General features: G+C 52.7%; 63 protein-coding genes and 2 tRNA genes (1 of these 65 cut by a window edge). 63 read left to right on the top strand and 2 right to left on the bottom strand.

The genetic code is table 11. The annotated features are described in order from the left end of the window. Positions 1–792 carry the 3' portion of an NAD(P)H-dependent glycerol-3-phosphate dehydrogenase gene (locus Q3F21_RS06260; protein ID WP_340250616.1) on the top strand. The gene continues 237 nt to the left of window position 1, outside the view, so 792 of the gene's 1,029 nt are visible here — the last part of the coding sequence; the start codon falls outside the window, past its left edge; the stop codon is at positions 790–792. Between the two features lie 78 nt (positions 793–870). After that, the gene (locus Q3F21_RS06255) at positions 871–1,143 is read left to right on the top strand and encodes a stage VI sporulation protein F (protein ID WP_340250614.1); all 273 of its coding nucleotides are present in this window, start codon (positions 871–873) and stop codon (positions 1,141–1,143) included. 118 nt (positions 1,144–1,261) lie between these two features. On the opposite strand, the gene Q3F21_RS06250 is transcribed toward Q3F21_RS06255, so the two are convergent. Next, positions 1,262–1,750 (bottom strand): hypothetical protein, encoded by a 489-nt coding sequence (locus Q3F21_RS06250; protein ID WP_340250612.1) that lies wholly within the window; start codon positions 1,748–1,750, stop codon positions 1,262–1,264. Positions 1,751–1,888: 138 nt separating this feature from the next. Between Q3F21_RS06250 and Q3F21_RS06245 the strand changes: the two genes are divergently transcribed. The 46 genes from Q3F21_RS06245 (at position 1,889) to Q3F21_RS06020 (ending at position 39,828) form a co-directional block, all read left to right on the top strand. After that, positions 1,889–2,077: a DUF2768 family protein gene (locus Q3F21_RS06245; RefSeq protein ID WP_340250611.1), complete on the top strand. Its 189-nt coding sequence runs from the start codon at positions 1,889–1,891 to the stop codon at positions 2,075–2,077. A 14-nt stretch (positions 2,078–2,091) separates the two neighbouring features. Next, the gene (locus Q3F21_RS06240; RefSeq protein WP_340250610.1) at positions 2,092–2,388 is read left to right on the top strand and encodes a 2Fe-2S iron-sulfur cluster-binding protein; all 297 of its coding nucleotides are present in this window, start codon (positions 2,092–2,094) and stop codon (positions 2,386–2,388) included. A 16-nt stretch (positions 2,389–2,404) separates the two neighbouring features. Next, positions 2,405–2,749 (top strand): 2Fe-2S iron-sulfur cluster-binding protein, encoded by a 345-nt coding sequence (locus Q3F21_RS06235; RefSeq protein ID WP_340250609.1) that lies wholly within the window; start codon positions 2,405–2,407, stop codon positions 2,747–2,749. An 18-nt stretch (positions 2,750–2,767) separates the two neighbouring features. Further along, positions 2,768–3,496, top strand: coding sequence for a hypothetical protein (locus tag Q3F21_RS06230; RefSeq protein ID WP_340250608.1), 729 nt, complete (start codon positions 2,768–2,770; stop codon positions 3,494–3,496). 172 nt (positions 3,497–3,668) lie between these two features. After that, positions 3,669–5,147 carry a stage IV sporulation protein A gene (spoIVA, locus tag Q3F21_RS06225; RefSeq protein ID WP_340250607.1) on the top strand — a complete coding sequence of 493 codons (1,479 nt, stop codon included), beginning with the start codon at positions 3,669–3,671 and terminating at the stop codon, positions 5,145–5,147. Positions 5,148–5,384: 237 nt separating this feature from the next. After that, positions 5,385–5,657, top strand: coding sequence for an HU family DNA-binding protein (locus Q3F21_RS06220; RefSeq protein ID WP_003387097.1), 273 nt, complete (start codon positions 5,385–5,387; stop codon positions 5,655–5,657). A 174-nt stretch (positions 5,658–5,831) separates the two neighbouring features. After that, positions 5,832–6,392 (top strand): GTP cyclohydrolase I FolE, encoded by a 561-nt coding sequence (folE, locus tag Q3F21_RS06215; protein WP_340250606.1) that lies wholly within the window; start codon positions 5,832–5,834, stop codon positions 6,390–6,392. A 76-nt stretch (positions 6,393–6,468) separates the two neighbouring features. Next, positions 6,469–6,545, top strand: a tRNA-Pro gene (locus tag Q3F21_RS06210). A gap of 628 nt (positions 6,546–7,173) precedes the next feature. Then, positions 7,174–8,517, top strand: coding sequence for an MFS transporter (locus tag Q3F21_RS06205; protein WP_340250605.1), 1,344 nt, complete (start codon positions 7,174–7,176; stop codon positions 8,515–8,517). A gap of 244 nt (positions 8,518–8,761) precedes the next feature. Then, positions 8,762–8,838 (top strand) — tRNA-Pro (locus Q3F21_RS06200). Between the two features lie 162 nt (positions 8,839–9,000). Further along, positions 9,001–9,675 (top strand): lytic transglycosylase domain-containing protein, encoded by a 675-nt coding sequence (locus tag Q3F21_RS06195; RefSeq protein ID WP_340250604.1) that lies wholly within the window; start codon positions 9,001–9,003, stop codon positions 9,673–9,675. Between the two features lie 40 nt (positions 9,676–9,715). Next, entirely contained in the window at positions 9,716–9,958 is a 243-nt protein-coding gene (gene mtrB, locus Q3F21_RS06190; RefSeq protein ID WP_340250603.1) for a trp RNA-binding attenuation protein MtrB, read from the top strand. A gap of 43 nt (positions 9,959–10,001) precedes the next feature. Then, on the top strand, positions 10,002–10,517 hold the full coding sequence (locus Q3F21_RS06185) for a hypothetical protein (RefSeq protein WP_340250602.1): 516 nt from the start codon (positions 10,002–10,004) through the stop codon (positions 10,515–10,517). Between the two features lie 103 nt (positions 10,518–10,620). After that, entirely contained in the window at positions 10,621–11,454 is an 834-nt protein-coding gene (locus Q3F21_RS06180) for a heptaprenyl diphosphate synthase component 1 (protein ID WP_340250601.1), read from the top strand. Positions 11,455–11,460: 6 nt separating this feature from the next. After that, positions 11,461–12,180, top strand: coding sequence for a demethylmenaquinone methyltransferase (locus Q3F21_RS06175; RefSeq protein WP_340250600.1), 720 nt, complete (start codon positions 11,461–11,463; stop codon positions 12,178–12,180). Between the two features lie 42 nt (positions 12,181–12,222). After that, entirely contained in the window at positions 12,223–13,092 is an 870-nt protein-coding gene (locus Q3F21_RS06170; protein WP_340250599.1) for a UbiA-like polyprenyltransferase, read from the top strand. Continuing rightward, on the top strand, positions 13,089–13,685 hold the full coding sequence (locus Q3F21_RS06165) for a UbiX family flavin prenyltransferase (RefSeq protein ID WP_340250597.1): 597 nt from the start codon (positions 13,089–13,091) through the stop codon (positions 13,683–13,685). Before Q3F21_RS06170 ends, Q3F21_RS06165 begins: the two co-directional genes overlap by 4 nt. A 4-nt stretch (positions 13,686–13,689) precedes the next feature. After that, entirely contained in the window at positions 13,690–14,541 is an 852-nt protein-coding gene (locus Q3F21_RS06160; protein WP_340250595.1) for a menaquinone biosynthesis protein, read from the top strand. 19 nt (positions 14,542–14,560) lie between these two features. Beyond that, a complete protein-coding gene (locus Q3F21_RS06155) occupies positions 14,561–15,526 on the top strand; it encodes a polyprenyl synthetase family protein (protein WP_340250594.1) in 966 nt (321 codons plus the stop codon). A 102-nt stretch (positions 15,527–15,628) separates the two neighbouring features. Next, positions 15,629–16,072 (top strand): nucleoside-diphosphate kinase, encoded by a 444-nt coding sequence (gene ndk, locus Q3F21_RS06150; RefSeq protein WP_340250593.1) that lies wholly within the window; start codon positions 15,629–15,631, stop codon positions 16,070–16,072. A gap of 142 nt (positions 16,073–16,214) precedes the next feature. Further along, positions 16,215–16,988, top strand: a complete 774-nt coding sequence (locus Q3F21_RS06145; RefSeq protein ID WP_340250592.1) for a CheR family methyltransferase — start codon at positions 16,215–16,217, stop codon at positions 16,986–16,988. A gap of 73 nt (positions 16,989–17,061) precedes the next feature. After that, positions 17,062–17,229, top strand: coding sequence for a hypothetical protein (locus tag Q3F21_RS06140; RefSeq protein ID WP_340250591.1), 168 nt, complete (start codon positions 17,062–17,064; stop codon positions 17,227–17,229). 182 nt (positions 17,230–17,411) lie between these two features. Further along, entirely contained in the window at positions 17,412–18,572 is a 1,161-nt protein-coding gene (gene aroC / locus Q3F21_RS06135) for a chorismate synthase (RefSeq protein ID WP_340250590.1), read from the top strand. Next, entirely contained in the window at positions 18,572–19,672 is a 1,101-nt protein-coding gene (aroB, locus tag Q3F21_RS06130; RefSeq protein WP_340250589.1) for a 3-dehydroquinate synthase, read from the top strand. Before aroC ends, aroB begins: the two co-directional genes overlap by 1 nt. Positions 19,673–19,677: 5 nt before the next feature. Then, complete coding sequence (gene aroH / locus Q3F21_RS06125) at positions 19,678–20,049, top strand: chorismate mutase (RefSeq protein ID WP_340250588.1); 372 nt, start codon at positions 19,678–19,680, stop codon at positions 20,047–20,049. Positions 20,050–20,482: 433 nt separating this feature from the next. After that, complete coding sequence (gene trpE, locus Q3F21_RS06120) at positions 20,483–22,000, top strand: anthranilate synthase component I (RefSeq protein WP_340250586.1); 1,518 nt, start codon at positions 20,483–20,485, stop codon at positions 21,998–22,000. Beyond that, complete coding sequence (gene trpD, locus Q3F21_RS06115; RefSeq protein ID WP_340250585.1) at positions 21,994–23,019, top strand: anthranilate phosphoribosyltransferase; 1,026 nt, start codon at positions 21,994–21,996, stop codon at positions 23,017–23,019. Before trpE ends, trpD begins: the two co-directional genes overlap by 7 nt. Continuing rightward, a complete protein-coding gene (trpC, locus tag Q3F21_RS06110) occupies positions 23,009–23,818 on the top strand; it encodes an indole-3-glycerol phosphate synthase TrpC (RefSeq protein ID WP_340250584.1) in 810 nt (269 codons plus the stop codon). The genes trpD and trpC overlap by 11 nt, the downstream gene beginning before the upstream one ends. After that, complete coding sequence (locus Q3F21_RS06105) at positions 23,815–24,459, top strand: phosphoribosylanthranilate isomerase (RefSeq protein WP_340250583.1); 645 nt, start codon at positions 23,815–23,817, stop codon at positions 24,457–24,459. The genes trpC and Q3F21_RS06105 overlap by 4 nt, the downstream gene beginning before the upstream one ends. Further along, complete coding sequence (trpB, locus tag Q3F21_RS06100) at positions 24,456–25,688, top strand: tryptophan synthase subunit beta (RefSeq protein WP_340250582.1); 1,233 nt, start codon at positions 24,456–24,458, stop codon at positions 25,686–25,688. Before Q3F21_RS06105 ends, trpB begins: the two co-directional genes overlap by 4 nt. Beyond that, a complete protein-coding gene (gene trpA, locus Q3F21_RS06095) occupies positions 25,685–26,503 on the top strand; it encodes a tryptophan synthase subunit alpha (protein WP_340250581.1) in 819 nt (272 codons plus the stop codon). The genes trpB and trpA overlap by 4 nt, the downstream gene beginning before the upstream one ends. 30 nt (positions 26,504–26,533) lie before the next feature. After that, positions 26,534–27,628: a histidinol-phosphate transaminase gene (gene hisC, locus Q3F21_RS06090; protein ID WP_340250580.1), complete on the top strand. Its 1,095-nt coding sequence runs from the start codon at positions 26,534–26,536 to the stop codon at positions 27,626–27,628. A gap of 71 nt (positions 27,629–27,699) precedes the next feature. After that, positions 27,700–28,800, top strand: a complete 1,101-nt coding sequence (locus Q3F21_RS06085) for a prephenate dehydrogenase (RefSeq protein ID WP_340250579.1) — start codon at positions 27,700–27,702, stop codon at positions 28,798–28,800. A 129-nt stretch (positions 28,801–28,929) separates the two neighbouring features. Then, positions 28,930–30,213, top strand: coding sequence for a 3-phosphoshikimate 1-carboxyvinyltransferase (gene aroA / locus Q3F21_RS06080; protein ID WP_340250578.1), 1,284 nt, complete (start codon positions 28,930–28,932; stop codon positions 30,211–30,213). Between the two features lie 313 nt (positions 30,214–30,526). Continuing rightward, complete coding sequence (locus Q3F21_RS06075; protein WP_340250576.1) at positions 30,527–31,648, top strand: amidohydrolase family protein; 1,122 nt, start codon at positions 30,527–30,529, stop codon at positions 31,646–31,648. Positions 31,649–31,795: 147 nt separating this feature from the next. Next, positions 31,796–32,386, top strand: a complete 591-nt coding sequence (locus Q3F21_RS06070; RefSeq protein ID WP_340250575.1) for an RNA polymerase sigma factor — start codon at positions 31,796–31,798, stop codon at positions 32,384–32,386. Positions 32,387–32,400: 14 nt separating this feature from the next. Beyond that, positions 32,401–33,030, top strand: a complete 630-nt coding sequence (locus Q3F21_RS06065) for a zf-HC2 domain-containing protein (protein WP_340250574.1) — start codon at positions 32,401–32,403, stop codon at positions 33,028–33,030. A 118-nt stretch (positions 33,031–33,148) separates the two neighbouring features. After that, the gene (locus tag Q3F21_RS06060) at positions 33,149–34,093 is read left to right on the top strand and encodes a tetratricopeptide repeat protein (protein WP_340250573.1); all 945 of its coding nucleotides are present in this window, start codon (positions 33,149–33,151) and stop codon (positions 34,091–34,093) included. A gap of 111 nt (positions 34,094–34,204) precedes the next feature. Then, positions 34,205–35,320: a hypothetical protein gene (locus tag Q3F21_RS06055; RefSeq protein WP_340250572.1), complete on the top strand. Its 1,116-nt coding sequence runs from the start codon at positions 34,205–34,207 to the stop codon at positions 35,318–35,320. A gap of 9 nt (positions 35,321–35,329) precedes the next feature. Continuing rightward, positions 35,330–35,545 (top strand): IDEAL domain-containing protein, encoded by a 216-nt coding sequence (locus tag Q3F21_RS06050; RefSeq protein ID WP_340250571.1) that lies wholly within the window; start codon positions 35,330–35,332, stop codon positions 35,543–35,545. 85 nt (positions 35,546–35,630) lie between these two features. Then, entirely contained in the window at positions 35,631–36,038 is a 408-nt protein-coding gene (locus Q3F21_RS06045; protein ID WP_340250570.1) for a DUF2487 family protein, read from the top strand. A gap of 231 nt (positions 36,039–36,269) precedes the next feature. Then, a complete protein-coding gene (locus Q3F21_RS06040) occupies positions 36,270–36,788 on the top strand; it encodes a ubiquinol-cytochrome c reductase iron-sulfur subunit (RefSeq protein WP_340250569.1) in 519 nt (172 codons plus the stop codon). Between the two features lies 1 nt (position 36,789). Continuing rightward, positions 36,790–37,461, top strand: a complete 672-nt coding sequence (qcrB, locus tag Q3F21_RS06035) for a menaquinol-cytochrome c reductase cytochrome b subunit (RefSeq protein ID WP_340250568.1) — start codon at positions 36,790–36,792, stop codon at positions 37,459–37,461. A gap of 26 nt (positions 37,462–37,487) precedes the next feature. After that, complete coding sequence (locus tag Q3F21_RS06030; protein WP_340250567.1) at positions 37,488–38,288, top strand: c-type cytochrome; 801 nt, start codon at positions 37,488–37,490, stop codon at positions 38,286–38,288. Positions 38,289–38,363: 75 nt separating this feature from the next. Next, positions 38,364–38,963: a DUF1405 domain-containing protein gene (locus Q3F21_RS06025; protein WP_340250566.1), complete on the top strand. Its 600-nt coding sequence runs from the start codon at positions 38,364–38,366 to the stop codon at positions 38,961–38,963. A 49-nt stretch (positions 38,964–39,012) separates the two neighbouring features. Then, positions 39,013–39,828 (top strand): sporulation protein YpjB, encoded by an 816-nt coding sequence (locus Q3F21_RS06020; protein ID WP_340250565.1) that lies wholly within the window; start codon positions 39,013–39,015, stop codon positions 39,826–39,828. A gap of 92 nt (positions 39,829–39,920) precedes the next feature. On the opposite strand, the gene Q3F21_RS06015 is transcribed toward Q3F21_RS06020, so the two are convergent. Next, positions 39,921–40,778 (bottom strand): YitT family protein, encoded by an 858-nt coding sequence (locus tag Q3F21_RS06015; protein ID WP_340250564.1) that lies wholly within the window; start codon positions 40,776–40,778, stop codon positions 39,921–39,923. Between the two features lie 264 nt (positions 40,779–41,042). On the opposite strand from Q3F21_RS06015, the gene Q3F21_RS06010 reads away from it, so the two are divergent. The 15 genes from Q3F21_RS06010 (at position 41,043) to Q3F21_RS05940 (ending at position 56,693) form a co-directional block, all read left to right on the top strand. Then, positions 41,043–41,384, top strand: a complete 342-nt coding sequence (locus Q3F21_RS06010) for a nucleotide pyrophosphohydrolase (RefSeq protein WP_340250562.1) — start codon at positions 41,043–41,045, stop codon at positions 41,382–41,384. Continuing rightward, complete coding sequence (dapB, locus tag Q3F21_RS06005; RefSeq protein WP_340250561.1) at positions 41,384–42,136, top strand: 4-hydroxy-tetrahydrodipicolinate reductase; 753 nt, start codon at positions 41,384–41,386, stop codon at positions 42,134–42,136. The genes Q3F21_RS06010 and dapB overlap by 1 nt, the downstream gene beginning before the upstream one ends. A gap of 56 nt (positions 42,137–42,192) precedes the next feature. Continuing rightward, entirely contained in the window at positions 42,193–42,594 is a 402-nt protein-coding gene (locus Q3F21_RS06000) for a methylglyoxal synthase (protein WP_340250560.1), read from the top strand. A 5-nt stretch (positions 42,595–42,599) separates the two neighbouring features. After that, on the top strand, positions 42,600–43,295 hold the full coding sequence (gene bshB1 / locus Q3F21_RS05995; protein ID WP_340250559.1) for a bacillithiol biosynthesis deacetylase BshB1: 696 nt from the start codon (positions 42,600–42,602) through the stop codon (positions 43,293–43,295). 18 nt (positions 43,296–43,313) lie between these two features. Next, a complete protein-coding gene (gene bshA / locus Q3F21_RS05990) occupies positions 43,314–44,435 on the top strand; it encodes an N-acetyl-alpha-D-glucosaminyl L-malate synthase BshA (protein ID WP_340250558.1) in 1,122 nt (373 codons plus the stop codon). Between the two features lie 127 nt (positions 44,436–44,562). Further along, entirely contained in the window at positions 44,563–45,786 is a 1,224-nt protein-coding gene (locus Q3F21_RS05985; RefSeq protein WP_340250557.1) for a CCA tRNA nucleotidyltransferase, read from the top strand. Further along, positions 45,776–46,759, top strand: coding sequence for a biotin--[acetyl-CoA-carboxylase] ligase (locus tag Q3F21_RS05980; protein WP_340250556.1), 984 nt, complete (start codon positions 45,776–45,778; stop codon positions 46,757–46,759). The genes Q3F21_RS05985 and Q3F21_RS05980 overlap by 11 nt, the downstream gene beginning before the upstream one ends. Before the next feature lie 261 nt (positions 46,760–47,020). Beyond that, a complete protein-coding gene (gene panB, locus Q3F21_RS05975; RefSeq protein WP_340250555.1) occupies positions 47,021–47,884 on the top strand; it encodes a 3-methyl-2-oxobutanoate hydroxymethyltransferase in 864 nt (287 codons plus the stop codon). After that, entirely contained in the window at positions 47,881–48,741 is an 861-nt protein-coding gene (gene panC / locus Q3F21_RS05970) for a pantoate--beta-alanine ligase (RefSeq protein ID WP_340250554.1), read from the top strand. Before panB ends, panC begins: the two co-directional genes overlap by 4 nt. 23 nt (positions 48,742–48,764) lie before the next feature. Beyond that, positions 48,765–49,148: an aspartate 1-decarboxylase gene (gene panD / locus Q3F21_RS05965; RefSeq protein WP_340250553.1), complete on the top strand. Its 384-nt coding sequence runs from the start codon at positions 48,765–48,767 to the stop codon at positions 49,146–49,148. Positions 49,149–49,224: 76 nt separating this feature from the next. Then, entirely contained in the window at positions 49,225–50,793 is a 1,569-nt protein-coding gene (locus Q3F21_RS05960; protein WP_340250552.1) for a tetratricopeptide repeat protein, read from the top strand. An 87-nt stretch (positions 50,794–50,880) separates the two neighbouring features. Further along, complete coding sequence (gene dinG, locus Q3F21_RS05955; protein ID WP_340250551.1) at positions 50,881–53,796, top strand: ATP-dependent DNA helicase DinG; 2,916 nt, start codon at positions 50,881–50,883, stop codon at positions 53,794–53,796. A gap of 41 nt (positions 53,797–53,837) precedes the next feature. Next, positions 53,838–54,737, top strand: coding sequence for a ComEC/Rec2 family competence protein (locus Q3F21_RS05950; protein ID WP_340250550.1), 900 nt, complete (start codon positions 53,838–53,840; stop codon positions 54,735–54,737). A gap of 17 nt (positions 54,738–54,754) precedes the next feature. Further along, entirely contained in the window at positions 54,755–55,378 is a 624-nt protein-coding gene (locus Q3F21_RS05945; protein ID WP_340250549.1) for a redox-sensing transcriptional repressor Rex, read from the top strand. Between the two features lie 16 nt (positions 55,379–55,394). After that, on the top strand, positions 55,395–56,693 hold the full coding sequence (locus Q3F21_RS05940; protein ID WP_340250548.1) for an amidohydrolase: 1,299 nt from the start codon (positions 55,395–55,397) through the stop codon (positions 56,691–56,693). Positions 56,694–56,984: the final 291 nt, after the last annotated feature.

The following is a 56,984-nucleotide window of genomic DNA, read 5'->3' as shown; positions in this document are numbered from 1 at the left end:
GTCCCTTCGCATGCCATGCGCCAGGTGACCCGGGAACTGGCCCCCTATCTCGAACCGGACGTATTGCTGATCCACGCGACGAAAGGCTTTGAGATGGAAACGCTGAAGAGAATGTCGGAGGTGATCGGTGAAGAGGTGTCGGAAGCGATCTCCAGAGGGCTCGTCGTACTGAGCGGCCCGAGCCATGCGGAGGAGGTTATCCTCCGATCGCCGACGACCGTGGTGGTGGCGTCCGCTTCCGAAGAGAATATGCTCCGGGCCCAGGACCTTTTGATGAACAACTATTTCCGCGTGTACACGAACCCGGACCTGGTCGGGGCAGAGATTGCCGGCGCACTGAAGAACATCATCGCTCTCGGAGCGGGGATGTCGGACGGATTGGGGTTTGGAGACAACGCAAAGGCGGCTTTGCTGACGCGGGGATTGGCTGAAATCACGAGGCTGGGCATACAGCTCGGCGCGATGCCGCTCACCTTTGCCGGCCTTGCGGGGATTGGCGATCTCGTCGTTACGTGTACCAGCAAACACAGCCGAAATTGGCGGGCCGGGTATTTGCTCGGGCAAGGAAAGCCGCTCGATCAGGTGCTGGAACAGATGGGGATGGTCGTCGAAGGCGTGCGAACGACCAATGCCGCGCATGCCCTCGCCGAGCGGGAAAACGTAAGCATGCCGATTACAAGCGTCCTGTACCGGATCTTGTTTGAGGGAACTTCTCCCCGTCAAGGGGTGGAGGAATTGATGGGCCGCGGCCGCACACGCGAAAATGAATACCTTGGCCCGTATAGTATCTGACCTGAACCCTTCACCTTTTTAGGCTCCTGCACATACGTTAATGGTGTAATCCAAATGTCGCAAGGAGGGCTAAGGGTGATGGGTAACAGCATTTCTCGCCGTTTTTTGGAGAGGCTGCAAAAGCAGGGTTCAGATAAAGTGGATGAAGGGAAACTGCGCTCGCTCGCGGGGCAATTCCAGCGAAGCGATTTTGAGGATGAAGCGAAGCTTCGTCAAATCATTCGCACGCTTGCTGCAATGAGCGGGAAAACGATAGATGAAGAGCGGGAAACCAAGATCGTGGAAATGTTCCAGAATCAGGAGATCAGTCTAAACGACATACAGTCCCTGACGAAGCTGTTGCGCACGTAGAGAAATGGGCGGTTATGCCCGTTGCATGCTTGACAAATTGTCATACAGTATGACTAGGAACAATCATGGCTCTACAGGGGCATGGCTGGTCTGCAGGATCAAGAAAAAAAGAGGGAGATCATCCCTCTTTTTTTCGTTTTGCCGAACCGTTTGCCGATTGATTCAGCAGGTTTTGAACGAGAGGAGATTGCAAAAGCCCCAGAAGCTGTCCGATATCGATGTTGGCCAAAGGGTTTGACCCGCTGTTTTCCGCTTCTTCCCGAACGTCTTCAGGTTCGTGGGCGCTCTCTGCGGCTTGCTTTTTGGAAACCGATCGTTCCGCCGGTTTTTCCGCGGTTTTTTCTGACGAGCTTCCTTTTGCGCTGCGCTTGCCGAGCGACTCAAACATCTCCATGGCACCGTACAGTGTATCCATCGTCTCTTCGACTTGACGGATCGTGCTGCTGATTCCTTTGATATTGGTTCGCATTTTTGAGACGGATGTCCGCAGATCGACCGTTTGCACTACTTTTTTTGGCGTCACGGCCAAAGAAACATCCGTTATTTGGTCATTGAGCTTTTTGCTCGGTATGGGGGCATAAGGATTGCGCCATTTTTTTGTACTCATCAGTATCCCTCCATTGGGCGGATTCATCAGAATAGTCTATGCGAGCGTCTAGTGCGTGGTTCAGATGAAAAAGTGTGGAATGCCGGAAGTATGGTATAATAAAGCAAAACCTAAAGAGAAAAGGATGCTGTCTAGACAATGCCTATCGATCCGATGACCAAGATGAACATCTCCCTGGCGGCAATTGCCCTGATGTTCATCTGCAATTTTCTGATGATTTTTGCACGAAAAACCGCTAACAGCCTGGTTCGCTTCTTGTTGAAGACGATTGGCTTTCTCATGCTATTGGTGACCTTCGTCATGATCATCATCGTCATTTTTGCGTAGGGGAGTGTCCAGAATTGGAAAAACTTACATTACATACACGATCAGGAACGCATCAGGTGCCTCTTGAGCTGGGGAAAACAATCGTTTCCATCGCAAAATCCCAGAAGCTGGGCTGGGGATATTCATGTGAGCGTGGAATATGCGCGCAGTGTCGAACGCTTGTTGAAGAGGGCGCGGAACACCTAAATGACATTACGGAGGCGGAAAAGCTTCGCTTGAGAAAAGCGGAGCGAGCCGAAGGGTATCGGCTCGGCTGTCAAATCAAAGTGATTTACGAGGGCAAGATTACTCTGGCTCACCGTCCGTATTGACCGGAGAGTGGATAATATGGCGAAGATAACGTTTTTGCCCGCAGGCAAGACGATGAAAGCGAGGCCGGGCCAATCTATTATGAGCGTGGCGAAGGCAGCCAGAATTGTCATCCCGCAAAGATGCGGGGGGCATGCGTCCTGCCTGATGTGCCGGGTGGTCGTCGTGAGCGGGCAAGTGAGCGAGCCTAGTGCGCTGGAGAAGCGGAAGATGCCCGAGGCCGATCTGGGCAACGCGATCCGGCTGGCTTGTCAGACAAAAGTGACGGACAAGGATTGCACGGTGCGAATTCCGGAAAGCAAGTGGAAGTCAGTCGTACAGGCGGCGCTGGAGAAGCAGCGTCTTGAGGAAGAAGAATGGTAGCTAGAGGGGTAGCGAGAGATGTTGCAAAAAATGCGAAGGAATGTACTTTTGGCCGCGGTGCTGATGACCATTTCGGCACTGCTGGGCGGCTGCATGTATCCAGAGGAAAAAAAGCTGGAAAACCAGGTACCGAGTGAATTTTATTTGGATGCCACCCAAAAGGCTGTAGAGCAGTTTCAGAAGGATACCGGCGTGCTTCCAATCGTGACCAAGGATATCAATACGCCGATCTTTGAGAAGTATGAAATCGATTTTCGAAAAATGATGCCCAAATATTTGCCGGACGTCCCTGCCAATGCTTTTGAAAAGGGAGGCATCTACATGTACGTACTGATCGATGTGGAGACGAAGCCTACGGTGAGATTGATTCATCTGGGTTCCGTCAGCAAGGTGGCCGACATTCAGGCAGCTGTCATGCGTTTCCAGCGAAATTACGAAAAGCTGCCAGTCAAAGCGGACATCGGGAACGGCTACTATTCCATTGACTTTTCGAAGCTGAGCATGAAGGAAGTTCAGGTTCCGGGCACGGCAGGAAATTACCTCTTGCCTTTGGTGATGAACGAAAAGGGAGAAGTAGGGATTGACTATGCGGCGGACATTGCGACCGTCCTACGAAATTCAAAGGCAGAAGTACCGAATGCGACAGACCCGAGATATGTCATGGCTAGGGAGTCCATGTTTGTCCCGGCGAAATCCTTCCCCTATGAAATGGTCGATGGGGAACCAAAATTGCTGAAATTGCCATGAACGAGGCAGCTCAAGTTGAGCTGCTTTTTTTGTTCTACGGTACCGATTCTCACATATATTTGTATTGTCCAAGATTCTAGTACGAGATTCACGGGAAAATACTGGCGGTCAGGGATAATTCGGAAAAACGGTCATAGTGTAAAAATAGACAAATAGAAGGAGGTCATCGATGGTGGAACGAGTCGATATCTTTAAAGACATTGCCGAACGGACGGGCGGGGATATCTACCTGGGGGTAGTTGGCCCGGTTCGCACGGGTAAATCGACCTTTATCAAAAGGTTTATGGAACAGGTCGTCATCCCCAACATTCACTCGGAGGCAGAGAGAATTCGAGCAACAGATGAACTGCCGCAGAGCGCTTCCGGGCGAACAATCATGACTACGGAACCGAAATTCGTTCCGAATCAAGCCGTCCAGGTAGACGTTACAGAAGGGCTCAGCATCAACGTTCGCCTCGTTGACTGCGTCGGCTATACGGTTCAAGGGGCCAAAGGCTTCGAGGACGATAACGGACCGCGAATGGTTCATACTCCCTGGTATGAAGAGCCGGTGCCTTTTGAGGAAGCGGCGGAAGTGGGAACGCGAAAAGTGATCCAGGAGCACTCCACCATCGGCATTGTGGTCACGACAGATGGCAGTATCGCGGAAATTCCGAGGGCCGGCTATATTGAAGCCGAGGAGCGGGTCGTCAGCGAGCTGAAGGAAGTGGGGAAACCCTTTGTCATCGTGGTAAACTCGACACGGCCTCGCTCGGAAGAAACACAGAACCTGCGGCTGGAGCTGCAGGAGAAATACGACGTGCCGGTCTTGGCTCTGTCCGTGGACCACATGTCGGAGCAGGAAGTACTGCTGCTCATGAGAGAAGTGCTGTTTGAATTCCCTGTTCATGAAGTAAACGTGAATCTGCCCAGTTGGGTCATGGTACTGGAAAATGGACACTGGCTCCGTCAAAACTACGAGGAAGCCGTCAGGGAAACCGTACAGGACATCCGGCGCCTGCGCGATGTTGACAGGGTCGTAGGGTTCTTTAATGACTACGACTTTGTAGAGCGGGCTTCGCTTGCCGGCATGCATATGGGCCAGGGCATAGCGGAAATTGACCTGTATGCGCCAGATGAGCTGTACGATCGCATTCTGATGGAAATCGTGGGTGTGGAGATAAACGGGAAAGACCACCTTTTGACGATCATGCAGGATTTCGCTCATGCAAAACGCGAGTACGACCAGGTGGCCGAAGCGCTTCATATGGTTCGTACTACAGGCTACGGGATCGCGGCGCCGTCCTTGCATGAGATGACCTTGGACGAACCTGAGCTTATCCGACAAGGGCCGCGCTTCGGAGTGAGGCTGAAAGCGACTGCACCGTCGATTCACATGATCCGCGTCGATGTCGAATCGGAGTTTGCCCCGATCATCGGAACGGAAAAACAGAGTGAAGAACTCGTGCGTTACCTGATGCAGGATTTCGATAAAGATCCGCTCTCCATCTGGAATTCGGATATATTTGGACGTTCGCTCCATTCGATTGTCAGGGAAGGAATCCAGGCGAAAATCACGATGATGCCGGACAATGCCCGATACAAGCTGCAGGAAACATTGGGCCGCATTATCAACGAAGGTTCAGGCGGACTGATCGCGATCATCCTGTAAAAATGGGTATTAAGAACTAGAATATAGACAGGCAAAGGAGGCTCCCGCTATGACGGGAAGCCTTTTTTTCTTGGATTTCGCTTAAATTCGACAGCAGGGGGCTTGAATTTACAAAGACGGTGTATTACTATAAGCTTGTCAGAGCGGTAAAAACACCCAATCGCGTATAAAACGCCGGGTTTCGGTAAAGAAAAGTAATACCTACGACTCAACCGTCATTGAGGGGAGGTGAACAAAATGAACAAAACAGAACTGATCGCAAAAGTGGCTGAGACCACCGAGCTCACAAAGAAAGATGCAACGAAAGCTGTTGACGCGGTTCTCGATGCAATCGCTGAAGCGCTGAAAGACGGTGATAAAGTCCAACTGATCGGCTTCGGTAACTTCGAAGTTCGCGAGCGCGCGGCTCGTAAAGGCCGTAACCCGCAAACTGGTGAAGAAATCGAAATCGCATCCAGCAAAGTCCCTGCCTTCAAACCTGGCAAACAACTCAAGGACTCTATCAAGTAATCGTTACGTCAGTTAACGCATCACTTACATAAAAATCCACATTGAATAAATGTGGATTTTTTCATGTTTTTGGGCCTTTTAAGCAAAGTGCTTCATATGCACGATTCGTTTTGTCTTTTCCGAGGTAATGTGATAAGATGGGCTTGTTTCGCTGTGTGAAAAGGAGGTACGAGAATGAACGTCGATCAAGAGAAGATTCAGTCAGCCGTCCGCATGATACTGGAAGCAATTGGTGAAAATCCAGATCGTGAAGGCTTGCTGGACACACCGAAGCGCGTAGCGAAAATGTATGCGGAAGTATTCGAGGGCCTTGTCATAGATGAAGAGAAGTATTTCGAGACCGTCTTTAGCGAAGACCACGAGGAGATGGTGCTCGTCAAAGATATCCCGTTTTATTCCATGTGTGAACATCATCTGGTTCCGTTTTTCGGGAAAGCGCATGTTGCCTACATTCCTCGCGGAGGTCGTGTCGTCGGGCTGAGCAAGCTGGCTCGCGCCGTCGAGACAGTCGCACGCAGGCCGCAGCTGCAAGAGCGGATTACGGCCACGGTAGCGGATGCCATTGTCCGCAAGCTGGACCCTCACGGAGTAGTCGTTGTCGTGGAAGCTGAGCATATGTGCATGACGATGCGCGGAGTGAGGAAGCCCGGGTCCAAGACAGTCACTTCAGCTGTGAGGGGAATCTTTGCCAACGACCCTGCGGCACGGGCCGAAGTGTTCAGTCTGATCAAGTAGAGCGAAGGCTTGGTGGATGTAAGGAAAAAATTTCTTGACAGTCTAACTAAAATTCTGTATAGTATTGATGTACAGTCGGGATGTGGCGCAGCCCGGTAGCGCGCACCCTTGGGGTGGGTGAGGTCCAGGGTTCAAATCCCTGCATTCCGACCATTCGATACATGATGCGTTAACGATCTTTGACGTAGATGAATGAAAGTACATAACTGTATCTTCAAATATTCCGGGTTGCAAGCCGGATATGCAAGTGTGTGTAATACTAACAGGAACGCTTCTCGCCGATCAGCACGATCATAGAGAGGTGTTTTTTATTTTTCGCAAGGGACAAAAACATATCTTCATAGAATTAGAACGGTCCCGTTGTTTTTGGTATAATCTGAAAGAAACGGGAGGGGAACACATGCGTTTTAGACCCGTGTGCCGAAACTGCCAACATGAGGGCGGTTATGATCTCCACAGCATATGTTCCTGATGTAATCCATGCTTACCAGTATTTGCATGTTGACAGACTGCCATCCAAAGTTCGATTTGGCATCATCTCCTTTGAGGAAAAAGAGGAGTAGTCCAACTCGAAAACGGAGATGGATACATGGGTCGGACATGGTTCAAGCAAAGCAGGTTTCGGGCTTCCTTTTTTTGAACACTGGGGATTTCCACACAAAAAAATCGATTTATACTTACCTTTTACAATTGACTGAGTCCACGGACTATATGGGAGCCTGATTATCGTTAAGAGAGAACTCTTGCCGATAATCAGGCTCCTTACTGTTTTTATTAGGGCATGAAAAAGGGGATCGCTCCTAAATCCCCATCAGCCCAAAAAACGGAAGGAGTGACCGGTGTGAGAGAGGTTTTTGGCAATCGGAATTTTTGCAGGCTGTTCTTTTCTAATTTGTTTTCCGGCTTTGGACAGGGAATGACGATGATTGGGATTTCATGGTACCTGGTTGAATCGACAGGTTCCGCCAGCTTGCTTGGTACCACGATGCTTGTTTCCTCTGTGTTGGCGTTTCTCATCGGACCTTATTCGGGTACATTGATTGACCGCTTTTCCCGCAAGGCGATTCTGCAGATAGAACAGCTGGGAGGTTTTACGGTTCTGGCCATTTTGACGGCATGGGGGTTTTGGAATTCCTATCATGAATGGATAATGGTCTTTATTTTTTTGGCCGCAACGTTCATGTTTCAGATTCACGAGCCAGCGCAAGCTGCCTTCGTACAGGAGACCTTCGACAAAAAGCATTACAACGCGATCAACTCTTTGCTGGAGATCGAAAACCAAACAGCACTGGTGTTGGCTGGTGCGTTAGCCGGTCTGCTTCTGGAGAAGTTCGGACTGCATGCGGTACTGCTGCTCAATTCATTGACCTATTTGGCTGCCTTTCAGATGCTGTCAGGAATACGCTATGTTTCGGCTCTGGAACGACAAGGGAAACAGGAGCCTCGGACAACTTGGGTGGATCAATTCCGGCAGAGCTGGCTCTACATCAAGGGAAGGCCAGGCTTCTTAATGTTTGGAATTTCCGCACTTATGCCATTTATAGCTGTTTTGCTGGTGAACCTTCTCAACCCCGTCTTCGTCAGCCAAGTATTGGGAGGCGATGTGAAGATTTATTCACTAGGAGAGGTTACGTATTCATTTGGTGCTGTAGTGGCAGGTATGGCGGTTGCTTTGATTTGCCGGAAGCTTGGTGAATTTCCGTATATGGTATTTGCCTTTTTGCTGATGGCGGCCGCTCTGATTCTGACGGTAGCGATACCAAAAGCGTGGATATTTGTGCTCCTTTCTGCCTTTTTGGGCTGGTGCAACGTTTCGACTCGGCTTATCCGACAAACCCTGTATATGGAGCTGGTGCCCAACCGATTTATGGGGAGGGTCATGAGCTTTTTAAAATCGATCGGTATGCTGATGAGACTGCTGCTCATCGCGCTGTTCACTGTCCTGATCGATTCGATCGGCGCAGCAGTGGGCTATCTCATATTGGCGGGGCTGCTGGTTGTTGCGATGCTGGGTATCGTCGTTTCCATGCGGAGTTTGATCGGGCAGGCGCACACCTCGGATAAAGAGGCAATCGGCAGCATGCCGGAGCAAGAAAGAGAAGCGAATGCTGTAATAGGGAAATAAAGAATGACGAGCCGGTCAAACGCGCTTTTATTTGCGTTCCTTGGCCGGCTCTTTTTGGTACAGGTTGTAGGTTTGGCAGTCGGCCAACATAGCAGATGTACCAGCGGATCAAATCAGGTACGCTTTTTTACTTGCATGAGCGGTGGGCTGTATGATAGAATGAAGCTCGGAAAAGGTGACGGCAAGCACGAATCGTTTTAGACTTTGCTCCAATCCATTTTGTTAAGACATTTGCATGAAACTTCGGGATGTGGCGCAGCCCGGTAGCGCGCACCCTTGGGGTGGGTGAGGTCCAGGGTTCAAATCCCTGCATTCCGACCATACGTACACGAGATTCTCAATTCTCGTTGAAAAGAAGCCGCTGATCGAATGCCGATCAGTTGGGCTTCTTTTTTTCTGTCAGACAAAAATGCCTATTGGCTTCCTTTTTTTTCTTCCCTATAATATGATAAGTAGAAAGACAAGCAGAAAGGTTGTTCACTGATGAAGATGTCACCGCTTATTCAACCCTATCTGTCGGCAATCAACAGCTATGATCTGAGCGAAAGCTCGCCTGGTTCCTACGTGCCTGCGGCAGAGATGCCTTTTTCAGATATTCTTCAAGCAGAGCTTGCAAACGGTCAAAGGGTTATTCGCGCCGAGCAGATATTGGCAGAGCTTGATGGTTCAACAGACTGGAATTTTGGTGATGCTTCCGATACATACACCGCGCAATCGAGCAGTCAAACACCACAGAACGTCCAAGGCATCCTGGACAAGATCAGTCAGGTCGCACGCAAGCATGGTGTGGATGAGAATCTTGTTCGCGAAGTAGTTCGCGCAGAATCCAACTTCAATCCGAACGCCGTCTCTCGGGCAGGGGCCAAAGGCTTGATGCAGTTGATGGACGCGACAGCCAGATCGTTGCACGTGCGCAACGTCTATAGTCCGGAAGACAATTTGGCTGGCGGGACAAAATACTTGCGAGGTTTGCTCGACCGGTACGACGGCAATGTAAAAGTGGCGCTGGCCGCTTACAATGCCGGTCCTGGCCGAATCAGCCGCCTGGGTATTGATACGGATGAAGAACTGGAGCAAAAATACGAGCTTCTTCCTCAGGAAACCCAGAGATACGTAGACAAGATCATGAAACGCTTGGAACCGGGTGGGACATCCTAGAAACGAAAAACAACAGCGTTGCCAGTTAGGAGGAGCTTAGGTGGCACAATCACCGAATGGACAGCAAGAATACTTTGTAGTAAAGGCGAAAGAAAACGGGGTTCACGTGATCGGGTTGACCAGAGGTTCCGACACTCGTTTCCATCATACGGAGAAATTGGACAAGGGCGAGGTCATGCTGGCCCAGTTTACCGAGCATACCTCTGCGATTAAGGTAAGGGGAAAAGCAGTGATCTATACGCATCACGGGATTATCGATACATCGGATGAAAAGCAGGCATAGCCTGCTTTTTTTATTTGTACAATGGTGGTGAGGAGGGATGTCTATGCCGCGCAGACTGTTTGTCGCCATTGCCGTATCCGCATTCTTGGCCGCCATGCTCTCTTGGGTTCCGACGCTGTCGTGGAAACAGGTGGATGTGCCTGCTTTTCAAGCCGCCAGGCCGGTAGAACTGAGCGAACAAAATGTAGTGGATTTATTTACATTCCTATCGACTCATTATAATATTAAGCGTGTAAAATGGGAAAATCCGTCGGTTTTTGTCGATCTGGCGGTACATCCAAAAGATCGATTGGACGCAAATCGCGTGTTTCACGATTTTTACGCTGTGACTTACGATTTGTTTCGATTAACCGGTAATGTGCAGCATGTATATTTTCGCTTGCTGGAAAAAGAGGAGCGAGAAAAGGCGAGCAAACTGCTCGTAGCAATCGAAGCGAATCGTCCGGATCGGTCCGCCTACGCGGTGTCTCCAACTGAAGTAGCCGATTATGAAACATACGTCAAGGCAAGATTCCCGGTGCGGGTGGAGCCTTATTTTTATGAGAGAGTTAGTCCTTGACGGGTGAAGTATGGTATGATGGTAGGGATGGTATTTTGCCGACAATCGGTAAAAGCATGAAACCGAACGGAACAGGTAATGACCAGGTTGTGGAGGAGGACGCATGAGCAAAGAAAAAAACCCATTCATAGACGAGATCCGTGTTATTATCGATCAGATCTACCAGCGAATGTCCATTTCCTATGTAGAACAATACGTAGACGTACCAGCAATGGCGGAGAATCGCCTTGCGCTGTTGTACCTTTTTTTGTTGAATCGGGGAATGGGCAAGGAACGCGCACGGACGTTCTCAATTACAACCGGCCTCATGCAATTAGGATTGGACATGCATGAAACTGTCAAAAATGCTTATGGCGATACACTAGTGGAAGAACGGAACAGGCAATTAACTGTTTTGGCAGGCGATTATTACAGCAGCCGCTACTACCAATTGCTCGCTCATGCCGGTGAAGTTGAAGCCATTCGCGTCCTGGCGGATGCCATTCAGCATGTAAACGAGGCCAAGATGAAGCTCTATCTGGCGGAAAAAGAAGGGAAATTGTCATCTGAAGCGTATATGGAGCTGCGGACAGTGATTGATACGGGCTTGTACGTAGCTATGGTTGACAAGTATGCCGAGTCGGAGGAAGACCGCCGCTTCTGGACATCGCTGCTAAAGGACACGGCGACGGTCGAGAGCATGATAGCCGAATGGGAACAGTTGAAGTGGCAAGATCAGGCTCCAGCCGGCTTGGCTCGTTTTTTGCTGCAAAAACCAGGTGCGACGCTTGCTCAGGTGGTGGCCGGGATCGAAACGAAAGCCACTGAACTGATCGGCATGTGCGAACAGCTGTTGCGAACCTTGCACCAGACCGAAGCCCAGGACGTGCTCGCTTGGTTTACATCGCGATATTCTCACCGTGTCAATCGTTTGAAACGGGTTATTGAGGAGATGTGATGATAAGTGAGCGAGACACAAATGAATGAAAAAGCGCAATACGTGCATCACGTGTTTGAAAGCATTGCGGATCAGTACGACAAAATGAACAATGTCATCAGCTTTGGCAGCCATGTGGCCTGGCGAAACTACACGATGAAACGCATGGGCATCAAGCCGGGACAAGCCGCGATCGACGTGGCGTGCGGCACCTGTGACTGGACGATTGCGCTGGCCGATGCCGTCGGCAAGGATGGCCGCGTCGTCGGGCTTGACTTCAGCCAGAACATGCTGGATGTAGGCGCATACAAGGTCGAGCAGCGGGGCGTCGGCGAGGTCGTACAGCTGGTGAACGGCGACGCCATGAAACTGCCCTATGAGGATAACTCCTTTGACTTTGCAACGATCGGGTTCGCGCTCCGGAACGTTCCCGATATCCAAACCGTTTTAAAAGAAATGGCGAGAGTCGTCAAGCCCGGTGGCAAAGTCGTATCATTGGAGGTGTCCAAGCCTCCTTTTTATCCGTATCGCCAGCTTTTTTACCTGTATTTCTACAAGATTTTGCCGCTGATCGCCAAATGGACTGTGAACAAGTATGAGGAGTACGCCTGGCTGCCGCAATCACTAACCAACTTTCCCGATAGCCGCGAGCTTGCCCGCATGTTTCAGCAGGCAGGCCTTGATCCGGTTGAAGTAAAATTGTTCATGGGCGGAGTGGCTGCACTCCATATCGGGACCAAGCCCTGATCTTTCTTCGGGCATCTCTTCAGTGGATAGGAAGTGTATGTTGTGAGTCTCCGTAAATTAAAAATTATCTTGGAAATGATTAAATTCGAGCACTCCATTTTTGCTCTGCCGTTTGCTTTTATGGGTGCGGTATTGGGTAATATTGTAGTAGAGCAAACCTGGCCGACCTGGATGGAAATTTTATGGGTGACTGTTGCGATGGTAGGCGCACGAAGCGCCGCCATGTCGCTGAATCGATTGATTGACCGTTTCATCGACGCGAAGAACCCGCGAACCGCGAACAGGGCGATTCCTGCCGGTCTGATCTCGATTGCGGAAGTCGTCATCTTTATTGTCGTGTCCTTTGCCGTTTTGTTTTTTGCGGCTTTTCAACTGAATCCTCTTGCTGTAAAACTGCTGCCTTTGGCTGTTTTTGTACTCATTTTGTACTCCTATACGAAACGCTTCACCTGGCTCTGCCATTTCGTGCTGGGCGTAGCAATCGGGTTTGGGCCTTTGGGCGGTTGGGTGGCAACGACAGGCCAGGTAGACGGCACCGGTCTTCTGCTGTTTATCAGCGTGCTGTTCTGGACCGCCGGATTTGATATTATGTACGCCTGTCAGGATACAGATTTTGACCGCAAGGAAGGACTGTACTCCATGCCAAGCCGGTTTGGCATCGGCAAGGCACTGATGATCGCCAGAGGCTGTCATGTGATTACGTTCTTCGGGCTTTTGTCGCTGTACATGATTGCGGATTTGTCGATTTGGTTTTTGGTCGGTGTTTTGATCTCGGGCGCGATTTTGCTGTACGAGCACAGCCTGGTGAAGCCGACAGACTTGTCCAAGCTCGACGTAGCCTTTTTCAACATGAACGGGATTTTGAGTATGGTCATGTTTACTTTTACCATGCTTGATCTGGTGATATCATGAGTACGCAAGCATGGGCTGTTGGAATCACAGGTGCAAGCGGCGCGATATACGGGGTGAGGCTCGTTCAGGAGCTCTTGAGATGCGGACACACCGTACACTTAATGGTGACGGAGGCAGGCTGGCAGGTGTTTCACGACGAGCTGGACTGGAATACGGAAAATCGGGAGAGCCTGCTGGCGGAAAAATTCCAGCAGGATTTTCCCGGAGAGCTGCGTTACTGGGGCTTGCGCGATTTTAATTGTCCTGCCGCAAGCGGGTCTTACCGCTGCCAAGGGATGATAGTCGTGCCTTGCTCGATGGGAACCCTCTCCGGCATTGCTCACGGAGCCTCCGGCAATCTGCTGGAGCGTGTTGCCGATGTGATGCTGAAAGAAGGGCGCAAGCTCGTGCTCGTTCCCAGGGAAACGCCATTAAATGCGATCCAGCTGGAGAACATGCTTCGGCTGAGCAGGCTCGGCGTCAAAATTTTGCCGGCCATGCCGGGATTTTATCAAAAACCGCAGACCATGGATGATCTTGTCAATTTTGTCGTAGGCAAAGCCCTGGACGCGCTGGATGTCCCGCACGCTTTGTTTCGACGCTGGGGGGAATAAGAACATGCAAAAGTCCTTGCGCATTGGGCAAATTTTATACACCAACACACTCCCTGTCTATTTTCATTTCGACCAATTACGTTTTGAAGATCGGATATCGTTTGTCAGGCAGGTTCCTGCCCAGTTGAATGAAGCGATGGCACGCGGCGAAATTGACCTTGGCCCCATCTCTTCGTTCAGCTACGCGGAGCACGCAGCGGATTACCTGGTGCTGCCAGACCTGTCAGTCAGCGCCAAGGGACGAGTCGGCTCGATCTTCCTGTTCAGCAAAAAGCCGATCGAAGAACTGGATGAAGCGCTCATCGCCTTGACGAATACTTCGGCTACTTCTATCAATTTGCTGAAAGTGATCCTGCAAAAGTTTTACGGGCTGCATGTCTCTTACTCCATGCAAGCGCCTGTGTTGGCAGATATGATGCGTGACGCCGATGCGGCACTGCTGATCGGAGACGACGCGATCATGGCCATTCGCCAGCGCGTTCCTTATATGATTTACGATCTTGGCGAGCTTTGGTATCGCTTCACCGGATATTCCATGACCTTTGCGTTGTGGGCCGTCCGCAAAGCGGTTTTGGCCGAACACGCCGAGCTGCTTGGCGAAGTGCACAGCGCCTTTTTGGAGAGCAAACAGAAGCATCTGAGCAATCCGGAACCGTTGATCGAGTACGTTCATGCTCATTACGGCGGAGAAAAAGCTGATTGGCGTCAATACTTTCAAGGGCTTCAGCACGTCTTTGGCGATGAGCAAAGAATAGGGCTGGAGTATTACTACCGCTGTGCGGCGGAGCAGGGGCTGCTTCCGGGGCCGGTTGCTGTGGAAGTGTGGGAGAAGTCCGGACGGCAAAAACTACGTTGAACGAAAATAGGTGGAGCGGATGAACCTAGTCGATATATATTTTGAAATGAAAAAAGATGTGGAGTACATCGAAAAGCAATTGGAACTATCCATCGATACGGGAGTGCGGGAGCTGTACCAGTCATCTACGCACCTTTTGAAGGCGGGCGGGAAACGTATGCGTCCCGTATTTGTGTTGCTTGGCGGGAAATGGGGGTCCTATGATGTGACCCGCCTGAAATACGTGGCGGTTCCGCTCGAACTGATTCATATGGCTACTCTGGTGCATGACGATGTCGTCGACAATGCCGACAAGCGCAGAGGCCGGGACACAGTCAAAACAAAATGGGACAACAAAGTAGCGATGTACACGGGGGACTATATTCTCGCCCGGGCGCTGTCGATTGTGACTGAACTGAAAATTCCTCAGCTCCACCAGATTTTGGCCAATGCGATCGTCGAAATGGTAAAGGGAGAGATTGAGCAGGTTCGCGCCCTCCACAGCTGGGATCAAAATTTTCGCATGTACCTGCGCAGAATTAAGCGGAAGACCGCTTTGTTGATCGCGATCAGCTGTCAGATGGGGGCGATTGCGAGCGGTGCGACAGAGGAGCTCGTCCGCAAGATGTACTGGTACGGATACAACGTCGGGATGGCATTTCAAATCACCGATGACATCCTTGACTTTACCGGTACAGAAAAGCAGTTGGGCAAGCCTGCCGGCAGCGACTTGCGCCAAGGCAACATTACGCTTCCCGCGATGTACACGGCTCATCACGGGAGTGCTCGGGAACAGTTTCAAAAGTGGATTCGCGAGGATACCTTCTGGAACCATGTGGACGAGGCGATTCAGCTGGTGCGGAAAGATGAGGGGATCGCTTTTTCACAAAGACTGGCAGAGCGCTATATTGCCAGAGCGCGCAGTATTATCGCTGACCTGCCGGACAATTCAACGAAAAAATCGCTGATCGGTGTGGCAAATTTTGTTCTCGATCGTAAATTTTAATGTTTTTCGCAGAGGAGCATGTTGATTGCCCCTCTATCTTTTGATAAAATTTCTGTTGGTGTGTAAATACCAATACATAGCTATACTGGAGGCAACCTTACGATGGAAAAAACGTTTCTGATGGTAAAACCTGATGGCGTACAGCGCAACCTGATCGGAGAGATCATTTCCCGCTTTGAGAAAAAAGGCTTCCAACTCGTTGGCGCTAAGCTGATGACTGTTAGCCGCGAGCTGGCTGAGCAGCACTATGCTGAACATAAAGAGCGCCCGTTCTTTGGCGAACTCGTGGACTTCATCACGTCCGGACCTGTATTCGCCATGGTATGGCAAGGCAACAACGTGATTTCTACCGCTCGTTCCATGATGGGCAAAACCAACCCTGCTGACGCTGCATCCGGTACAATCCGCGGCGACTTCGCAACTTCCGTTGGCATGAACATCATCCACGGTTCTGACTCTCCAGAAAGCGCTGAGCGTGAAATTGCTCTCTGGTTTGGCCAAGGAGAAGTTCTTTCCTACGAAAAAACAATCCAACGCTGGATGTAAGCTCTGGAAACAGAGTCAAATGGTAAAAGACTCCGCAAAGGGGTCTTTTTCTTTTATTCGCGAATCTACAACAAATTTCGGCAGGATTTTGTCAAAAAACCGCGAATCGCATGAGTAAGTCGTCGAAAGGGGATTTCGAAGTATGGAAGACAAGGATTTTCTCCAATTCATCGCCAGCGTAAAAAAAATGACAGGAATTGACCTCGCACTCTATAAGGAAGCACAGATGAAACGGCGGCTTACTTCGCTCCGCTTGAAACGGGGGTATACGACTTTTGCCCAGTACTTTGAGGCGATCGCTAAAGACAAGGAGCTGTTTTACGAGTTTCTGGACCGCATGACGATCAACGTGTCGGAGTTTTTCCGCAATCCGGGGCGGTGGGAAGTGCTTGAGAATAAGATCTTGCCCAGGCTGGTGCGTCAGTCTCCGCGTCTAAAATGCTGGAGTGCCGCATGCTCGACGGGAGAAGAGCCTTACACACTGTCGCTTCTGCTGCTGCGCCATCGTTGGGATGCTTCGGTACTGGCATCGGATATTGACGAAGGGGCAATTGCCAAAGCGAAACAAGGCGTGTACACGGACAGAGCCCTGCAGGACTGCCCAAAAGATTTGCTTTCCAAGTACTTCCAAAAAGACAGCTTGAGCTACCGCATTTCGGATGAAGTGAAAAACCGTGTGAATTTCCGCAAGCACAACCTTCTGGCGGATACATTCGAGTCCGGATTTGACCTGATTATTTGCCGCAACGTCATGATCTATTTTACGGAAGAGGCCAAGCATGAGCTCTACCATAAATTCAGCCGTGCGTTGAAGCCGGGCGGCGTCCTGTTCGTCGGCAGTACGGAGCAGATTTTCCAGCCACAGCAATACCAGTTTGAAACAGAGGATACATTCTTTTACCGAAAATTAGGGTAAAAGAAATCTATCGGGTATATCCATGCTGTTTTTTCCCAAGACTATGAATAACAAGCCGATAGGGAGGAAGCAGATGGATAAGCAAAAGGTCATCGAGGCATATCGAAGAGGCTTGATCACTCTCCAGGAGTGCGGGCAAATTCTTGGAGCGGAAAAAACACAGGTGGATGACCTCGTCCGGGCGCATCATAGCCGCCGCTCGAATCCTTCGAATTCCTGGATGATGGCTGACCATTACTAAACAGGATATGACAGCGGACGCTTCTCAAGTCGAGAAGCGTTTTGTCTAGATTCAGAAAGTTTCCCACTTTTGTATTTCCTCGGGGTAAGAGGTATGATATTATAACGCTTAAAAGTGATAAAGGACAGCGCCCCGGATCGAGGGAAAAGAAAGTGCTGCCTGGAGGATGGAGGAAGCGAGAGATGCGTTATTTATCAGCGGGGGAATCGCACGGCCCGCAATTGACGGCCATTATCGAAGGGATTCCAAGCAACCTGCCGTTCTCTGTCGAGGCGATCAACGAACAATTGGCGAGACGGCAAAAAGGCCATGGACGTGGCCGAAGAATGCAGATTGAAAAAGACCAGGTAAAGGTGCTTTCCGGGGTCAGGCACGGTTATACGACCGGGGCCCCGATTACACTGGTTGTCGAAAATAAAGACTGGGCGCATTGGCAAGGCATCATGAGCGTCGAGCCAGTCGAGGGCGCAGATGAAAAACGGCGTGTATCCCGTCCGCGCCCGGGACATGCGGATTTGAATGGAGCGATCAAGTACCATCAGCGCGATATGCGCAATATTCTTGAGCGATCAAGCGCTCGCGAGACGACGATTCGTGTTGCTGTCGGGGCTGTCGCCAGACAATTGCTGGAGGCGTTCGGCATCCGAATAGGCGGACAGGTGCTGCAGATCGGAAATGTCGTTGCCAAAAAAATCGACGTACCTCTGGAAGAGCTGATTGCCCGGACCGAAGAATCGCCTGTCCGCTGTCTAGATGAAGAGGCGGCACAGCTGATGATGGCTGCGATCGATCAGGCCAAGCAGGACGGTGATTCGCTCGGCGGGATCGTCGAGGTCGTCGTTGAAGGCGTTCCGATCGGCCTGGGCAGCCACGTTCAGTGGGATCGAAAATTGGATGGACGCTTGGCGCAGGCAGTGATGAGCATTCAGGCGTTCAAAGGGGTAGAAATCGGGATCGGATTTGAAGCGGCTGGACAGCCGGGGTCACAGGTCCATGATGAAATCGTCTGGAACGAAGAGAAGGGATACAGCCGGAAATCCAACCGGGCGGGAGGGCTGGAAGGCGGCATGACAACGGGAATGCCTGTCGTCGTACGCGGCGTCATGAAGCCGATTCCGACTCTGTACAAGCCATTGATGAGCGTCGATATCGATAGTCGCGAAGCGTTTTCGGCGAGCATTGAGCGCTCCGACAGCTGCGCGGTCCCGGCTGCGAGCGTAGTGGCTGAAGCGGTGGTTGCTTGGGAGATTGCCCAAGCCATGTGCGAGAAGTTTCCTTCCGATTCGCTGGACGACATGCTTGAAAATGTTCGGCAATACCGGGCTTATACGGAGAAATTCTGATGAAGAAAGAGACGCTGACAGTAGAGCTGGGCGAGCGCTCGTATCCGATCATCATTGGCGACGGCCTCTTGCAGCAGGCGGGACCTCTGCTGCGGGAGGCGGGGCTTGCCCCTGCGTCCAAGCTGCTCGTGGTCACGGATGAAAATGTGGCACCACGCTATCTGCAGCCGCTGAAAGCTGCCTTGGAGGCGGCCGGATACGCCGTTCATTCGTTTGTGATTGGGCCTGGCGAGCAATCAAAAAGCCTTGCCGTGTATGAAGCCGTAATGACCGAGGCGATTTCCGCCGGATTGGACCGCAAATCGGCAATCCTCGCGCTTGGCGGCGGAGTGGTCGGCGATTTGGCTGGCTTTGTTGCCGCCACCTACATGCGCGGTATCGCTTTCGTCCAAGTGCCGACAACGCTGCTTGCACACGACAGCTCTGTCGGGGGGAAAGTGGCGATCAACCATCCATTGGGGAAAAATCTGATCGGGGCCTTCCACCAGCCTCGTCTGGTGTTGTACGATACATCGGCCATTCGGACTTTGCCCGAGAGAGAACGCGCCGCCGGGTTCGCGGAAGTGCTCAAGCACGGTTTAATAGCTGACGAGAGCTTTGTCTCCTGGCTGGAGGCAAACGCGGAAAAGCTTTGGCAGCTGGATTCTGAATTGTTGAGCAAAGCCATTTGCCGCGGCTGCGAAGTGAAGGCCAGCATCGTGTCGGCAGACGAAACCGAGCAAAACCAAAGAGCGCTGCTGAATTTGGGCCATACGTTTGGACACGCTTTTGAGGCGCTTTGCGAGTATTCGAGGCTCAATCACGGCGAAGCGATCTCAATCGGGATGTGCCTTGCGGCGAAGGTGGCAGAACGCATAGGTGTTGCACAGGATGGCGTGTATGAGCGAACCAGGCAGCTTCTGCGGCAGTACCAGCTGCCAACAGAGTGGCCGCACGCGCTCGATCCGAAAGATGTTTTGGAAGTCATGAAACGCGATAAAAAGGCAGTCGGCGGCAAACTGGCGCTCGTTTTGCCGCGGGCAATCGGCACAGTCGAGCTGTTTGCCCGGGTGGACGAAGAGCTTGTTTTGACAGTCATGAAAGAAGAAGCGGGGGCTTAGAGTAAATGGGAGTGCGAGGCATACGAGGAGCCATTACGATAGAACAAGATACAAAAGAAGAGATCATTTCTGCGACCAAGCTGCTGCTCGAAGAGATGGTCCGGCGAAATCATGTCGTGCCGGATGATATCGCCAGTATTTTGATCACGACCACGGATGATGTAAAGGCGGCGTTTCCCGCACAGGGAGCCAGGCTGATCGAGGGGTGGCAATACGTCCCGTTGATGTGCGCCAGAGAGATCCCTGTTCCGGGAAGCCTGCCTTCCTGTATCCGTGTCATGATGCTGGTCAACACGGAGAAGAAAGCGTCCGAGATCGAGCATGTCTTTATGCGGGAAGCGGTAAAATTGCGGCCGGATTTGGTAAAGAAAGATTGACATCATGGGCACCCTCTTTTAGTATAGTAAAAAACGAGGGTGCCTCGTTTTTCCGGTAATAAGCAAAACCGGCAGAGAAGAGATTGAGCAGAGTTGAGTGAAGAAGAGTTAGGCTGAGGAGAGAAGAGCAAGCTGGGATTGTGAATGCGTACACAATCAATCCAGGGATCTTCCTGGATTTTTTATTCTCCCCCTATCTCTTCCTCTACACACGCAGGTGTCAAAAGAGGAAGAGGATTCAAAAGCCGCGTCGGTATCTGCCCACGCCCCCTGGCAGCATCGGCTGTTGCACGCCTTGTGCATCGCAGCAGACAGCATACACGGATCGAACAGACGCGCCATTTCGGCGTTGTCCTTGGCTATCCGTATTGTCTGCGGCGAAGGCTTGTTCCCCTTTACTCATTTGCCACCTCGACAAAAGAGGTGAGAGTCCATGTTTACCCCATCCTTGACAGAAGTCCAGTCACTGGCGCAGTCATACTCGCTGATTCCGGTTCGCATGACACTGCTGGCTGACCAAGAAACCCCCATTCGCTTGTATCAGAAGATTCGCACACCTCAGTCCTTTCTGCTGGAAAGTGTGGAGGGAGGCTCCCGCTGGGCCCGCTATTCGTTCATCGGGCTTAATCCGTTTCAGACTGTGGAGGCCACCGGCAATCAGATTGCAGTCAAGAAACGCGACGGTGGGCAGTTTACGCTCCAAGGAAACCCTGTTCATTACCTGCGGAAGGAAATGGAGCGCTACAAAAGTCCGAAGCTGAGCAATTTTCCCCGCCTCAGTGGCGGAGCGGTCGGTTTTTTCGGCTACAATACCCTGCATTACTTCGAGCAGCTTCCGCGCCATCGGAAAGACAGCCTGGAGCTGCCGGATATGCGCTTTTTGTTTGCTGACGAGATCATCGCGTTCGACCACTTGAAGCAGGAGATCCAGCTGATCGTCAACCTTCACGCGGAAACGGGAGATACCACCGAGTGCATCCGTCAAAAGTATGAGGCAGTGTGTGACAGGCTGGAACAGCTGGCCGTCCAGGTGACAGCTCCGGGACACGATGTGAATCAACGGCTTCCGCTAGGCGAAACGCCTGCACGGAAAGTAGCGGTTGAGAGCAATATGAGCCGCGAAGCCTACGAGAAGATGGTGGAGGCGGCGAAGTCGTATATAGCCGCGGGAGACATTTTCCAGGTGGTGCTCTCCCAGCGCTTTCGGGCTGCCACCGAGGTTGATCCGTTTTCCGTCTACAGGGTGCTGCGCACGCTAAATCCTTCCCCGTACATGTACGTTCTGCAGTACGATCAGGAAATGATCGTCGGAACGTCGCCAGAGCTCTTGGTGAGAGTGGAAGATGGCAAGGTGGAAATGCGCCCGATCGCCGGTACGCGAAAAAGAGGCGGTTCTCCCGAGGAAGACGCAAGGCTGGCGGAAGATCTCTTGAACGACCCGAAAGAGCGTGCCGAGCATTACATGCTGCTGGATCTCGGCAGAAATGACGTGGGGCGGGTCTCGCGCTACGGCAGCGTTCAGGTGGAAGAGTCACTGGTTATTGAAAACTATTCGCATGTCATGCACATGGTGTCGCACGTAACGGGACAGCTGCGCGAGGACGCCCATCCCTTTGACGCTCTGCTGTCTGCTTTTCCGGCCGGAACGGTGTCGGGCGCTCCCAAGCTCAGAGCAATGGAAATCATCGCCGAGCTGGAGCCTGATTCCCGTCACCTGTACGCAGGAGCGATTGGATATTTGGCATTTGACGGGACGATGGATACGTGCATTACGATCCGGACGCTGCTGTTCCAGGGGGGATACGCTTACGTCCAGGCTGGAGCCGGGATCGTAGCCGATTCCGATCCTGCCGCAGAGTACCAGGAATCCGTAAACAAGGCAGCGGCGATGCTGGCGGCTTTGGAAAAGGCGGAGCAGCTTTTTGCGCGGAAGGAGGAGCGTGTATGCTAAAGACAGCTTTGGAAAAAATCATAGGCGGATGCGATCTCGATCGAGTGCATGCGGAAGCGGCCATGGGTGAGATCATGGACGGAAAGGCGACGGCAGCCCAGATCGGTGCGTTTATGGCTGGCATGCGGATGAAAGGGGAGCGAGCCGAGGAAATCATCGGATTTGCCAAGGCGATGAGAGAGCGGGCGGTTCGATTGCCGCTTGATGTGCCCGGTATGGTCGATACATGCGGCACAGGCGGGGACGGCAGCCACACCTTCAACATCTCGACCGCAGCGGCAATTGTGGCTGCGAGTGCCGGCGTACCGATTGCCAAGCACGGAAACCGCGCGGTATCGAGCAAAAGCGGAAGCGCCGATGTGCTGGAGGCGCTAGGCGTGCCGATCACCCTTTCCCCGGAAGATGCGGCCGACTGCTTGCGAGCGACTAACCTCTGCTTTTTGTTTGCTCCGCTCTACCACCAGGCGATGAAGCATGCGGCTGGCCCGCGAAGAGAGCTGGCGGTCAGAACTGTCTTCAATTTGCTTGGGCCGCTGACGAACCCGGCGGAAGCAAAGTACCAGCTGCTCGGTATATACGACGCCAAGCTCTTGCATACCGTTGCCGAAGTATTGCGGGAATTGGGTGTCGAACGGGCGCTGGTCGTGGCAGGCGCGGATGGTCTGGACGAACTCACAGTGACCGGGCCCAGCTTTGTCTCCGAGCTTCGGGACGGCATCATTACCGATTACGAAATCGAGCCGGAGCAATTCGGATTGAAACGGCACTCCCTGGATGCCCTGCGCGGCGGGGACGCCAAGGAAAACGCGAAAATCGTGGAGGACATCTACAGCGGGAAGCGAGGCGCAGCCCGCGACATCGTGCTCTTGAATGCCGGGGCAATCCTCTATCTTTCCGGCAAAGTCAGCAGTATCGGACACGGAGTCATCACCGCGGCTGAATTGATCGACGACGGAATCGTGAAAGAAAAATTGGAACAATTTCGGCAAGTGGCGGGAGGGTTGATCCATGCTTCGTAAGATTGTGGAACGGAAACGGGAGGAAGTGGCAGAGCTTCGGGCCGCCACGAGCATCGCGAAACTGCTGGAGGAGGCAAGGGAAATGCGGCCGGCCAAGGGCTTCGGCAATGCCTTGCTGCAGAGCAGCCGCCCTGTCAGTGTCATTGCCGAGGTGAAAAAGGCTTCGCCGTCCAAAGGATTGATCCGGCCCGATTTTGAGCCTGTGGCCATAGCGCAAAGCTACGCTGCCGCCGAGGTTGAATGCATGTCGGTTCTGACCGATGCTCCCTTTTTCCAGGGGAGCAAAGCGTATCTGAAGGAGATCAGAAAGGCCGTTTCCCAGCCTTTGCTGCGCAAGGATTTTATGATTGACACATTGCAGGTAGTCGAAGCGAGAGCCTGCGGTGCCGATTGCATTTTGCTCATCGCCGCCATCCTTGAAGGACCTCAGCTAAAGGAGCTCGCCCAGACAGCGACCGAGCTTGGCATGGACATTCTGATCGAGGTGCACGACAGAAGTGAGCTGGATGCGGTATTGCGCGTAGTCACACCGACCTTGCTCGGCATCAACAACCGTAACCTGCACACGTTTCGCACGGATCTGGCTGCCACCAAAGAGCTTGCGGCGCTGGTGCCTGCCGGGATTCCGATCATCAGCGAAAGCGGGATAAACAGCGTGGAGGACGTGGCTTTCGTACAGGAAGCAGGGGCCCGTGCCATACTCGTGGGCGAACATTTTATGCGCCAGCAAAACGTCACCCAGGCCGTGATTGATCTGGTGGGGGAAAAAGCGGGGCGCAGCGAGCGGGTGAAATCATGACACAGATCAAGATTTGCGGGATAAAACGAGCAGAGACACTCGCTTGTCTCACACAATTGGCTGTCGACTACGTCGGCTTTGTGTTTGCTTTCAGCAAGCGCCAAGTCACGGGGCAGCAGGCTGAAGCAGTACTTCGGGCAGTGCCGGGGCATCCCCCCGCTGTCGGGGTATTTGTTAATCCATCTCTGGCTGAACTGGAAGAAGTCCTTGACCAAGCCCAGCTTTCCGTGATCCAGCTTCACGGCCGTGAAACTCCGGATTTTTGCCACGAAGTGCAGGAGCGTTTTTCACTGCCGGTCTGGAAAGCAATGGCGGTCGGAAGCGACAAGGGTGGCGATACGGAGGCAGAACAGATAAAAGCGTACCGCGGCGTGACCAATGCCCTGCTGTTCGATACGTATGATCCGGCGCTGGCAGGAGGGACGGGGAAACGCTTTTCCTGGGAGCAAATCCCGTTTCTGCAGAAATGCGCATCGCCGCTCCCGTGCATTATCGCTGGCGGGATTCACGGTGAAAACGTCGGCGAGCTCATCAGGAACTACCGGCCGTCTGTCATTGACGTTTCAAGCGGTGTAGAGACCGAGGGAGAAAAGGACGAGCAGAAAATACGAGAATTTGTGGGAAGGGTGAGAGAGGCATGACAACGACTGGAACAAAGGCAAAGCAAGTGCCCGATCAGCACGGACGGTTTGGGGCTTTCGGGGGGAAGTACGTTCCGGAGACACTGATGAACGCTCTGGCCGAGCTGGAGGCGGCCTTTTCCGATGCGCAGGCTGACCCGACATTCCGAAAGGAGCTCAGCGATTTGCTGCGAGAGTATGCCGGCAGGCCGACACCGCTTACGTACGCGGATAAACTGACCGCGCATCTCGGGGGAGCCCGCATCTATTTGAAACGGGAGGATTTGAACCATACCGGCGCCCACAAGCTGAACAACGCGCTGGGGCAAGGGCTTTTGGCGAAGAGGATGGGGAAGACCTCCATCATCGCGGAAACGGGCGCGGGCCAGCACGGTGTTGCCAGTGCCACGGTAGCTGCAAAGCTGGGCTTGTCCTGCAAAGTGTTTATGGGCACCGAAGACATCAAACGGCAAGCGCTGAACGTATTTCGGATGAAGATGCTGGGAGCCGAAGTGATCCCGGCGGAGTCAGGCTCGCGAACGCTGAAGGATGCCACCAATGAAGCGATCCGCTACTGGGTTTCTCATGTGGATGAAACCTTTTACGTCATCGGATCGGTTGTCGGTCCACATCCATATCCTTACATGGTTCGAGAATTTCAAAAAATTATCGGCGAAGAGACCCGTGGACAGATTATGGAGATGCTTGGCCGGCTTCCCGACGAAGTGATTGCGTGCGTCGGCGGGGGAAGCAACGCGATCGGGATGTTCTATCCGTTCATCCAGGACGCGGCTGTTTCTTTGCGCGGAGTAGAAGCGGCAGGACACGGCATCGGGACTGACAAGCACGCCGCTACGCTCAGTCTCGGCCGGCCGGGCGTCATCCACGGCGCGATGACCTATCTCTTGCAGGATGAATACGGCCAGGTTCAGGAGGCGCACTCCATCTCTGCCGGGCTGGATTACCCGGGCGTGGGGCCGGAGCACGCATATTTGAAGGATACGGGACGGGTTCGTTACACGTCCGTCACGGATGACGAAGCTTTGCAGGCGGTAGAGCTGTTGTGCCGTACAGAAGGGATTATCCCGGCGCTGGAGAGCGCCCATGCGGTGGCGGAAGCAATCAAGCGGGCGCCGCAAATGAAATCTGGCCAAATCCTGGTTATTTGTCTGTCGGGAAGAGGCGATAAAGACGTGGAAACGATTCAAACTGCATTGGAGACGAGAGTTGCAGGAGGGGAAGCGAAATGAGCCGGACAGAAAATCGAATCGACCACCTGTTTGCCGACCGTACACGCAAACGGTTCATCCCTTTTCTGACCGTAGGCGACCCTGGCCTGGAGGCTACGTTTCAACTGGCGCACGGTCTCGTAGAAGCAGGGGCGGACCTTTTGGAGCTTGGCGTTCCCTACTCCGATCCGCTGGCTGACGGACCTACGATCCAAAGAGCCTCGCAAAGGGCACTGGCCAACGGGGTGACGATCAAGGACGCCCTTGAACTGGTGGCGCGTCTGCGTCAATCCGGTATGGAGACGCCGCTCGTGCTCTTCACCTACGTCAACCCGGTCCTGCAATACGGGATCGATCGCCTGTTTGCCGATTTGGCGGCGAAAGGAGCTGACGGGATCGTCATTCCCGATTTGCCCGTGGAGGAAAACGGTCCTGTTGTAAAGGCGGCTTCCGAGCATGGGCTCCACGTCATTTCACTGGTTGCTCCAACCTCGGATGAACGCGTCCGAACGATCGGCGAACAGGCCACCGGCTTTTTGTACTGCGTTTCCTCGCTCGGCGTTACCGGCGCAAGAGCAAGCCTGAGCGAGGATTTGGCTGATTTCCTTCAGCGGGTCCGCTCTTCGACGCAAGCGCCAACGGCTGTCGGTTTCGGGATTTCTACGCCGGAGCAGATAAAGGCGGTCGCTCCCTACACGGACGGGATTATTGTCGGCAGCGCCATCGTCACGGAAATCGAGCGTCAGGGCGAGCTGCTCGCAGACCCGGAGCAGCTTGCAGAAGGAGTCAAAAGAATAAAAAACTTTGTACATCAGCTGACGAGTGCGCTACAATAAGGGGAAAAATGTGACTGGAGTGAAGTGTGGATGCGACCGAAGCAGCGTATTCTTAGCGCACCCGTTTACCAGCCAGGAAAGCCGATCGAAGATGTGAAGCGAGAATTCGGCTTGACCGAAGTAATCAAGCTGGCGTCCAACGAAAATCCATACGGCTGTTCGCCCAAGGCGAAAGAAGCGATCGCGGCACAGTTGGATTCGCTCGCGCTTTACCCGGATGGAGCAAGTCTTCAGCTTCGCTGGGACTTGGCAGACTTTCTCGGCGTAAAGCCAGAGCAGCTGATGTTTGGAAACGGATCGGATGAGATTGTCCTGATGATTTCCCGCGCCTACCTGGAACCGGGAACGAATACGGTGATGGCGACTCCGACGTTCTCCCAATACCGTTCCAACGCAATCGTGGAGGGCGCCGAACTGATCGAGGTGCCGCTGAAAGAGGGCGTGCACGATCTGGAGGCGATGGCTGCCGCGATCAACGATCAGACGAAGGTGGTCTGGGTGTGCAACCCGAACAACCCGTCCGGTACGATTGTCGGCACAACCGAGCTGGAGGCGTTCCTGAAAAAGGTGCCAAAAGAGGTTCTGGTAGTGATGGATGAAGCCTACTACGAGTATGTCGTCGATGAAGCGTATCCGCAGACAATCCCGCTGCTCGCCCAGTATCCAAACCTGATCATTCTTCGCACGTTCTCCAAGATTTACGGTCTGGCCACGCTGCGCGTAGGCTACGGAATCGCTTCCGAAGAGATCATCAGCCATTTGGACCACGTCCGCGAGCCGTTCAACACCAGCTCGCTTGGCCAGGCTGCCGCTCGTGCCGCATTGAAGGACCAGGAGTTCGTCAACGAATGCAGCAGGCGAAACCGGGAAGGTTTGAAACAGCTGACAGACCGCTTTGACGAGTGGGGACTGTCGTACTATCCGTCTCAGACAAATTTCGTCCTGGTCAACCTGAACCTTGATTCCGACGAGGTGTTCAAAAAGCTTCTGCAGCAAGGAATTATCGTTCGCTCCGGCAGGGCGCTTGGCTTCCCAGGGTATCAGCGGATCACGGTGGGGACGACCGAGCAGAATGAAAAGGTGCTGCAGGCTTTGGCAGGCATCGTCGTGGGAGCAGGAAAATAAAAGCAAAAATGCCGGAGTCCAGCATCCGGCATTTTTGTCTAGACATATACAGAAGGGGATAGAGTGTGGAGATGAATACCACCATCGCAATCATTGGGGTCGGCTTGATCGGCGGGTCTATCGCGCTGTCGCTGCGCCAAGACCCGCAGGTGCGCGTCGTCGGTTTCGACGTCCGTCAGGAGTGCCTGGACAAGGCGCTTACTTCCGGCGTCATTCATGCCGGGACGACTGATCTGCAGACCGCTGTCAGAGAAGCAAACGTCATTTTTATCGCCGCACCGGTGGAACAAATTTACGCTACGCTGGACAGGCTGCCTGCCTTGTCCCTGCAGCCGGGCGTGATCGTCACGGACGTGGGGAGCACGAAGTCTGGCATTATCCGTTATGCACGGGAGAAAATGCCCAAGGCTGTCACCTTCATCGGCGGGCATCCGATGGCAGGATCGCATAAATCAGGAGTCGAGGCGGCTTCAGACCGGCTGTTTGAAAATGCCTATTATGTACTGACTCCGGCATCCGATGTGCCGGAGGATCAGTTGGAAAGATTGGTCAGCATTTTGTCTTTGACGCGGGCCAACGTGATTCGGATGGACCCGGACGAGCACGATCAGGTGGTCGGTTCTGTCAGTCATTTTCCGCATATTTTGGCGTCAGCTCTGGTAAATGTGGTGGCGGGCTACGACGAACGCAATCCGTGGCACCATCGCTTGGCCGCAGGCGGATTTCGCGACATTACGCGGATCGCATCGAGCAATCCGAGAATGTGGCGCGACGTTTTGTTGAACAACAGAGAGCACCTTCTGCGCATTGCGGAGGATTGGTCAAAAGCGCTCGAGGATGTCATGGCGCTCGTAAAAGAAGGAGAGGCAGAACAGATCGAGCATTTTTTCCGGACGGCCCGCGATTTCCGAGACGGTCTTCCCGAACGAAAAAAAGGAGCAATGCCTCCGCTGTACGATTTGTACATCGATATACCGGACCATCCGGGAGAAATCGGCCGAATTACAACCCTTCTTGGCGCAAAAAACATCAACATCACCAACCTCCAGATTCGGGAGACGCGTGAAGATATTCTCGGTGTCCTGCGGATTACGTTTCGCAGCCAGCTTGAGTTGGAGAAGGGCGAAGAGTTGCTCCGGTACTTCGGGTATAACGTGTATAGACGGGAGTAAATTGCTCATACCATCCCGCTTTGGGGCATAGACGCTTTGCTGTGCGAATGCACATGCATACGGGCATGCTTTGACAGGTTCGAGTCAGGAAATGTTCGAAATACAGAGCAGAAAAAGGAGAGAGTCGCTGTGCTACGCGTTCAACGTGCAAGTCAGATCAAGGGAACCGTCCGGGTACCAGGAGATAAGTCCATTTCCCATCGTGCCGTCATGTTTGGTGCGCTGGCTGAAGGAACGACAAATATCGAAGGCTTCCTTCCGGGGGCCGACTGCTTGAGTACGATCAGCTGTTTTCGCAGGATGGGCGTGGAAATCGTTCAGGATAAAGACCGGGTGACGGTTCACGGCAAAGGCTGGTACGGACCTCAAGAGCCATCCCAGCATCTTGATGTAGGAAACTCCGGTACGACCATTCGACTGATGTCTGGAATTCTCGCCACGCAGCCGTTTCACAGTGTGATGGAAGGAGACGAATCCATCGCAAAACGGCCGATGCGCCGAGTGATTGGACCGCTGCGCCAGATGGGTGCCAAAATCGACGGGCGGAAAGATGGGGAATTCACGCCGCTTTCCATCCGCGGAGGGGAGCTGCAGGCGATGTCGTATCAATCGCCTGTTGCCAGCGCCCAGATCAAATCGGCGATTCTGCTCGCAGGTATGCAGGCAAACGGAGTGACCAGCGTGACCGAACCGCAATTGTCCCGCGACCACACGGAGAGGATGCTGCAAGCCTTCGGCGTGAAGCTCGTCCGAAATGGCCTGACCGTTTCGATCGAGGGCGGACAGAAGCTGAAAGGGAGAGCCATTCAGGTGCCGGGAGACATTTCATCCGCGGCTTACATGATTGCGGCAGTGATGATGGTGCCGGGAAGCTCTCTTTTGATCGAAAACGTGGGTATCAACCCGAGCCGTACCGGTATTTTGGATGTCGTAAACATGATGGGGGGAAAAATTGAGCTCATCAATGAACGAGTAGTCAATGAAGAGCCGGTTGCAGATCTGCTTGTGACCTATTCCGAACTGAAGGGGACGGAGATTTGCGGCGACATCATTCCCCGGCTGATCGATGAAATTCCGGTCATTGCGGTAATGGCCACGCAAGCATACGGACGTACGGTGATCAAGGACGCAGAGGAGTTAAAGGTAAAAGAAACAGACAGAATCGCTACAGTAGTGAGCGAACTGACGAAGCTCGGGGCCAATATCATCCCTACGGATGACGGCATGATCATCGAAGGCCCGACCCCGTTGAGAGGGGCTGTTATCGACAGTTTTGGCGATCATCGGATCGGGATGGCAATGGCGGTCGCCGGATTGGCGGCGGAAGGCGAGACGCTGATCGACAACGACGATGCGATTCTGGTATCCTTCCCTGGCTTCCCCGATATCCTGCAGAGCATCATCAGCAACTGACGAGGGAAGCAACTATCGAACGAACCCGTGATTTCAGCGGGTTCGTTTTTTTTCGCCAAGGAACAAAGATGCGCCCAGAAGAGAAAAGGAATGAAAAAGGTAAAAAGTGTTTGACAAGCGCTTACATTCAGATATAATAAAAGTACAGTATGGTTTCTCTCCACTCCTATCCAATATAATAAAGCACAGATGTGCTGCCACCGTTTGAATGCGCTTACATCGACGGTGGCCTTTTTTTGTCCTTTTTTCCCCGTTCGGTGCATATGCTCGTACCAAAGAGAGCGTCCATCTGCGGATGGGGGAGGGACGAGCTATGGCAATGGAAGAAATGGTCATTCGGAATGGAACGGTTGTGACCGCAAGCGGTATTGTCGAAGCGGACATTTGGATAGAAGGGGGAAAAATCAAACGGGTTGCAAAGGACCGGTTGAGCTCGTACAGGAAAAACGGGCAGCCGCCGCAAGAGTGGGACGCAGCCGGTATGTACATCCTGCCTGGTTTTCTTTCGCTGCCTGATAAAGCCTTTACCAAAATCAGAAGCCCCCAGGATTATTTGAGTGCCGTCCGTTCCCTGGTTGCATTCGGGTATACCAGCATGGCTGATCTGCTGCAAATCGATTCGTGGAAGAAGCCGGACCAATGGTGCTATCAAGCGGCGGTTCATTACAATAATGTCATCGACTACACGATCGTGGTCGAGATTCCCGCTCGGCAAATGACGCACGGCCTGATCCGTCAGCTGTGCGCGGAGGGATACAGATCGATCAGGATGACTGTTCACAAGCCTGAAGAAATATTTCGCCTGGAATGGGAAACGTTTTCCCCCTTGCTTGCGTCTTATAAAGTGCTGCTGACCCTGCATATACCGGACGATACCGGCATAACCCGAGAGGAGAAACGAAACATCCTCAGGCACTGGCTGCGGCACTGTCGCGTTTGGCATATCCGCACCTGGGTCAAGGCCGATTGGACTCTGGCTGTAGAGGCGCCTCATAGCTTTTACCATCTGTATCAGATAAAAGGAATGGCCGTCGATCACGCCCTTCGCCTCTTGCATGAGCAGCCCTTCCGTCCGCTTGCGGTCATGGCATCGCTGGAGGCGGTCCAGGTAGATTTGAAGCGCAAGAGGTGGCAGGAAGCGGAATTGCTTCGTTTACTCGTCAAACTTTGTTCGACAAATACCGCCAAGGCACTGGGGCTTTACCCTAGAAAAGGATGCATTGTTCCGGGGGCTGATGCGGATCTTTTATTCCTGAAAAAAGAACAACTGTTGACAAAATTTGATCTTTACACTATTCTCAATTTTAGCGAATTGCGTCTTCCAACTTCTGTTATGTCGAACGGAAAGTGGATTTTTGCCCAGCAGGAATATGCAGCAACCATAGGGATGGGACGATGTCATCGGGACATCAAGCCATATAATTTTGTCATGTAACCCCAAATCTGGGGGTTTTTTCGTAAAGGATTCCAGGTACCTGACGAGAAAAAGATTCGTCAGACCAGCGCAACTTTTTACATCCCTGGCAGTCTAAACATACAAAGGCTGCGGAGGGATCGGAATCGCAAGGAGGTAATCCTGATCATGACCGATTCCCAGCTTATCCGCGAAATAAAAGAAGGAAATGTCGAATGCTATGCCGAGCTGATACGCCGGTACGAAAAAAAGATTCTCGCATTTGTCACGCACTTGCTGCGCCAGGCGCATCTGGAGCACGTGGCGGAAGATTTGTGTCAGGAGACTTTTTACAAGGCGTATAAGAGCATTCATTCGTTCCGTGATGTAGAAGCGACCTTTTCTACCTGGCTCTACACCATTGCCCGCAATTCCGTATTGAGCGAACTGCGCAAGAGCCGGAATTCGGATGTGTATCTCGAAGACACCTTGCAGGTCCCGTTGGCCTCGTTTGAACGCTTGCCGGAGCAAGTGCTGCTCCGCAATGAGCGCGAGCATCTCGTTCGTCAGGCGATTAACAATTTGCCTGAAAAACAGCGCTCCGCCCTGATTTTGCGGGAATACGAGCAGATGGACTACAATGAGATAGCCGTGATTCTCGATTTAACAGTGAGTTCCGTGAAATCTTTGCTGTTTCGAGCGCGGCAGAGCATCAAGACTCAATTGGAAGCCTACATCCTGGACCCTCATTTGGATGAAGCTGAAGGGATGAATCGATGATGAGATGTGAAGATGTGCAAGATAAGTTGCCGGATTACGCAGATGGCCAACTGCCCGATGTAACGCGGCGGCGCGTGGATCATCATTTGGCTGTTTGTTCTTCCTGCCGTTCGGACTATGCACTGTGGAAGGACAGCAGTGAGTGGATGGAGACTGACAAAGAGCGCTACCATTCCATCACGCCTGCCAAGTCAATTGTCGATGCCGTCATGGCGCGTATTTTGTCAGAGGAGAAGTGGGCTATTCCTTTTGGCAAAAAAGTGTTTTCGGTTACAGCGAGAATGCGTCGCATCGGTGCGAGCGCCGCTGTCATTTTGCTGATGCTTTGTACGTTTACGCTGTATGTAAACACAAGCAATGCTGAACAGGCCAACTCTCTTTTGATTGGGGGCGAGGTTTTGGCTATGGGCAAACAGGCACAAGTCGTTACCTCCTCCACGCAGACAGAAGACGGCACATATATCGTCGAATCGAATCAGTTAGTGTCCGAAGGGCAGCCGCTGGCCAATGCGACAGCGTCCATTGCACCTTTGGACGGAAAGCAGGGACCGAGCCAGATGGAAGGTCCTAATTACGGCGTGGTCCTCAGTGTGTTTGGCATTTTGGTCACCGTTTTGACAATGAGCTGGTTTACGCGGGCATAATGGTTTATCTTTATAGTACGTCCTTTGCAGGGAGACCGTCTTCGGACGGTCTTTTGCAGCTTGTTCAGGCGAGTGACTTGTACATATGAATTTCCACCATATAGACGAGGTGAATAAGTTGACGAAACAATGGCTGTATGTAATAGACGAAGCGATCAAGCGGATTGAAAACGATGAAGTGGAACTGGGTCTGCAAGCGCTCCAAAAAGTCCAGGAGCATGGCAAGGACCTGCCGGAGGTCATGCTGTATCTGTCGGAGGTGTGGTATCGATTGGGCCATCTTGATGAGGCATCGGAACTGCTTGCTGAAATCATGGAGGCCAACCCTGAGCTTGACCCGCCTCTGCGGCGGGAGTGCCAGATGCTCTTGGCGGAGATCGCGCTGGATGGAAATGATTTTGAGACCGCTCAGCACATTTTATACGAGTTAAAGGAGTCCGGGTATGAGAGCTTGCGCCTGGACCTTTTGCTGACGGATCTGTACGCCATGCAAGGACTGGATGAAGTCGCCATCAAGTACCTGGAGCAGGCCCGCCAGAAGGAACCCGGCAACAAAGAGATACTGACTGCGCTCGGCAACATGTACTTCCAGATTGGCAGAGATGATGAGGCCATGACTGCTCTGGAGCAGGCAGGGGAACAGAGTGTAGAGCTGCTTCTCTCCAAGTCCCGCGTGCTCGCGCAAAATGGCAACTTTGAGCAAGCCTATCATTTGTATCAGCACGCGCTGGAGCAGGAGCAGAGCGCAGAGATTTTGTACGGCTGCGCACTGATGGCTTTTCACACCGGGAACGTCGAAGAGGCGGCCGATTACGTGGGCAGGTTGCTTGCGGTGGATGAAGAGTACGTGGCCGGGTATCCGCTCTCTGCCGATATTTACCTTTCGATGGGGAAGACGGAAAAATCGATCGAAGCACTTGAGCAATACGTGGAGCTATCGGGCTTTGACCTCGACCAAATCCGCAGGCTGGTCGCCCTGTTGACGCAATCCGGGCGCTATGAGGACGCAAAAGAATACCAGAAGCTGCTCGATGCTTGGAACGGAGACGAAGATCAGCTGTGAGCGGATTGCTTTATTTCAAGGGAAGTCACAATCGTGGCTTCCTGTTTATTTTGCCGTAAATTGGCAAGAATGGTGGGTAACAAAAGCCTTCGTTAAGGAAGGGATGCCCAGATGAACTTGGCTGAGATTTTAGTCTACACCGACATCCGGCAGCTCACTCAGATGGCCGACCACTACGGCTGCGATTGCAATCCCCACTCAAAAAACGAACTGATTACCACATTGCTGGCAAGCTTGCGGCACAAGCAGACAATCTCCCGTGAGATCGAGCAGCTTTCACCGGAAGAGACGCATTTTTTCCTGCTCCTGTTTCTGGATAAGCGCACAGAGATGTCCTTGGAGGATTTGCTGGCTAAGGCAGGCCTGGCACTGGATGCGAAGAAGGAGCGCAAGCAGGAGGAAGCTCGCAAATACATAGCCAGCTCGATGAAGCGCGGCTGGATTTTTCCCGCCAAAAGCAAAGCGATCGGACAGTATCAAGTGCCGCTGGACATAAGGGAGCCGCTGCTCTGCACGTGGCTGCAAAAATGGCAGAATGAAGAGGGCGCATTTGTATCGGAGCCGGAGGCGTATCGGGATGAAGGGACAGCCCTTGTTGACGATATTATGCAATTTTTGCGATTTCTGCAGCGGGAGCCTGTGCCTTTGACCGCAGACGGCGGGATGTACAAGCGGTATCAGCAACAGGTGCTGCAGTTTTTGCAGGTGAAGGAGGAGCCCCTTGCTCCCGAGCGATGGCGTTTTGGCTACGGTTTGCATTTCGACCTTTATCCGGACAGGTTTTCCCTTATCTACGATTTCTGCTATTACCAAAGGTGGATCGAAGAGATTCCGGGCCAGGTGTCGATTACGGAAGCGGGGAATGAGCAGCTGCAAAAAACGTACAGCGATGGGCTGTACCACGACGTCATACGCTTTTGGATGAGATTGTACAAGCGTGCCGTCCCCAATTTGCCGATGCTTGTCCAACTGATACCGATGATGGCGGCCAGCGGTTGGGTCACCCAGACGGTGCTTGCGAGAAGTCTCCTTCCCTGGATTCGCGCTTTTTACTACGATGAACCCAGCAATATTCTGGTGAATCGGATCTTGAAAATGATGGTGCACCTCGGATTGATCCGCGTCGGTCAGTCAGGTGAAGAATGGATTTACTCCGGAACGTACGCCAGCCAATCTTGGCTTCGCAAATACAATGGTTTTACAGAATCTACCATTTTATTGAAGTGAGGGATGTGCATGGAGTGGCCAAATTTTTATTCCAATACATATGGGACAAACAATCAGCAGGTGTCGGGCTTGCTTTCCGAAATGCTGATCGACGAGCAGGTTCGCCTGTACCGCAAGCGGACGCTGTACCTGGAAATTGACGAAGCCCTTGCCGAGAAAAACAAGGAGCGTTTCCTCGTCCTGACGAACGAACTGCGCGAAATCATGGCTTACGAAGCTACGTAGGCTCGAGAAGACAAGGATATTTGCCTGATCAGCCGGGTTCGTGATACGCTAGTCTCCAGAAAAAAATGGGAAAGAGGAGACTGCTATGCAATGGAACATACAGGAAATGGAAAAATGGGAGGAGCTGCAGCCCTATGTGGATACTGCGCTGCTCCCTCTTTATTTGTACCGTCCGGAATTGAAGCTCGCGGATCATGTGGTGCGGATGAGCTATCTGATGAATGTGGCAGCTTCGATCGAGCAGAAGCTGAAAGGAAGAGTGCTGCTGTTTCCGCTCTGTTACCAATTCGGGAATGAACCGGCTGCCCAGCAGTTTTCCGAGAGCTTCGAGCATTGCATCCTGCTCCAGTTCAGCGGCGATGGCATCAAGCTGGTCGGTCCGCAAGCCAGAATGCTGACAGTGGGCGACGAAGACCTCGATTCTCCCCTCCGCTTTGAGGTCACAGTAGATATTTTGACCCGGGAAATCATTCGCATGTGGCAGGAAAAATAGGGGGCATTAGCCCTTGATATTTTTGGAGACACTAGGAAAAACAGAGAGACAAGATGGGATATTTGACAAAATGGTAACAATATCATCTACTTGCGCGATTGCCAAGCGGCATGTCTCTTGGACATTCTTGACATCTTTATAGGCGTTAGCTATGATTGGGATTGACCTAGTGTATATGTATTGAAAACGCCATCGTTGTGCGATTCTACAGGATAAGGAGGGAAAAAAGAGATGGGCGATAACAGGGAAATTTCCAGGCGAACATTTCTAAACTACGCACTTATGGGAACTGGCGGGTTCCTTGCTGCGGGTATGATCACACCTATGATCCGTTTTGCGGTCGACCCCTTGCTCAAGGGCCATGCGGGTGGAGATACAGTAGCTGTTGGTAGTGTCGATGATTTTGGCCCAGAGCCAAAGCTTGTGGAATTTAAGGTACATACCAAGGACGGTTGGTATGAATCCGAATCGACCTTGTCTGCATGGGTAACCAAAAACGAGAAGGGTGAGATTCTCGCTCTGTCCCCAATCTGTAAGCACTTGGGCTGCACGGTTAACTGGAATACGGATCCGAATCATCCAAACGAGTATTTCTGTCCGTGCCACCTTGGACGCTATGACATTGAAGGGGCACACGTTCTGGGTACACCGCCGACAGCATCCCTCGATGAATACGAGACGGAAGTAAAAGAAGGAAAGCTCTATCTGGGCAAACTGAAACCAAATCCACGTCCGGGGGTGAGTGGCTAACATGTTGCAAAAAATGTATGACTGGGTCGATGAACGCTTGAACATCACTCCGATGTGGCGGGATTTGGCCGACCATGAAGTGCCGGAGCACGTAAACCCTGCTCACCATTTCTCCGCATTTGTTTACTGCTTTGGTGGCCTTACGTTCTTTATTACAGTCATTCAAATTTTGTCTGGTATGTTTTTGACCATGTACTATGTACCAGATATCATCAATGCGTACGAATCGGTAAAATACTTGCAAAACGAAGTTGCCTTCGGGGTAATCGTTCGCGGTATGCACCACTGGGGTGCCAGCTTGGTTATCGTAATGATGTTCTTACATACATTGCGTGTATTCTTTACCGGTTCCTACAAAAAGCCGCGTGAAATGAACTGGGTAGTCGGCGTTCTGATTTTCTTCGTGATGCTCGGCCTCGGCTTCACCGGATATCTGCTGCCTTGGGACAACACCGCTTATTTCGCGACGAAGGTAGGTCTGGAGATCGCAAACTCCGTACCGCTCATCGGACCATATGCGAAGACGCTGTTGACCGGCGGCGACATCGTAGGGGCGACAACGCTTTCTCGCTTCTTCGCGATTCACGTGTTCTTCCTTCCAGGAGCACTGCTTGGACTGTTGGGAGCTCACTTTGTTATGATTCGGGTGCAAGGTATTTCGGGCCCACTATAAGTTTTCGATACTAAGGAGGTATTAGCATGGCAAAACAGGACAAAGATGCTACCTTCGTCGGAGACTCCCGAATATCGGCGAAGCGCATCCCGAATATTGCTCCATCTTATGCGGATTTTCCGGGGAAATCCGAGCCGTTTTGGCCGAACTTCCTGCTGAAAGAGTGGATGGTTGCAGCTGTTTGTTTGGTCGGCTTTCTGGTACTGACGGTTTCACATCCGTCGCCTTTGACCGATCTCGCAAACCCGAACGACACCTCGTTCGTCCCGCTGCCTGACTGGTACTTCTTGTTCCTGTACCAAATGCTCAAGTATCCTTGGGCTGCAGGGGACTGGATCGTCCTCGGGACAGTGATCATCCCGGGTATCGCGTTCGGCGCTCTGATGCTGGCGCCTTGGCTGGACACCGGCAAAGACCGCCGTCCGTCTCGTCGCCCTGTCGCAACAGGTCTGATGCTGACCGCATTGGTTGGGATCTTTTACCTGACCTGGGCGGCTGACCATGAGCATTCCCTGAACCACGCTTCCAGCAAGGGCGGAAGCGGCGGACATGACGGTGGCTCCAGCGCTGCTGCTCCGGCGGCACCTGCTGACCCAAGCTTCAAAGCTGACGCCGTCTGGACCGCACAGACCGGTTGCATGGGCTGCCACGGCAAGAACATGGAAGGCGCATTGGGACCGAATCTGCAAAAGATCGGCGGAAAGTATGACGAAGCGAAGATTGCTGAAATCATCAAAAACGGATTGCCGCCTGACATGCCTGGCGGTTTGATCCAAGATGAAGCAGAACTCAAAAAGCTTGCAGAGTACCTAGCATCCTTGAAATAAGCCTATAAAGAAAAAGCTGACTGTCGTTTCGGTCAGCTTTTTCTTTAGCGGCGAACATAGCGGGAGACGATTTTCATGAGCTTGTTATGGGAGTGGTTTTGGCAGTCATTAGGGAAAAGGTGGTTTCTCTGGACTCTGCTTGTCGTCAACTTGCTAGGAACCATTTATGGATTCATCTGGTACGGCAATCAATTAGCCGAGACACCGGCGTATCTTCGCTTGTTCGTCCCGGACAGTCCGACAGGCAGTGGTTTGTTTACCCTAGTGTTGCTTACGTATTTATTGGGCCGTAACATTCCTGTTTTGGAAGCCCTCGCTGGCATTACCAATTTTAAATACGGCATATGGGCGGTAGGAATTATTCTTGCTGGCTGGATGATGGGAAATCCCGTCCGTGGAACCGATATTATGCTGTTGGTTTCTCATACGGGAATGGCTGCCGAATCCGTGTTGTATGCTCGATTTTATAAATTGAGCTGGCTCCCTGTGGGAATTACGGCACTATGGACGCTGAACAACGACTTCCTCGATTACGTAATGGATATTCATCCGTGGCTGCCTGCTGTACTCGACCCCTATACGGGTATCATCGGTTTTTGCACTGTGCTGCTCAGTATCATTTCCATCGCGGTGATTTGGTTCGCCAATATGCGATTCGGCAGAAACAAGGTCTAAACATGTCCTCCTTTCCATAGGTTGAACTAAGGGAAGGAGGGTTTTTGTGTTGAAAAAAAACATCCGGTTTTTGCTGTTCTTCCTGGTGATCGGCTTGCTGCTTTCCTGGCCGATTCATACGCTACTGACGAATGTTGAACGCCCAGCGGAAAAAGAGCAGCTTGCCGCATTGGATGACATAGCCCATCACTTGTTGGATGCAGCCAGAAAAGGAGACCTTGAATCGGCCCAGCGGCAGATTCGCATGCTGGCAGATCAGTTTCCTCATCTGAAGCTGCCGGAAACGCTGAGAATCGAAAGCTTGAACGCGGTCACGCAATCGATACTGGCTGCCAGAAACAATTTGAACAATTCCGAAGTCAGCGAGCAGCAGCTGTTATGGCATGCCACCCGCGTGCGAGTAGTCGTTGACGCGTTGACTCATGAGCATCAGCCGATGTGGCGCGGCTACTACACATCCGTCGCTGCTCAACTCCAGGATTTGCTCGAAGCCGCTGTCAAGCGTGATTACGTTCATTTCCGCGAGCAATTTGAAGAAAACTCTCGCTTGTATCATGTGATCAGACCGGCGATGACGATACATCTTCCTGAGTCACAGCTAAAGAAAATTGATACGGCTTATGATGCCATCTCCAAGGATTTGCGGAACAGCAAGATCGAATGGAATCAAATTCGAAGCTCGCTCAGGGAGCTGCAAACCAGCATGCAGGAGGCGTTTATAGGGGAAGACAAAAGCACGATTGCTTACCTGATCGGCAGCGAATCGCCATTTGGGATGATATTCAGCATCGTGGCGGCTGTTGTGATGGCTTTGGCATATGTCGCGTGGAAAAAGTATCAGGGCCAATTTCGAACAGTATCGTAGCAGTTCAGACCTTTCTTGCCTTACAAAGAAAAACACCTCGGGATTTGGCGAACAATCCGCGAGGTGTTTTGTCGTTGCGTAATGCAAGGGAATTAACTACGCAGAGGCTGTTTGTTTTCATCCAAAGTAAAGCCCTCGCCCAGCACTTCATGAACATCGTTGACGATCACGAATGCGTGGGGGTCGATTCCCTGGACGATGCTCTTGTAGCGCATGACTTCGTTTCGGCTCACGACGACATAGACGACTTGCTTTTCCGCACCGGAAAACGCGCCTTTTCCCGCCAAAAGTGTAACGCCGCGTCCCAGCTCCAGAATCTGTTTGGCAATATCGTCCGCATGGTCGGAAATGATGGTGAGCGCTTTGCCTGCATAGGCCCCATCCTGAAAGAAGTCGATTACTCTCGCCGCAATAAATACGGCGACGAGCGTGTACATCGCGCTTTCCACGCTGAGGTAGACGAGAGATGCGCCGATGACGAGTATATCTCCAAAAAAGAGCGTACGCCCCATGCTGATCCCCATGTATTTTTGCAGCAGCCGGGCGATAATGTCGACGCCACCCGTTGTGCCGTCATATCGGAAAATTATCCCCAGACCGACACCGACAGCCACTCCTGCGAAAAGGGAAGCGAGCAGACGGTCCTGCATCGGCATCGGATAGATTCCTTCAAACAAGGAAAGAAAGACAGATAATGAAACCGTTCCCAGAATGGTATAGAAGAAAGCAGTCCTGCCCAGAACTTTCCACCCGAGGATAAACAGGGGGATGTTAAGCAAGAAAAACACAACACCCTGGTCTACGCTCGGAAAGAGCAGCTTGATCAAAATGCTGATCCCGGTGATGCCGCCCTCTGCCAGGTTGTTGGGAATATTAAAGGCGTTAATGCCAAACCCCATGATGGCAGAACCGATGATGATGGCAATAATGCTTTTCAACCGAATTTTCATAAAGTCCTCCTTAAACTGGCGAAACTGCGTCGAACAGGGTTCCCTGCGCAGCCAGATCCCGTGCCCTCGGGTGCCTTCTTGTTCCTTTCGAAAGCTGCAGCGAAAAACCTTTCATATCCTTGATGTATACGACTGCCATTATAATGGAACGCGAATGGAAATGTCCATATGCTGCCAGTAGCAGCGTATTGAGATTTGGCAAAATACCGTATTTCGGTTACGATAAAGGCAATGGCAAAACAAGGCTGCTAAAGGAGTGACCCGATGAATCAGCGTAAAACACTGGAGGAAATCCAGCAAGAGGTGGATCAATACATATCGCAGTTTAAAGAAGGCTATTTTTCTCCTTTGGCGATGATGGCCCGGATGACCGAAGAAGTGGGCGAGCTGGCAAGGGAGATCAACCATTTTTACGGAGAAAAGCCGAAAAAGATGGATGAGGATGCGAAAACGGTCGAAGAGGAACTGGGCGACGTTTTCTTTATTGTGCTCTGTTTTGCAAACTCGCTCGGGATCGACCTGCAAGAAGCGTTTGACCGCATCATGCACAAGTTTAACACGCGGGATAAAGACCGGTGGACAAGAATAGAGGAGACGGAAAAATAATGGAAAAGCAGATTCGCGTCGCCGTTGCTGGCGCAAAAGGTCGAATGGGACAAGAAGTAGTCAAAATGCTCGGCGAGGACCAGGAGCTTGTCTACACAGGAGCATTGGATACCAGGGCGGACGATGAAAAAATTGACCGACAGCTGAGAGAAATGAAGCCGGATGTGCTGGTCGACTTTACGACTCCCCATACGGTTTATCGGCATATGGAGCTTTGCTTGCGTCACAGCGTAAGGCCGGTTGTCGGGACGACCGGACTGTCTCCGGAGCAATTGGAAGACTTGACTGCCCGCTACAAAGAAGCGGGGCTGGGAGCCATTATTGCCCCGAACTTTGCGATCGGGGCCATTTTGTGCATGAAATTCGCAGCGATGGCAGCAAAATACATGCCGCATGTGGAAATCATTGAGCTGCACCACGATAAAAAGCTGGATGCGCCAAGCGGAACAGCGCTGAAGACAGCAGAAATGATCGCTGCCTCCCGGGAGAAAATGAAGCAAGGGCATCCCGAGGAAAAGGAAACGATCCCTGGGGCACGCGGCGCAGACTACGACGGCTTTCGCATTCACAGTGTCCGTCTGCCGGGGATGGTGGCACATCAGGAAGTGCTGTTTGGAGCAACTGGTCAGACTCTTTCGATTCGCCACGATTCCATCAACCGCGAATCTTTTATGCCAGGTGTGAGCATGGCCGTGAAAGCCGTAATGAACCTGGATCACTTGATCTACGGACTGGAGCATTTGATCGACTAGACATATTCTTGTTAAACGATCGTTTAATTCCTACTGATAGCAAGGGAGAGGTCTGCTTGAAAATCGCATTGATTGCCCATGATCGAATGAAAGAAGAGATTGTCAACTTATCCATGGCGTACGAAGCCATTTTGACGGAACACGAGCTGTATGCAACAGGTACGACAGGTCTTCGAATCATGGAGGCGACCTCCTTGAAACTGATCCGTTTCCTCTCAGGACCACTGGGTGGGGATCAACAGATCGGAGCCATGATCGCACGCAATGAAATGGACCTGATCATCTTCCTGCGCGACCCGCTGACCGCCCAGCCTCATGAGCCCGATATTATCGCGCTGCTGAGACTTTGCGATGTGCACAAAATCCCGTTTGCCACCAATTTGGGAACGGCTGAGGTATTATTGAAAGCGCTGGAACGCGGCGAACTAAGCTGGCGGGAAGTCGTTCATAAGGAGTGAAACCTATGAATAGCCTGGACATCCTGGCGATCGGAGCCCATCCGGATGACGTGGAAATTGGCGCGGCAGGAACATTGTTGCTTGCCGCAAAACGCGGAGAGCGTGTCGGAATACTGGACATGACTTATGCGGAGCTCTCTTCGAACGGAACAGTCGAACGGAGGCAGCAGGAGGCGGCAGCGGCTGATCAGGCACTAGGGGGAGTTGCGAGGTATAATTTCGGATTTCCCGACCGCAGCCTGGAAGCGGTGGCTGCTGAGGCTATCAGCCGGACGGTTGACCTGATTCGGCAGACCAGGCCTCGTGTCGTACTGGCCCCTTATTGGCAAGACCGGCATCCCGATCACGAGAGCGTGAGCAGAATCGTTCGGGAAGCTGTATTTTCTTCCGGGATTCGCAAGTATGCGGCTGGAATGTCGCTGCCTGCCTACCGTCCGGAAAAACTGTTATACTACTTTATCAATACGACCGTGACACCGAGCGTCGTTGTAGATATCACATCTGTCTACAAGGAAAAAATCGAGGTGCTGCGCTGTTACCGTAGCCAATTTGAACGGGAAGAGGGCACTGTCGCTACTCCTTTGAACAACGGCTATCTGGAAGCGGTGGAATACCGGGAGCGGTTATTCGGACAGCAGTCCGGTGTTATGTATGCCGAAGGGTTTGTCAGCGCAGTGCCCTATGTGCTGGATCGTTTGTAAACAGAGGTGAAAACACGAATGAACATCGGTATTACGTGCTATCCGTCATTGGGAGGTTCTGGCGTCGTGGCGACGGAGCTTGGAAAGCTTCTTGCCGAGCGCGGGCATCAGGTGCACTTTATCACATCAAGTATGCCGTTTCGCCTCGGAAAATTTCACCCCAACATCTTTTATCACGAGGTGGAAGTCAGTCATTACGACGTGTTCAAATATCCGCCGTATGATCTGACGCTGGCGAACCGCATGGCTCAAGTAGCGAAGAACGAAAAGCTCGATGTGCTGCATGTGCACTACGCCGTGCCGCACGCGCTTTGCGCCTATCTGGCCAAACAGATGGTGGGCGAGCAGCTCAAGATTGTCACGACTTTGCACGGCACCGATATTACCGTTCTCGGATATGACTCGAGCTTGAGCAGCCTCATCCGCTTTGGAATCGAGCAGAGCGACATGGTCACGGCTGTATCGAATGACTTGATTCGTCAGACAAAGGAACTTCTCGACGTCGAGAAAGACATTGTTCCCGTCTATAATTTTGTCGATAAACGCCGTTACTACCGGAAGGAAGTAAGCGAGATCAAGCGGGTATTCGCTCCGAACGGCGAGAAAATCATCATGCACATTTCCAATTTCCGTCCTGTCAAGCGCACGCAGGATGTCATCGAAGTATTTGCCCGGGTCCGCGAACGGATGAAGGTAAAGCTGCTTTTGATCGGAGAGGGTCCGGACCTGAGCATGGTCCGCCAAAAGATTAGTGAAAAAGGGCTTGAGGGCGACGTCCATTTCCTCGGCAAGCAGGAGGATGTCGCGGAAGTCATCTCGATGGCAGATGTGATGCTGCTCCCCTCCGAAAAAGAGAGCTTTGGACTGGTAGCCTTGGAAGCAATGGCTTGTGGGGTGCCCGTCGTCGCTTCGCTGGCCGGGGGACTGCCGGAAGTCGTACTGGACGGCGTATGCGGGTTTCTCCGTCCGATCGGCGATGTGGCCGGCATGGCTGAACAGACGTTGCTCTTGCTTCAGGACGAAGAGCTGTACGCCCGTTTTTCCCGCAGCAGCATCGAGCGCTCGTGTGAAACATTTTGTCATGACAAGATCGCTTCGGAATACGAGTCCCTTTATGTTCAGTTAATCAAGCAATCTTGATTTACGGCCGGTTCGGACCGCTTTTTACAAGCTGGAACAGCTTCGAAATCATAATAAACAAACCCATCAGAAATCTCATCAATTACGCCTCCTCCTAACCAGGGCGGACGAAAACGGAGTGTAGCGTGTGGGCAAGAAACAGGCTGAAAGCATATTAAAAACACTGGAGGAAAACGGGTACGAGGCTTATTTTGTAGGCGGTTGCGTCCGCGACTGGCTGTTGAATAGACCTGTTCATGATATAGATATATGCACGAATGCCCATCCAGGCGACGTGATGCGCCTGTTTCCCGACCATGTGCCGACAGGACTCAAGCACGGGACGGTTTCTGTCAAACTGGACGGCTCGCTTTATGAGGTGACAACGTATCGCACGGAAGGAGAGTACGAAGATTTTCGCCGGCCGAGCGAGGTCAGCTTTGTCACAGAGCTGAGAATCGATCTGGAGCGACGGGACTTCACGATGAATGCGATTGCCATGGACCGGCATGGGCGATTGAAAGATCCGCTCCAGGGAAAACGCGATCTGGAAAACGGCCTGATCCGCGCCGTAGGAACACCTGTCCAGCGTTTTCGGGAGGACGCGCTGCGTATTTTACGGGCAATCCGCTTTGCAGCCCAATTAAACTTTCAGATTGAGCCGGAAACGTTGGAAGCGATGAGCGTCACTTCCTCGCTTCTCTCTCATATCGCGATCGAGAGAGTCCGCGATGAATTGCATAAAATCCTGGACAGTCCGGCGCCGGAAACAGGGGTGCGGCTGTTGTCCGAGACGGGGGCGCTTCACACATCCCCGCTCTTGCAGCGCCTTTTTTCAGTCGGACAGGAGCAGGCGGCACGATTGCCTTTTCTTGCGAGCCTTCCGCAAAAGTGGGCGCTGCTCATGTACGCCGCCGGATTCCTTCCCGAAGAAGCGCGAGAGGTTTGCAACGAGCTTAGGCTGTCAAAGCGGGAAACGGAAGCAGTCTGCTCCTTTATCCAGTATGTTGCTCTTCTGCAGCCAAAGTGGGATGAGCCGTCCGGGGTGGACTGGAGGCCCCTGCTCCTTCAAACAGGCTTGCCGTTCTGTCTGGAGCTCGCGACACTTCTTCAGGCCGTTTGGAAAGACAATCCAGCACGTGATCTGAAACAGTCATTGGAAGCTACATACGAGCAGATGCCTGTCAAATCGATGCAGGAGCTGGCAGTAAGCGGCAAGGACTTGTATACGTTGCTGGGCAAAAAGCCGGGGCAGTGGGTGCATCAAATTCTGCAGCATCTGTGGGAGCAGACGGCGTTTTACGGTTTGGCGAATACCCCGGAGGCATTGCTTGAGGAAGCGAAGAAAGAGGTTGCCCGTCATGAATATTAAAGAAGAAATCATCAAGGCGTTTCATGCCAAGCCCGGAGAGTTTATTTCCGGAGAAGAGCTAAGCCAGACCTGTGGATGTTCACGGACAGCGATCTGGAAGCATATCGAAGAGCTGCGCAAGGACGGCTATGAGTTTGAGGCATTGAGGAAAGCGGGATATCGCTTGATCGCTGCCCCGGACCGACTTTCTGCCGAGGAGGTCAAAGCCGGACTCGCGACTTATCGCATCGGGCAGCATGTTCTCGCGTATGATACGGTTTTGTCGACGCAGCCATTGGCCCACGAGGCTGCCGCCAAAGGAGCGCCGGAGGGGACGCTGGTCATCGCCGAACAGCAAACGGGCGGCAAGGGACGCCTCGGCCGTCCGTGGCACTCTCCAAAGGGTACCGGTATCTGGATGAGCTTGATTATCAGGCCGGAGATTCCGCTCCCGAAAACGCCGCAGATGACACTTCTGGCTGCAGTGGCGTTGGCCAAGACGATGTGGGAAGAAACGGGCGTTGAGATCAAAATCAAGTGGCCCAATGATATCTTTATCGGAGACAAAAAAGTCAGCGGCGTTTTGACCGAATTGAATGCGGAGTCGGATCGCGTCAACTACCTCGTCATCGGGATGGGGATCAACGCCAACCTGGAGCAAAAGGATATCCCGCCGGAGTTGTCCTCGATCGCGACTTCCCTACGGATCGAAGCAGGCAAGCCGATCAAGCGCGTCGCTTTTATCCGGCGTTTTTGCGAGAACTTTGAGCGTGAGTACGATCATTATTTGCAGGAAGGCTTTGAGCGGGTCAAAGCGGAATGGGAGCAGCACTCCTATACGATCGGCAAATGGATTACGGTGAGCACGATTCAACAAACGCTCGAAGGCAGGGCGATTGGCCTTGACGAGGAGGGCGTGCTGATCCTTGAAGACGCCTCCGGAAAGCGGCACAAGGTGTACTCCGCTGATGTCGATTATGGTGCAAATTCCTGATTGTTTTGATATACTCCATGAGTGGAGGCTGTATCGGGTTTTCGAACGGCACTCCCGCATTTGGGGTTTTTCTTTTCATTCTGTGTAATGCTATGGACAACAATCTGCTCAGAGCCTGTGTGGACCGAGACAGAAGGAATCCGGCAGCATTTTGAATGTTGCCAGTATTTGCGTGGACAACCTTCTCCCTTTTTCGGCGAGAAGGTTTTTTATTTCCGTACTGGTCTCACGGGGAAGGGCGCATGTAGAGGTGGGAGAGAGATGACAAACAACCTGGCGCCGATCACGACATCGGATCTGCGCGCAAAAAAACATGCGGGCGAGCCAATCGCCATGATTACCGCTTATGATTTTCCCTCGGCCAAGCTGGCGGAGGAAGCCGGGGCTGACATGCTCCTCGTCGGAGACTCGCTGGGCATGGTCGTACTCGGATACGACTCGACGCTGCCGGTGACGATGGACGATATGCTCCATCATACAAAAGCTGTGACGAGAGCTGCCAAAAGAGCATTCGTCGTTGCGGATTTACCGTTTCTCAGCTACCACGGCACCGTGGAAGAAGGCGTGAAAAACGCGGGCAGGCTTTTGCAGGAAGGATTGGCAAAAGCCGTCAAAATGGAGGGGGGCACTGAACTGGCTCCGCTCGTAAAGCGCTGTGTACAGGCAGGCATTCCCGTGATGGGCCATATCGGATTGACTCCCCAGGCCGTTCATCAGTTAGGCGGCTACAAAGTCCAGGGCAGAGATCTGGAAGCGGCGAGACGGCTGATGGACGAGGCGGAAGCCTTGCAGGAAGCCGGCGTGTTCTCCCTCGTGCTGGAATGCGTGCCGGAAGAAGTCGCAGCGCTCATTTCAGCCAAACTGGAAATACCGGTCATCGGCATCGGAGCCGGAGCTTCATGCGATGGACAAGTACTTGTTTTCCATGATTTGGTTGGATATGCGTCTCAGCTGCAGCCGAAGTTCGTCAAACGGTATGCCGATGTCGGCACATCCATCCGGGATGCTGTGCGTGATTATGTAAGGGAAGTAAAGGAACGTCGTTTCCCGGCGCCCGAACATGTTTTTCACGCAAAAGAAGAAGTAGTTTCACAGTTGTACGGAGGAGGGGGAGTGCGGTCATGATGCAGACTGTCCAGCAGATTGAAACGATCGCCGAGCTTCGGCGGCAATTGCGGGAGCCACGCCGTCAGGGGAGACGGATTGGATTCGTACCGACGATGGGCTATTTGCACGAGGGGCATCTCAGTTTGGTAAACGAGGCCAAAAAGCATTGCGATCTCGTCGTCATGAGCATTTTCGTCAACCCTCTCCAGTTTGGACCAAACGAGGATTTCGACCGCTATCCGCGCGATCTGGAGCGGGATCTTCAACTGGCGGCATCGGTTGGAGTCGATATGGTGTTCACGCCCAGCGTGGCGGAAATGTATCCGCAGCAAGTGAAAACGAACGTGTCAGTGGCGGGTGTTTCGGAACCGCTCTGCGGACGCTCCCGTCCCGGTCATTTCGACGGCGTCGCTACGGTCGTCTTGAAGCTGCTTCAGATCGTGCAGCCCGATTACGCCTTTTTCGGGCAAAAGGACGCGCAGCAGGTAGCCGTTGTCGAGCAGATGGTGCAAGACCTTTCTGTTCCGGTGAAAATCGTCCCGTGCCCGATTGTTCGCGAAGCGGACGGCCTCGCTATGAGCTCGCGCAATGTGTATCTCAATCCGGAGGAAAGAAAGCAGGCAACGGTGTTATTCCGCAGCCTGCAGCTGGCCAAGCAGCGGTTGGCGGGGGGAGAAGAGCTTGAGAGCATACGGGATGAGATCGTGCGGAGCATACAGGCCGAGCCGCTGGCGGATATTGATTATGTGGAACTGCTGAGATACCCCGATTTGGCGCAGCTGGACTCCGTTGAAAAGGGTGAGCGGGTGTTGGTCGCTCTGGCTGTGCGATTTGGCAAAACAAGGCTGATCGACAACATGATGGTAACAGTCTGAACCCGGAAAAGGAGGATTTCCCTGTGTTTCGTACGATGATGAAAGCGAAAATTCACCGGGCGACCGTTACGGAAGCCAACCTGAATTACGTAGGCAGCATTACGATCGATAAAAATATTATCGATGCCCTGGACATTTTGCCCAACGAAAAAGTGCAGATCGTCAACAACAACAACGGGGCCCGTCTGGAGACATACGTGATCGAAGGAGAGCCGGGCAGCGGCGTTATTTGCCTGAACGGAGCCGCAGCCCGCTTGGTACAGCCAGGCGACATTGTCATCATCATCTCTTATGTGCTGGTCAGCGACGAGCAAGCCCGCAGCCACAAACCGCGGGTGGCGATCATGGATGAACATAATAGAATTGCGGAGCTGCTCGCCGAGGAAGTACACGCGACCGTCTATTAATCGGGAATATCTGCATAGAGGCCCATCCCTTGTGAAACAATGAGACTACACACGCCTCACAGGGGGTGGCTTTTTTTTGAAGCTGGAAGAATGGTTTGATACACTGCAAACAAAGGCGGAAACAATTGAACAAAAGTGGCCGCAGGCTTCCGAGCATGAAAAGCTTCAGCTGGCGGATCAGTTGTTTCAGCTTCGCCAGGTGAGCGACCGCGTCGTCGATCTGTGGCTGCAGTTTGAAGAGAAGCTGTCTTCTGCCATTCGGCAGATTAAACGGCTGGAGGGCCAGGAAGACGGCCAGGACGAGGATTTTGCGGAGTTGAATGGGTATAAACACGAACCTCATGACAACGGCAAGCCGGAAGCAGAGGGAGTTTATGCAAAGACAGGCCAAAGCTCATCTATATCTGCACAGAAGGAGCTGAAAGCAGCCCTGGCAAACGACGGGAACGCTGCCGAAGAGCATGTTCCTGCGTCGGCTGCTTCCATGCAAAAGCAGAGTTATCTCGATTCGCATCGGGAATATGAACACATGTTTCGAAAAGGCGAGGGCTTTTACCACCTCCGGATGTACCAGGATGCTAGGCGCTGTTTTGCCGAGCTGCTAAACGAATCTCCTGACTGGGAAAGCGGCCGGTTGTATTACGGCTACAGTCTGTTGTTTTGCGGTGAGAAAGAAGCGGCGCTGCGGGAATTCCGGCTGCTCAGCAGGTCAGCCAGTTCTCCCGTCGTCACGGCCATTAGCTACAATGCGATTGGATGCATCCTGGCGGAAGAACGGCAGTGGCTTGAGGCGGCGCAAGCGTTCAAGGAAGCTGTAGCAATCAAGCCTAATCAACGGGATGCCTGGTTTAATCTGGCGCTATGCTATCTGGAGGACGGATACGTCCACGAGGCGATGGAGACTATCGAAAAGGTGCTTGACGAGGAAAGTCAGGATTGGGAGGCCCAGATGCTTTGGCTGCGGGCTGCCCGCTTGCTGCAGATGAGCGATCCGGCGGCGGAGCTTGCGCCCCCGAGCGGCTTGCGGCTCCCCAACCGCGACTTGGATAGCGCCACGCTGCAGGAAATGGCATCTCTCTATGAATCGCTCGGGAACTATCACCGGGCCCAGATCTGCTATCATTTCCTGACCGAACGTCATCCCCGGGAAGGCCTTGCCTGGCATGGACTGGCCTGGAACACTTGGCTGATCGCCGGAACGCGCCGCGCTTTGACATTGATGAAAAAGGCGATCAGCCTGGCCCCCGACCAGCTTGATTTTACCTTTAGCTACGGCTGGATGCTGTTATTTGACGGAAAAATCGAAGAGTCGCTGGCGGCCTTCCGGTTCATTCTGCTGAAGCAGCGGGATCATCGTCTGGCTCAATCGGGAATGATCACGGCCTATGAATGGATGGGGGATATTTTAGCGGCGAAACAACTCGCCAAGCCGTTTACCGAGGATCAAGACCCATACGTCCGTTCACTTGGTTATTACCACCTCGGCCGGATCGCCTTGGCGGAGGAAAATTGGCGGCTGGCCGAGCAGTATTTCCGCCGGGTATTGCCGCATAGCGATCACTTCAGGGAAATACCGATTTATCTTCAAATGTGCGCAGGCAAGCTGGGGGAGCCCATCACGAAGAGCGAGCTGTTGTATCCTTGATCAGGGAGCAGGAAATTTCCCGGTCTTTGCCGAAGTGTTAGGGAAGCGGACATGATACGGGCCGCGCAAGTACGAGGTGACCATAGCTTGAATCGTTTCATCGTTGTAGACTTCGAAACCACGGGGAGCCACCCGAGACAGGGAGACAGCATCATTCAGATCGGAGCCGTCACGATTGACGACGGACACATCACCGAGTCTTTTTCCACCCTGATCAATCCGGGCCAGGCGATTCCCCCTTTTATTAAGCAGTTGACCGGTATAACCGACGAGATGGTGGCGGACGCCCCAACGCTGGAAGAGGTGCTGCCCCGTTTTCTTCGCATGCTGGAAGGACGGACCTTCGTCGCGCATAATGCCAGCTTTGATCTTCAATTTTTGCAAGAAGCCCTGCTTAGCCAGGGCTATTATACGTTTGACGGTTATGTGCTGGATACAGTCGAGCTCTCACGTTTCCTCATGCCGATGCAGGGCAGCTACCGGCTCGGGGAATTAGCCGATGACCTGCAAATCGAGCATGACCGTCCCCATCAGGCGGACAGTGACGCTTTGGCAACTGCCCAGCTGTTTTTGCATTTGCTGGACATTTTGAATGAACTTCCGCTGGTGACGATCCAGCGCTTGCAGATTCTGGTCTCTTCTTTCCGTTCCGATATTTCGGAGCTCTTGCGGTTCTTTGAGATAAAGAAGTGGGAAGCGGTGGGGCAGCTTGAGACTTCCGAACGCGAGACTGCCGGTTTTTCCGATCCGAGCGATTCCGAAAAATGGGATGTGTACAGGCAGCTTGCCTTGCGCAAAAAGCCGGAGCGCCTGCGGGCGTCGCTTAAGCGCGAAGAACAGGCGGTACATTCCTCGTTTGAGGAAATGCTGGAACGAATGGTCGGGGAAGAAGCCGCCTTTTCCCGCAACCTTCCCGGCTACCAGCGAAGGGAAGCCCAGGAGTCGATGATGCGGGCTATTTTTGACTCGTTGGAAAAGGGTTCGCACCTGCTTGTCGAAGCGGGTACAGGCACCGGCAAATCACTCGCGTACCTTTTGCCCGCCATTCTCTGGTCCAAACAGCGGCGCGAGCCCGTCGTCATCAGCACGAATACCATTCAACTGCAGGAGCAGCTGTTCCACAAGGAAATTCCCGCGCTGCAGCAGTCGCTGCCTTTTCCGTTCCGCGCCTCTACGCTGAAAGGGAGGGGCAATTACCTCTGTCTGCGAAAATTCGAGCAGAGCCTGGAAGAGTCCATGGAAGGCAGCAGCCAGGAGCTCAGGCTGGTGAAAGGTCAGATGGTGACCTGGCTGACGCAGACCGAGACCGGGGATGTCGAAGAATTGAGCATGCCGTCAACCGGCCAGCTTTACTGGCAGCAGGTGAAAAGCGATACGGACTCATGCCTTCACCGGAACTGTCCCTGGTTTAGCCGCTGCTATTATTTCCAGGCGCGCGAAAGAGCCAGCGAGGCAGACGTGTTGATCGTGAATCACGCATTGCTCGTCAGCGATTTGCAGGCTGAGAAGCGCATTCTGCCAGCACATGATATCGCCATTATTGACGAGGCCCATCATTTGGAAAGTGTGGCGACCCATCATCTGGGCAAGCAGTTTTCGACGGCCCAGCTGTTGTTCCTTTTGGATCGGGCGAATCCGCAGGAAGGGAGTTATCTTCACAGATTTGCCGAGGAACTTCTCGCTTTGCCTGGGAATGGACAGTCATCGCCGGTCAGCTCTGTGCTGACAAGCATGAACGGACACTTTCTCCAGTTAAAAGAAAAGTCGCAGCAGTTGGCTCAGCTATTGTATCAATGGGCGTCAGAACGGGGGGAAGAAACCTCTGATACGGGAAGGGATACCGTACGCTACCGGACGACCTCGTTCTCCGGCAAGCATGAGCGCATTCGCAAGACCGCCCGGCGCGTCATCGAATCCATGTCTTTGTTCGCGTCAGACCTGGACTCGCTGTTGGCATGCATGTCAGCGGATGAAAAACCGTCATTTGAGTGGCGCAGTCTCTATACCGATGCCGCAGGCTTGCTGAAGGAGTGGCAAGAGGGGATGGAGCTGGTTCACTTCTTTCTCTTGGAGCCAGGCGACGAGTATGTGTGCTGGATGGAAATCGAGTCGCGGACTCCAAAAAAGCAGGTGTATTTCCATGCCGCGCCGCTGCAAGTGGCAACGCGCCTGGCGGAACCGCTTTTTGAGGAGCGCAGAAGCGTCATTCTCACTTCGGCAACACTGACGGTCAAAGACAGTTTTTCGTACATCATGGAAAGAATGGGGCTTGACCATCTGCCCGAGGAGCGAGTGCGAACGCTCCAGCTGCCGTCGCCCTTTTGTTACGAACAGCAGGGACTTCTGCTGATTCCGTCCGATTTGCCTACGCTCGGAAAAGATAGCGAACAGCAGTACATAGAGGCAGTGGTTCAAGGCTGCGTGGACGCCATTCGGGCAGCGGGGGGCCGGACGATGATCCTGTTCACCTCGTACTCCATGCTCCGGCAGGTATATCAGGGCCTGAAGGAACAGGTGGGCGACGAGCCCTACACACTGCTTGGACACGGAATCGACAGCAACAACCGGACCAAGCTCGTCCGCATGTTTCAGAGAGAGGCGAATAGCGTACTCTTGGGGACGAGCAGCTTTTGGGAAGGTGTAGATATTCAGGGCGAGGCGTTAAGCTGTCTGGTAATCGTGCGGCTTCCGTTTACCCCGCCGAACCACCCGGTATATCAGGCGAGGGCAGAGCAGGTGAAGGAGCAGGGCAAGAACGCGTTTATGTCAATCGCTTTGCCTCAGGCTGTCATCCAGTTCAAGCAGGGGGTCGGCAGACTGATCCGCCACCACGACGATCGCGGAGTCGTAGTTGTCCTTGATGCGCGTATCGTGGAATCCCGCTACGGACGTTCGTTTCTCAAATCGCTTCCTCCGTTCGATACGAGAAGCGGCCCCTGGACAGTCCTTCGCGAAGACATCTCGCCGTTTCTTCGGGGCATGCAATCCCTATCTGATTCATAAAATGAAGCAATAGTCTCACAGGGATATAGGTGATAAAATAAATGCTGTGGAAAGCGGGAAGAGCTTGGCTGTTGGTGTTGGCTGTCACGATCCTCTTGGTGCCCGGCTGCTCGATCGACAACCACTTGCAGAAGGCGGTAAAGGTGGAAGATCCGTTCGCAAGTGAAAATGAGAGCGAATTCGTAGGTCTTGTCATCAACTATCTGGAGCTGCCCCACGGGGAGGCGACCTTGGTTCGACTGCCGAATGGAAAGAACATGCTTATCGATACCGGAAGTGCCGAAGATTGGCCTCGTTTGTTTGCAGTGCTGACGGAGCGGAAAATTACCCGACTCGATTACGTAGTCCTGACGAACGATTTGCCTGAGCATGCAGGCGGCTTTGCTTTTCTTGTGGAGCGGGTGCTTGTGGAAAGCGTCATTTTGCCCCGTCCGATTGAGTCTTCGATTCGCAGCGCAGCACCGCTCAAATCAGCCAAAAAGACAGTGCCTGTCACAGACGGAGAAGCAATCAGACTGGACGAAAACGTGACGCTTCAGGTACTGCACCCGAGTGAACCATTGTTTTTGTCTCCGCAGGACAACTCCTTGGTCTTTCAGCTGCGCCATGACAAGCTGCCCTTTCTTTTTGCGAGTGCGATGAACGAGAAGGCAGAAGAACGGCTGCTTGAAAAACACGGAGGACAATTGAAAGCGGCGGTCTTGAAGGTGGCCGCTCAAGGAAGCAATCAGGCTTCGTCTCAGCCATTTTTGGGCAAGGTGGATCCGCAGGTAGCGGTCATTTTGACCGGAAAATCGAGAGAGAAACTGAAGGACGGCCAGGAAGAGGTGCTGGAGAGACTCGGCGAATCCTGGGCCGAGACCTACATTACCAGCCAGCACGGAACCATTACCATCCTCTCCAATGGAAAGGATTACCGTGTGCTGAAAAGTAAAAAGTAAAGGAGGATCGACCGTACGTGGCCAAAAGTGAAAAGATTTCGGAAGCGGTTGTACGCCGACTGCCGATTTATCTGCGCTACTTAAGTTATCTGCAGCAAGTGGGCGTGACGACGGTGTCCTCCCAGCAGATGGGCAAAAATCTCGACGTCAACCCGGCACAAATCAGAAAGGACCTTTCTTCTTTTGGAGATTTCGGCAAAAAGGGCATCGGGTATGACGTGAACTATTTGGTGGAAAAAATTCGTCAGATTCTAAAGTTGAGCGAAGAAATCCGCGTAGCGTTGATTGGGGCCGGACATCTGGGGCACGCGATCAGCAACTACAATGCGCAGGTGGAAGATTACATGCGGATTGCGGCCATCTTTGACAACGATCCGGCAAAATGCGGAAAAGTACTCGCGGGCATCACCATCCAGCCGCTGGAAGAGCTGAAACAGACGGTGAAAGAGCAGAAGATTCGGCTCGCCATCATCACCGTCCCAGCCGCAGCGGCCCAGTCGGTCGCCAACCTTTTATTCGAAGCTGGGATTGAAGGGATTTTAAATTTTGCTCCCACCACGATCCGGGCCGACCGTGATGTCAGAATCCACTATGCGGATGTGACATCCAGTTTGCAGAGCCTTGCCTATTATTTAACGTAAGAACGGAGTGTAATTGATGAAAAAGACGATCTTGACCCATGCTACGGTAATTACGGCAAACGACCGGAATGAAGTGATTCAGGACGGGGCAGTCGGGTTTGAAGGAAACACAATCACTTATGTCGGTCCGACACCGGAAGATCTCTCCGGCTACGATGAAGTGATCGATCAGAAAGGGGATTATGTGCTGCCGGGCTTCATCAATACACACGGACACGCAGGCATGTCCTTGCTTCGCGGCTATGCCGACGATTTGCCGCTTCAGCAGTGGCTGGAAGACAAAATGTGGCCGCTGGAGGCACAATTTACGTCCGAGCATGTGAAATGGGGCACATATATATCGCTGATCGAAATGATTCGGACGGGTACGACTACCTTCGTAGACATGTATGACCATATGGACGAAGTGGCAAAAGCGGTACAAGCATCCGGGATGAGAGCACGTCTCTGCCGCGGGATGATTGGCCTTTGCTCCGAGGAAGAGCGCCAGGCGAAGCTGCGGGATGCCGTTTCGTTCGCACGCGAATGGCATAACCAGGCGGATGGACGCGTCACCGTCATGATGGCGCCGCATGCTCCGTACACGTGCCCGCCGGAATTTATCACACAAATTGTGGAAAAAGCGGAGGAACTGTCGCTGCCGATCCATATTCACATGTCCGAAACAGAGTGGGAAGTTGGCCAGAATGTAAAGGATTACGGGGTCCGCCCAGTTGCTCATCTGGAGAATCTTGGCGTTTTCAACCGGCCAACTTTGCTCGCCCATGCCGTCCACCTTATGGATGAAGAAATCGACGTGTTGGCAAACTATCAAGTAAAGGTATCGCACAATGTCATCAGCAACCTGAAGCTGGCGAGTGGAGTAGCGCCTGTGCCGAAAATGCTGGCAAAAGGAATTCACGTTTCCCTGGGAACAGACAGCAGTGCGAGCAATAACAATCTCAACCTGTTTGAAGAACTGAAGCTGGCTGCCATCCTGCACAAAGGAGTAAACTACGACCCTGTCGCTGTTCCAGCCGAAGAAGCGCTGCGCATGGCAACCCGTTACGGTGCCGAAGGCGTATTCCAGCCGGATTCGCTCGGAACCATCGAGGTAGGGAAACAAGCCGATTTGATTGTGCTCGACAGCCGTCAGGCGCACTTCCATCCCGCACATGATCCCGTCTCTCATGTCGTGTATGCGGCAAATGGACGGGATGTAAAGGATACGATCGTGGCCGGGTCCTTCCTGATGCGCAATAAAGAGCTTCTCACCATCGACGAAGAGCGGGTTATTTTTGAAGCCAACCGGATGTTCCAGCAATTGAACCGATAAGGGAAAAGGCTCCTGTCATGGGGGACAGGAGAAAAGGTTTGTAGGTGTAGGTAGAGGGATTTTGATTGGCCACCATGCCGACTTATTTTCGCCATACTTCCGCAAGAGAGGTATGGCGAAATTCCAGTGGGGATGTGTGAGACGATGCTCTTAGAGGTGAAGACAATGCTGCCCAGGAGACGCGATAGTCCTGCAGCATGGACCCTAAGAGGTCAGGAGATGTCGTTTGGTTTGACAGCTTCACGCGCTCACCTCCTCGGGGTGTATCAGTAGTATGGCCCAGGTGCCAGG

The sequence above is a fragment of the Brevibacillus borstelensis genome, from assembly GCF_037834415.1.
Taxonomy (GTDB): Bacteria; Bacillota; Bacilli; order Brevibacillales; family Brevibacillaceae; genus Brevibacillus; species Brevibacillus borstelensis_A.
The sequence above is the reverse complement of the archived record's forward strand: the minus strand, read 5'-3'. Positions and strand labels throughout refer to the sequence as shown.

What these genes read in the sequence shown, in the direction of transcription:
- Q3F21_RS06255 (WP_340250614.1), top strand. Translation starts at nt 871, where the DNA reads ATGGGTAACAGCATTTCTCGCCGTTTTTTGGAGAGGCTGCAAAAGCAG.
- Q3F21_RS06250 (WP_340250612.1), bottom strand. Translation starts at nt 1,750, where the DNA reads ATGAGTACAAAAAAATGGCGCAATCCTTATGCCCCCATACCGAGCAAA.
- Q3F21_RS06245 (WP_340250611.1), top strand. Translation starts at nt 1,889, where the DNA reads ATGCCTATCGATCCGATGACCAAGATGAACATCTCCCTGGCGGCAATT.
- Q3F21_RS06235 (WP_340250609.1), top strand. Translation starts at nt 2,405, where the DNA reads ATGGCGAAGATAACGTTTTTGCCCGCAGGCAAGACGATGAAAGCGAGG.
- Q3F21_RS06230 (WP_340250608.1), top strand. Translation starts at nt 2,768, where the DNA reads ATGTTGCAAAAAATGCGAAGGAATGTACTTTTGGCCGCGGTGCTGATG.
- Q3F21_RS06220 (WP_003387097.1), top strand. Translation starts at nt 5,385, where the DNA reads ATGAACAAAACAGAACTGATCGCAAAAGTGGCTGAGACCACCGAGCTC.
- folE (WP_340250606.1), top strand. Translation starts at nt 5,832, where the DNA reads ATGAACGTCGATCAAGAGAAGATTCAGTCAGCCGTCCGCATGATACTG.
- Q3F21_RS06205 (WP_340250605.1), top strand. Translation starts at nt 7,174, where the DNA reads ATGAAAAAGGGGATCGCTCCTAAATCCCCATCAGCCCAAAAAACGGAA.
- Q3F21_RS06195 (WP_340250604.1), top strand. Translation starts at nt 9,001, where the DNA reads ATGAAGATGTCACCGCTTATTCAACCCTATCTGTCGGCAATCAACAGC.
- Q3F21_RS06185 (WP_340250602.1), top strand. Translation starts at nt 10,002, where the DNA reads ATGCCGCGCAGACTGTTTGTCGCCATTGCCGTATCCGCATTCTTGGCC.
- Q3F21_RS06180 (WP_340250601.1), top strand. Translation starts at nt 10,621, where the DNA reads ATGAGCAAAGAAAAAAACCCATTCATAGACGAGATCCGTGTTATTATC.
- Q3F21_RS06165 (WP_340250597.1), top strand. Translation starts at nt 13,089, where the DNA reads ATGAGTACGCAAGCATGGGCTGTTGGAATCACAGGTGCAAGCGGCGCG.
- Q3F21_RS06160 (WP_340250595.1), top strand. Translation starts at nt 13,690, where the DNA reads ATGCAAAAGTCCTTGCGCATTGGGCAAATTTTATACACCAACACACTC.
- Q3F21_RS06155 (WP_340250594.1), top strand. Translation starts at nt 14,561, where the DNA reads ATGAACCTAGTCGATATATATTTTGAAATGAAAAAAGATGTGGAGTAC.
- ndk (WP_340250593.1), top strand. Translation starts at nt 15,629, where the DNA reads ATGGAAAAAACGTTTCTGATGGTAAAACCTGATGGCGTACAGCGCAAC.
- Q3F21_RS06145 (WP_340250592.1), top strand. Translation starts at nt 16,215, where the DNA reads ATGGAAGACAAGGATTTTCTCCAATTCATCGCCAGCGTAAAAAAAATG.
- Q3F21_RS06140 (WP_340250591.1), top strand. Translation starts at nt 17,062, where the DNA reads ATGGATAAGCAAAAGGTCATCGAGGCATATCGAAGAGGCTTGATCACT.
- aroC (WP_340250590.1), top strand. Translation starts at nt 17,412, where the DNA reads ATGCGTTATTTATCAGCGGGGGAATCGCACGGCCCGCAATTGACGGCC.
- aroB (WP_340250589.1), top strand. Translation starts at nt 18,572, where the DNA reads ATGAAGAAAGAGACGCTGACAGTAGAGCTGGGCGAGCGCTCGTATCCG.
- aroH (WP_340250588.1), top strand. Translation starts at nt 19,678, where the DNA reads ATGGGAGTGCGAGGCATACGAGGAGCCATTACGATAGAACAAGATACA.
- trpE (WP_340250586.1), top strand. Translation starts at nt 20,483, where the DNA reads ATGTTTACCCCATCCTTGACAGAAGTCCAGTCACTGGCGCAGTCATAC.
- trpD (WP_340250585.1), top strand. Translation starts at nt 21,994, where the DNA reads ATGCTAAAGACAGCTTTGGAAAAAATCATAGGCGGATGCGATCTCGAT.
- trpC (WP_340250584.1), top strand. Translation starts at nt 23,009, where the DNA reads ATGCTTCGTAAGATTGTGGAACGGAAACGGGAGGAAGTGGCAGAGCTT.
- Q3F21_RS06105 (WP_340250583.1), top strand. Translation starts at nt 23,815, where the DNA reads ATGACACAGATCAAGATTTGCGGGATAAAACGAGCAGAGACACTCGCT.
- trpB (WP_340250582.1), top strand. Translation starts at nt 24,456, where the DNA reads ATGACAACGACTGGAACAAAGGCAAAGCAAGTGCCCGATCAGCACGGA.
- trpA (WP_340250581.1), top strand. Translation starts at nt 25,685, where the DNA reads ATGAGCCGGACAGAAAATCGAATCGACCACCTGTTTGCCGACCGTACA.
- hisC (WP_340250580.1), top strand. Translation starts at nt 26,534, where the DNA reads ATGCGACCGAAGCAGCGTATTCTTAGCGCACCCGTTTACCAGCCAGGA.
- Q3F21_RS06085 (WP_340250579.1), top strand. Translation starts at nt 27,700, where the DNA reads ATGAATACCACCATCGCAATCATTGGGGTCGGCTTGATCGGCGGGTCT.
- Q3F21_RS06075 (WP_340250576.1), top strand. Translation starts at nt 30,527, where the DNA reads ATGGCAATGGAAGAAATGGTCATTCGGAATGGAACGGTTGTGACCGCA.
- Q3F21_RS06070 (WP_340250575.1), top strand. Translation starts at nt 31,796, where the DNA reads ATGACCGATTCCCAGCTTATCCGCGAAATAAAAGAAGGAAATGTCGAA.
- Q3F21_RS06055 (WP_340250572.1), top strand. Translation starts at nt 34,205, where the DNA reads ATGAACTTGGCTGAGATTTTAGTCTACACCGACATCCGGCAGCTCACT.
- Q3F21_RS06050 (WP_340250571.1), top strand. Translation starts at nt 35,330, where the DNA reads ATGGAGTGGCCAAATTTTTATTCCAATACATATGGGACAAACAATCAG.
- Q3F21_RS06045 (WP_340250570.1), top strand. Translation starts at nt 35,631, where the DNA reads ATGCAATGGAACATACAGGAAATGGAAAAATGGGAGGAGCTGCAGCCC.
- Q3F21_RS06040 (WP_340250569.1), top strand. Translation starts at nt 36,270, where the DNA reads ATGGGCGATAACAGGGAAATTTCCAGGCGAACATTTCTAAACTACGCA.
- qcrB (WP_340250568.1), top strand. Translation starts at nt 36,790, where the DNA reads ATGTTGCAAAAAATGTATGACTGGGTCGATGAACGCTTGAACATCACT.
- Q3F21_RS06030 (WP_340250567.1), top strand. Translation starts at nt 37,488, where the DNA reads ATGGCAAAACAGGACAAAGATGCTACCTTCGTCGGAGACTCCCGAATA.
- Q3F21_RS06025 (WP_340250566.1), top strand. Translation starts at nt 38,364, where the DNA reads ATGAGCTTGTTATGGGAGTGGTTTTGGCAGTCATTAGGGAAAAGGTGG.
- Q3F21_RS06015 (WP_340250564.1), bottom strand. Translation starts at nt 40,778, where the DNA reads ATGAAAATTCGGTTGAAAAGCATTATTGCCATCATCATCGGTTCTGCC.
- Q3F21_RS06010 (WP_340250562.1), top strand. Translation starts at nt 41,043, where the DNA reads ATGAATCAGCGTAAAACACTGGAGGAAATCCAGCAAGAGGTGGATCAA.
- dapB (WP_340250561.1), top strand. Translation starts at nt 41,384, where the DNA reads ATGGAAAAGCAGATTCGCGTCGCCGTTGCTGGCGCAAAAGGTCGAATG.
- bshB1 (WP_340250559.1), top strand. Translation starts at nt 42,600, where the DNA reads ATGAATAGCCTGGACATCCTGGCGATCGGAGCCCATCCGGATGACGTG.
- bshA (WP_340250558.1), top strand. Translation starts at nt 43,314, where the DNA reads ATGAACATCGGTATTACGTGCTATCCGTCATTGGGAGGTTCTGGCGTC.
- Q3F21_RS05980 (WP_340250556.1), top strand. Translation starts at nt 45,776, where the DNA reads ATGAATATTAAAGAAGAAATCATCAAGGCGTTTCATGCCAAGCCCGGA.
- panB (WP_340250555.1), top strand. Translation starts at nt 47,021, where the DNA reads ATGACAAACAACCTGGCGCCGATCACGACATCGGATCTGCGCGCAAAA.
- panC (WP_340250554.1), top strand. Translation starts at nt 47,881, where the DNA reads ATGATGCAGACTGTCCAGCAGATTGAAACGATCGCCGAGCTTCGGCGG.
- Q3F21_RS05950 (WP_340250550.1), top strand. Translation starts at nt 53,838, where the DNA reads ATGCTGTGGAAAGCGGGAAGAGCTTGGCTGTTGGTGTTGGCTGTCACG.
- Q3F21_RS05940 (WP_340250548.1), top strand. Translation starts at nt 55,395, where the DNA reads ATGAAAAAGACGATCTTGACCCATGCTACGGTAATTACGGCAAACGAC.